Source organism: Streptomyces sp. NBC_00637, assembly GCF_045161545.1.
Taxonomy (GTDB): domain Bacteria; phylum Actinomycetota; class Actinomycetes; order Streptomycetales; family Streptomycetaceae; genus Streptomyces.
Genome location: NZ_CP109046.1, coordinates 572,118 through 629,788, shown reverse-complemented (window position 1 = coordinate 629,788; position 57,671 = coordinate 572,118). Strand labels below are relative to the sequence as shown.

45 protein-coding genes and 3 pseudogenes are annotated in these 57,671 nt (G+C 71.3%); 29 read left to right on the top strand and 19 right to left on the bottom strand.

Annotated elements, in window-relative coordinates:
- Positions 1–159: 159 nt before the first annotated feature.
- Complete coding sequence (locus OG440_RS02735; RefSeq protein ID WP_406005199.1) at positions 160–861, bottom strand: CBS domain-containing protein; 702 nt, start codon at positions 859–861, stop codon at positions 160–162.
- Positions 862–892: 31 nt separating this feature from the next.
- Complete coding sequence (locus OG440_RS02730) at positions 893–1,357, bottom strand: cyclic nucleotide-binding domain-containing protein (RefSeq protein WP_406005198.1); 465 nt, start codon at positions 1,355–1,357, stop codon at positions 893–895.
- 390 nt (positions 1,358–1,747) lie between these two features.
- On the opposite strand from OG440_RS02730, the gene OG440_RS02725 reads away from it, so the two are divergent.
- The 6 genes from OG440_RS02725 to pflA all read left to right on the top strand — a co-directional run bounded on the left by OG440_RS02725 (position 1,748) and on the right by pflA (position 9,612).
- Positions 1,748–3,238, top strand: coding sequence for an APC family permease (locus OG440_RS02725; protein ID WP_406005197.1), 1,491 nt, complete (start codon positions 1,748–1,750; stop codon positions 3,236–3,238).
- 74 nt (positions 3,239–3,312) lie between these two features.
- On the top strand, positions 3,313–4,527 hold the full coding sequence (locus OG440_RS02720; protein ID WP_406005196.1) for an arginine deiminase: 1,215 nt from the start codon (positions 3,313–3,315) through the stop codon (positions 4,525–4,527).
- 18 nt (positions 4,528–4,545) lie between these two features.
- A complete protein-coding gene (gene argF / locus OG440_RS02715) occupies positions 4,546–5,547 on the top strand; it encodes an ornithine carbamoyltransferase (RefSeq protein WP_406005195.1) in 1,002 nt (333 codons plus the stop codon).
- A gap of 4 nt (positions 5,548–5,551) precedes the next feature.
- The gene (locus OG440_RS02710; RefSeq protein ID WP_406005194.1) at positions 5,552–6,475 is read left to right on the top strand and encodes a carbamate kinase; all 924 of its coding nucleotides are present in this window, start codon (positions 5,552–5,554) and stop codon (positions 6,473–6,475) included.
- 144 nt (positions 6,476–6,619) lie between these two features.
- Entirely contained in the window at positions 6,620–8,878 is a 2,259-nt protein-coding gene (gene pflB / locus OG440_RS02705) for a formate C-acetyltransferase (RefSeq protein WP_406005193.1), read from the top strand.
- A 5-nt stretch (positions 8,879–8,883) separates the two neighbouring features.
- Positions 8,884–9,612, top strand: a complete 729-nt coding sequence (gene pflA / locus OG440_RS02700) for a pyruvate formate-lyase-activating protein (protein ID WP_406011234.1) — start codon at positions 8,884–8,886, stop codon at positions 9,610–9,612.
- On the opposite strand, the gene OG440_RS02695 is transcribed toward pflA, so the two are convergent.
- Entirely contained in the window at positions 9,606–11,318 is a 1,713-nt protein-coding gene (locus tag OG440_RS02695; protein ID WP_406005192.1) for a SulP family inorganic anion transporter, read from the bottom strand. The two genes, pflA and OG440_RS02695, sit on opposite strands and share 7 nt — an antisense overlap.
- Before the next feature lie 229 nt (positions 11,319–11,547).
- Here OG440_RS02695 and OG440_RS02690 point away from each other — a divergent pair, with 229 nt between their 5' ends.
- The 9 genes and pseudogenes from OG440_RS02690 (at position 11,548) to OG440_RS02650 (ending at position 22,600) form a co-directional block, all read left to right on the top strand.
- A complete protein-coding gene (locus tag OG440_RS02690) occupies positions 11,548–12,183 on the top strand; it encodes a hypothetical protein (RefSeq protein WP_406005191.1) in 636 nt (211 codons plus the stop codon).
- 156 nt (positions 12,184–12,339) lie between these two features.
- Entirely contained in the window at positions 12,340–13,245 is a 906-nt protein-coding gene (locus tag OG440_RS02685; protein WP_406005190.1) for a universal stress protein, read from the top strand.
- A 25-nt stretch (positions 13,246–13,270) separates the two neighbouring features.
- On the top strand, positions 13,271–14,293 hold the full coding sequence (locus OG440_RS02680; protein ID WP_406005189.1) for a zinc-dependent alcohol dehydrogenase: 1,023 nt from the start codon (positions 13,271–13,273) through the stop codon (positions 14,291–14,293).
- Between the two features lie 5 nt (positions 14,294–14,298).
- Complete coding sequence (locus tag OG440_RS02675) at positions 14,299–15,171, top strand: universal stress protein (RefSeq protein ID WP_406005188.1); 873 nt, start codon at positions 14,299–14,301, stop codon at positions 15,169–15,171.
- A gap of 155 nt (positions 15,172–15,326) precedes the next feature.
- On the top strand, positions 15,327–17,708 hold the full coding sequence (locus tag OG440_RS02670) for a phosphoketolase (RefSeq protein WP_406005187.1): 2,382 nt from the start codon (positions 15,327–15,329) through the stop codon (positions 17,706–17,708).
- Between the two features lie 32 nt (positions 17,709–17,740).
- The gene (gene gap, locus OG440_RS02665; protein WP_406005186.1) at positions 17,741–18,754 is read left to right on the top strand and encodes a type I glyceraldehyde-3-phosphate dehydrogenase; all 1,014 of its coding nucleotides are present in this window, start codon (positions 17,741–17,743) and stop codon (positions 18,752–18,754) included.
- A 156-nt stretch (positions 18,755–18,910) separates the two neighbouring features.
- Positions 18,911–21,658, top strand: a complete 2,748-nt coding sequence (locus OG440_RS02660) for a GNAT family N-acetyltransferase (RefSeq protein WP_406005185.1) — start codon at positions 18,911–18,913, stop codon at positions 21,656–21,658.
- A gap of 13 nt (positions 21,659–21,671) precedes the next feature.
- Positions 21,672–22,075, top strand: a pseudogene (locus OG440_RS02655) (CBS domain-containing protein).
- Positions 22,076–22,102: 27 nt separating this feature from the next.
- Complete coding sequence (locus OG440_RS02650; RefSeq protein WP_406005184.1) at positions 22,103–22,600, top strand: flavodoxin domain-containing protein; 498 nt, start codon at positions 22,103–22,105, stop codon at positions 22,598–22,600.
- A 447-nt stretch (positions 22,601–23,047) separates the two neighbouring features.
- Here the strand turns inward: OG440_RS02650 and OG440_RS02645 are convergent, their stop codons facing one another.
- Complete coding sequence (locus OG440_RS02645; RefSeq protein WP_406005183.1) at positions 23,048–23,629, bottom strand: hypothetical protein; 582 nt, start codon at positions 23,627–23,629, stop codon at positions 23,048–23,050.
- A gap of 279 nt (positions 23,630–23,908) precedes the next feature.
- Positions 23,909–24,313: an STAS domain-containing protein gene (locus OG440_RS02640; RefSeq protein WP_406005182.1), complete on the bottom strand. Its 405-nt coding sequence runs from the start codon at positions 24,311–24,313 to the stop codon at positions 23,909–23,911.
- Positions 24,314–24,532: 219 nt separating this feature from the next.
- Between OG440_RS02640 and OG440_RS02635 the strand changes: the two genes are divergently transcribed.
- The 4 genes from OG440_RS02635 (at position 24,533) to OG440_RS02620 (ending at position 27,860) form a co-directional block, all read left to right on the top strand.
- On the top strand, positions 24,533–25,603 hold the full coding sequence (locus OG440_RS02635; protein ID WP_406011233.1) for a zinc-dependent alcohol dehydrogenase family protein: 1,071 nt from the start codon (positions 24,533–24,535) through the stop codon (positions 25,601–25,603).
- An 18-nt stretch (positions 25,604–25,621) separates the two neighbouring features.
- Positions 25,622–26,296 carry a helix-turn-helix domain-containing protein gene (locus tag OG440_RS02630; RefSeq protein WP_406005181.1) on the top strand — a complete coding sequence of 225 codons (675 nt, stop codon included), beginning with the start codon at positions 25,622–25,624 and terminating at the stop codon, positions 26,294–26,296.
- A 113-nt stretch (positions 26,297–26,409) separates the two neighbouring features.
- Complete coding sequence (locus tag OG440_RS02625) at positions 26,410–26,850, top strand: pyridoxamine 5'-phosphate oxidase family protein (protein ID WP_406005180.1); 441 nt, start codon at positions 26,410–26,412, stop codon at positions 26,848–26,850.
- A 161-nt stretch (positions 26,851–27,011) separates the two neighbouring features.
- Positions 27,012–27,860 carry a universal stress protein gene (locus tag OG440_RS02620; protein WP_406005179.1) on the top strand — a complete coding sequence of 283 codons (849 nt, stop codon included), beginning with the start codon at positions 27,012–27,014 and terminating at the stop codon, positions 27,858–27,860.
- On the opposite strand, the gene OG440_RS02615 is transcribed toward OG440_RS02620, so the two are convergent.
- From OG440_RS02615 to ppdK, 7 genes and pseudogenes are all read right to left on the bottom strand, one after another.
- Entirely contained in the window at positions 27,850–28,314 is a 465-nt protein-coding gene (locus OG440_RS02615; RefSeq protein ID WP_406005178.1) for a pyridoxamine 5'-phosphate oxidase family protein, read from the bottom strand. The two genes, OG440_RS02620 and OG440_RS02615, sit on opposite strands and share 11 nt — an antisense overlap.
- A 296-nt stretch (positions 28,315–28,610) precedes the next feature.
- Positions 28,611–30,200, bottom strand: a pseudogene (locus OG440_RS02610) (oleate hydratase); the annotation flags it as partial.
- A gap of 71 nt (positions 30,201–30,271) precedes the next feature.
- Positions 30,272–30,694, bottom strand: a complete 423-nt coding sequence (locus tag OG440_RS02605; RefSeq protein ID WP_406005177.1) for a hypothetical protein — start codon at positions 30,692–30,694, stop codon at positions 30,272–30,274.
- A 40-nt stretch (positions 30,695–30,734) separates the two neighbouring features.
- Positions 30,735–31,952, bottom strand: a complete 1,218-nt coding sequence (locus OG440_RS02600) for a globin domain-containing protein (RefSeq protein WP_406005176.1) — start codon at positions 31,950–31,952, stop codon at positions 30,735–30,737.
- 244 nt (positions 31,953–32,196) lie between these two features.
- The gene (adhE, locus tag OG440_RS02595; protein WP_406005175.1) at positions 32,197–34,899 is read right to left on the bottom strand and encodes a bifunctional acetaldehyde-CoA/alcohol dehydrogenase; all 2,703 of its coding nucleotides are present in this window, start codon (positions 34,897–34,899) and stop codon (positions 32,197–32,199) included.
- A gap of 106 nt (positions 34,900–35,005) precedes the next feature.
- Complete coding sequence (locus OG440_RS02590) at positions 35,006–35,716, bottom strand: CBS domain-containing protein (protein WP_406005174.1); 711 nt, start codon at positions 35,714–35,716, stop codon at positions 35,006–35,008.
- A gap of 15 nt (positions 35,717–35,731) precedes the next feature.
- Positions 35,732–38,416, bottom strand: coding sequence for a pyruvate, phosphate dikinase (gene ppdK, locus OG440_RS02585; RefSeq protein WP_406005173.1), 2,685 nt, complete (start codon positions 38,414–38,416; stop codon positions 35,732–35,734).
- A gap of 341 nt (positions 38,417–38,757) precedes the next feature.
- Between ppdK and OG440_RS02580 the strand changes: the two genes are divergently transcribed.
- Positions 38,758–40,476 carry a GAF domain-containing protein gene (locus tag OG440_RS02580; RefSeq protein ID WP_406005172.1) on the top strand — a complete coding sequence of 573 codons (1,719 nt, stop codon included), beginning with the start codon at positions 38,758–38,760 and terminating at the stop codon, positions 40,474–40,476.
- A gap of 3 nt (positions 40,477–40,479) precedes the next feature.
- Here the strand turns inward: OG440_RS02580 and OG440_RS02575 are convergent, their stop codons facing one another.
- Positions 40,480–40,689, bottom strand: a complete 210-nt coding sequence (locus OG440_RS02575) for a hypothetical protein (RefSeq protein ID WP_406005171.1) — start codon at positions 40,687–40,689, stop codon at positions 40,480–40,482.
- A gap of 511 nt (positions 40,690–41,200) precedes the next feature.
- On the opposite strand from OG440_RS02575, the gene OG440_RS02570 reads away from it, so the two are divergent.
- A complete protein-coding gene (locus tag OG440_RS02570; protein ID WP_406005170.1) occupies positions 41,201–42,115 on the top strand; it encodes a universal stress protein in 915 nt (304 codons plus the stop codon).
- 334 nt (positions 42,116–42,449) lie between these two features.
- Here the strand turns inward: OG440_RS02570 and OG440_RS02565 are convergent, their stop codons facing one another.
- The 3 genes from OG440_RS02565 to OG440_RS02555 all read right to left on the bottom strand — a co-directional run bounded on the left by OG440_RS02565 (position 42,450) and on the right by OG440_RS02555 (position 44,303).
- Entirely contained in the window at positions 42,450–43,106 is a 657-nt protein-coding gene (locus tag OG440_RS02565; RefSeq protein WP_406005169.1) for a CBS domain-containing protein, read from the bottom strand.
- Between the two features lie 185 nt (positions 43,107–43,291).
- On the bottom strand, positions 43,292–43,513 hold the full coding sequence (locus tag OG440_RS02560) for a hypothetical protein (protein WP_406005168.1): 222 nt from the start codon (positions 43,511–43,513) through the stop codon (positions 43,292–43,294).
- A 61-nt stretch (positions 43,514–43,574) separates the two neighbouring features.
- Positions 43,575–44,303, bottom strand: a complete 729-nt coding sequence (locus OG440_RS02555; protein ID WP_406005167.1) for a CBS domain-containing protein — start codon at positions 44,301–44,303, stop codon at positions 43,575–43,577.
- Positions 44,304–44,497: 194 nt separating this feature from the next.
- Between OG440_RS02555 and OG440_RS02550 the strand changes: the two genes are divergently transcribed.
- The 7 genes from OG440_RS02550 (at position 44,498) to OG440_RS02520 (ending at position 52,986) form a co-directional block, all read left to right on the top strand.
- The gene (locus tag OG440_RS02550) at positions 44,498–45,370 is read left to right on the top strand and encodes a universal stress protein (RefSeq protein ID WP_406005166.1); all 873 of its coding nucleotides are present in this window, start codon (positions 44,498–44,500) and stop codon (positions 45,368–45,370) included.
- A gap of 31 nt (positions 45,371–45,401) precedes the next feature.
- A complete protein-coding gene (locus OG440_RS02545; protein WP_406005165.1) occupies positions 45,402–46,157 on the top strand; it encodes an HAD-IA family hydrolase in 756 nt (251 codons plus the stop codon).
- Positions 46,154–48,523, top strand: coding sequence for a glycoside hydrolase family 65 protein (locus OG440_RS02540; protein ID WP_406005164.1), 2,370 nt, complete (start codon positions 46,154–46,156; stop codon positions 48,521–48,523). Before OG440_RS02545 ends, OG440_RS02540 begins: the two co-directional genes overlap by 4 nt.
- 121 nt (positions 48,524–48,644) lie before the next feature.
- Positions 48,645–49,547, top strand: coding sequence for a universal stress protein (locus OG440_RS02535; protein ID WP_406005163.1), 903 nt, complete (start codon positions 48,645–48,647; stop codon positions 49,545–49,547).
- Between the two features lie 30 nt (positions 49,548–49,577).
- Positions 49,578–50,474, top strand: a complete 897-nt coding sequence (locus OG440_RS02530) for a universal stress protein (RefSeq protein WP_406005162.1) — start codon at positions 49,578–49,580, stop codon at positions 50,472–50,474.
- A 348-nt stretch (positions 50,475–50,822) separates the two neighbouring features.
- The gene (locus OG440_RS02525) at positions 50,823–51,647 is read left to right on the top strand and encodes a universal stress protein (RefSeq protein ID WP_406005161.1); all 825 of its coding nucleotides are present in this window, start codon (positions 50,823–50,825) and stop codon (positions 51,645–51,647) included.
- 190 nt (positions 51,648–51,837) lie between these two features.
- A complete protein-coding gene (locus OG440_RS02520; RefSeq protein WP_406005160.1) occupies positions 51,838–52,986 on the top strand; it encodes a heavy metal translocating P-type ATPase in 1,149 nt (382 codons plus the stop codon).
- 17 nt (positions 52,987–53,003) lie between these two features.
- On the opposite strand, the pseudogene OG440_RS02515 reads toward OG440_RS02520, so the two are convergent.
- From OG440_RS02515 to OG440_RS02505, 3 genes and pseudogenes are all read right to left on the bottom strand, one after another.
- Positions 53,004–54,029: pseudogene (locus OG440_RS02515) on the bottom strand (Acg family FMN-binding oxidoreductase).
- A gap of 1,053 nt (positions 54,030–55,082) precedes the next feature.
- Positions 55,083–55,745 carry a 3-oxoacid CoA-transferase subunit B gene (locus OG440_RS02510; protein WP_406005159.1) on the bottom strand — a complete coding sequence of 221 codons (663 nt, stop codon included), beginning with the start codon at positions 55,743–55,745 and terminating at the stop codon, positions 55,083–55,085.
- A complete protein-coding gene (locus tag OG440_RS02505) occupies positions 55,742–56,518 on the bottom strand; it encodes a CoA transferase subunit A (RefSeq protein WP_406005158.1) in 777 nt (258 codons plus the stop codon). The genes OG440_RS02510 and OG440_RS02505 overlap by 4 nt, the downstream gene beginning before the upstream one ends.
- A gap of 161 nt (positions 56,519–56,679) precedes the next feature.
- On the opposite strand from OG440_RS02505, the gene OG440_RS02500 reads away from it, so the two are divergent.
- The gene (locus OG440_RS02500; protein WP_406005157.1) at positions 56,680–57,459 is read left to right on the top strand and encodes an IclR family transcriptional regulator; all 780 of its coding nucleotides are present in this window, start codon (positions 56,680–56,682) and stop codon (positions 57,457–57,459) included.
- Positions 57,460–57,671: the final 212 nt, after the last annotated feature.

The following is a 57,671-nucleotide window of genomic DNA, read 5'->3' as shown; positions in this document are numbered from 1 at the left end:
ACGCCGATCATCACTTGCCTGGACCGAATGTACTAGGGCCGACCGGCCCCACTCACCCGAGAGGCGCCGCTGATGTGGTGATCGTGAAGCGGTTCCGGGGGCCTCGCCGGGGAGAGGCGGCGCGACCCGGTAGCCCCACCGCCGCACTTCCGGGGAGGTTCACGCACGACCGCTGCGGGTGCCGTCTGCCGGAGCCTCCTGCGCATGGGCCGCTTCGTCGCGGTGCGAGACGTCGAAGTCCACGTCCACGACGCCCTCGACGGCGCGCACCAGTCGTGCCGCCACCGGCACCAGCGACATGTCCCTGATCTGTCCGACGAGCTTCACAGCACCGTCGCGCACCTCCACACGCACCTTGGAGCCCGGCTGGGGGAAGAGGTAGGAGACGACCTCGCGCCGTATCTCCTCGGCCAGCTCCTCGTCGGTGCGCAGGAATACCTTGAGGAGATCGGCACGGCTGACGACGCCTTCGAGCATGCCCAGGGCATCGACGACAGGAAGCCGCTTGACTTTGGCCCTGGCCATGACCCGGGCGGCCTCGGCGAGTGTGGCGTCCGGGTGGACGGTGAGAGCGGGGGACGTCATCAGTTCGCCCGCGGTCACCGCGCCGGCCTTGGCCAGATCGGACAGGCGGCGCAACTGGGTGTACCTGTCGGGGTCACTGTCGCGGAACTCCTCCTTGGGCAGCAGGTCCGCCTCCGAGACGATGCCCACGACACGGCTCTCGCCCTCGATGACGGGCAGGGCGCTGACCTTCCAGTCCTGCATCAGCCGGACCATCTCCTTGAAGGTTGCCCCGCGGCCGACCGCGGCGACGGTGTGGGTCATCACATCGCTGACGATGTGCGGTGTGCCGTGCATGGCCACTCCTTCGTCCTTGTCCGGTGCGAGGTCAGATGAGGCTGCCGGCGCCGTACGGTGCATACAGGTCCAGGAGCCGGGTCCTGGACGCGCGGAGACGGTGGGCGAGGACCTCGCCGACCCAGCGGGCAACGGCATGGCCCAGGGCCGGATCGTCCTGGCACATCGACCGGACAGCCGTGGCGTCGAACTCGTAGGCCCGCACCGGAGTGGTCGCCTCGGCGCCCAGGTGCCAGACGTGAGGGGTGAAGAGCCAGGACCAGCCGACCAGTTCGTTGTGCCCGAGGCTCTCGATGACGGCTGCCTGGCGGCCGGGCACGTGCATGTCCAGCTCGATCGTGCCGGTACGGATGATCCAGAAGCGGTCGGCGCGCGCGCCTTCCTCGAAGAGGCGTGTTCCCTGCGGGATGGACACCTCCCGGGCGACGCGCATGAGCCGCTGGTGTTGGTCGGCGGACAACGACCGCAGCATGCCGGGTGTGCGGGAAGAGTTCATGGCAGGCCTCCACGACGGGATGTAAGGGCTTCCGGCACCAGCGTGTGCCGGGGTCCGCCGGCCAGGCCATGGGCCACCCGGCCCACGGATCGGTCCATTCGGTACCTAATGCGAACTTTCAGGCATGGTGTCGAGAGAGGTCATCCGATGCCGGGAAGGCCGGGCCGGTGGCGAGGACTGGACGGGTCCCCGGGTGACAACCGGGCTGAAGGGCTCAAAACCGGGCGCCAACCGGTCTGCACTCATGATGAGTTGGACTGTACGGTCCTCCGGCGCGGGGACCTTCGGCACCCTCGCGGGCCCGTGTGGCCGCTGCCCTGATCCGGTGTGGCGCAGAAACATCGTTCCTTGATCAGCCCGTACCAGGCGACTTGCACAAGGAGCACAGCCATGCCCGGAAACCTGGCGAAGGGGGAGCGAGCGGCGCCCGATGCGGCCCTCGGTCTCCCGGCAGCCTCCGCGCTCGTGATCGGCACCATCATCGGGACCGGGATCTTCGCACTTCCGTCCGCTCTCGCCCCCTACGGACCTGTCTCTCTCGTCGCCTTCGTCGTCGTGACACTCGGCGCGCTGGCCCTCGCGCTGACCTTCGGGGCACTGTCGAAGCGGGTTCCGGCGAGCGGCGGGCCGTACGTCTACGCCCGGGAGGCGTTCGGCGAGTTCGCCGGGTTCCTGAACGCGTGGTCGTACTGGATCACCGCTTGGGCCGGCAACGCGGCGATCGCAGTGGCCTGGGTCGGCTACGTCGAGGTGTTCATCAACACCGGTCACCGGACGTGGGTCTCCATGACCATCGCCCTCGGCGGGCTCTGGGCAGCGGCCGCGATCAACCTCACCGGCGTCCGCAACATGGGCGGGTTCCAGGTGATCACCACCGTGCTGAAGTTCGTGCCGCTCGTCTTCATGGCGACCGTCGGACTGTTCTTCATCGACCCCGACAATTTCGGCCCCTTCAACGCCAGCGGCCGGTCTGCGGTCGGTGCGATCTCCGCCGCGGCCGCCATCGCGCTGTTCAGCTACCTCGGTCTGGAGGCAGCTTCGGTGGTCGCCGGCCGGGTGCGTGAGCCGGAGCGGAACGTGCCCCGCGCCACTGTCTACGGCACCCTCCTGTGCGCCGTCATCTACATCCTGGGCACGCTCGCGGTCTTCGGAACCGTCTCGCACGGGGTACTCGGCAACACCACCGCTCCGTTCACCGACGCCGCGAACAACATCGTCGGTGGCACCTGGGCGGGAGACGTGGTGGCGCTCGCCGCGATCATCTCGGGTATCGGAGCTCTCAACGGCTGGACCATGCTGTGCGCGGAGATGCCCTACGCCGCCGCGCGCGACGGACTCTTTCCCGACGCCTTCGCCAAGTTGCGTGGGGAGAGCGGAGTTCCCGCCTTCGGCATCATCGCCTCCACCGTGCTGGCCTCGCTGATCACCGTGTTCAGCTACACGCGCTTCGAGGACGTCTTCACAAAGATCGTGCTGCTCAGTGTGCTCACCGCGGTGATCCCGTATCTGTTCTCCGCCGCAGCCCAGCTGTACTGGCTGCTGGTGCGCGGACGGGTATCCCTGAGCTCGCGCCGCCTGACCCGCGACCTCACCGTGTCCGCCCTGGCGCTGGCTTTCTCCTACTGGTCCATCCAGGGCAGCGGCTACCAGACCGTCTACTACGGGCTGTTCGTGGTGCTGCTCGGACTGCCCGTCTACATCTGGCTCAAGCAGCGCCAGGGCCGGTACGGCGACGCCGACTCGGTGCTCCCTGCCACCCGCGCTCCGCGCGAGGAGCGTGCCCCGGAGAGTCCGGCCACCCCCAAGCGACTCTCCCGGGCGCTGGGCACCAGCCGGGTCGGCGGCCCGCGCAAGCGCAACGACCACCACCACGAGGACTGACCACGACGTCATCGGGGCCGGCCGACGCCGTCACGAGTGATCGGTCCCCACCTCACGACAGAGGAAACAATGCCATGAACACGTTCCATGTCGACTCCGAAGTCGGCCGGCTGCGCCAGGTGATCCTGCACCGCCCGGGCATCGAACTCTCCCGCCTCACCCCACGCAACGTCGACGCCCTCCTCTTCGACGACATCCTCTGGGCCAAGCGCGCCCGCGAGGAGCACGACTCCTTCGCCCAGGTCCTGCGCGACCACGGCGCCCGGGTGCACTACTTCGCCGACCTGCTGGCCCAGACCCTGGACGGCGCCGAAGCCCGCAACTGGCTGCTCGACCGGGTGATCACTCCGGCGGCCGTCGGACCCGCGCTGATCGACCCGGTGCGGGCACTGTGCGCCGAGCTCGACGGGGAAACCCTCGCCGCACACCTGATCGGCGGCCTCCTCAAGAGCGACCTGCCGCTGGCCACTCCGCACAGCCTGGTCTGGAACACGCTGGACGCCGACGACTTCGCCCTCGCCCCGCTGCCCAACCACCTCTTTCCGCGCGACAACTCCTGCTGGGTGTACGACCGTCTGTCGGTCAACCCGATGGCCAAGGCGGCACGACGGCGCGAGAGCCTGCATGCCGAGGCCATCTACCGCTTCCATCCGATGTTCGCCGGCGTCGCTCCCGAACCGATCCTCGACGGCTCAGTGGGCACCCTGGAAGGCGGCGACGTCCATGTCCTGGTCAACGGCGCCGTCATGGTCGGCATGGGGGAGCGGACCACTGCCCAGGCGGTCGAGAACCTGGCCGCCCGGCTGTTCGCCGAGGGCACGGCACAGCGGCTCGTCACTGTCCAACTCCCCGCCGCCCGGGCCTACATGCATCTCGACACCGTGCTGACGACGGTCGACCACGACACCTTCGTCATCTACCCCGGGCTGTCCGACTCCCTGCGCTCCTGGACCCTCACCCCCAGCGGCTCACGCGAGTGCGGCTTCGACGTCGCCCCCAACTCCGATCTGGCCACCGCCCTCGCCGAGGCCCTCGATCTCGACAAGGTCCGGATGCTCTGCGCCCCGGAGGACATCCGCAACGCCGAACGCGAGCAGTGGGACGACGGCAGCAACTTCCTCGCTCTCGCCCCCGGCGTGATCGTCGGCTACGAGCGCAACGTCACCACCAACACCTACCTGCGCAAGCAAGGCATCGAGATCGTGACCATCGCCGGCGCCGAACTCGGTCGTGGCCGCGGCGGTCCACGCTGCATGAGCTGCCCCGTCGAACGCGACCCGGTCGCCTGAAACCCAGGGGGAACCATCATGACAATCGACCTGCGAGGCCGCTCCTACCTGAGCGAACTCGATTTCACCGCCGCCGAGATCCACCACATCCTCGACCTTGCCGCCACCCTCAAGGCGGCCAAGCGCGACGGCACCGAACAGCCCCGGCTGACCGGGAAGAACCTCGCGCTGATCTTTGAGAAGACCTCCACCCGCACCCGCTGCGCCTTCGAGGTCGCCGCTGCCGACCAAGGCGCAGCGACCACCTACCTGGGCCCCGGCGACACCCACATCGGCGGCAAGGAGTCCATCGCCGACACCGCTCGCGTCCTGGGCCGCATGTTCGACGCCATCGAGTACCGCGGCTCCGCCCAGAGCCTCGTCACCGAACTTGCCGCCCACTCCGGAGTCCCCGTCTACAACGGGCTCACCGACACAGCGCATCCCACCCAGAGCCTGTGCGACGTCCTGACCATGCGCGAACACAGTCGCAAGCCCCTGCCTGAGATCGCATACTGCTACCTCGGCGATGCCCGCAACAACATGGGCAACTCCCTGCTGTCGATGGGCGCCCTGCTCGGCATGGACATCCGCATCGCAGCGCCCGCCCCGCTGTGGCCCGATCCTGCCCTGGTGACCACCTGCCGGGGAGTGGCCGAGCACAGCGGCGCCCGGATCACCCTCACCGAGAACGTCGAGAGCGCCGTACGCGGAGCGGACTTCCTGCACACCGACGTCTGGGTCTCCATGGGAGAGCCCGCCGACACCTGGCGCCGGCGCATCGAACTGCTGCTGCCGTACCAGGTCGACGCCAAGACGCTCACCGCCACCGGCAACCCCGACGTGAAGTTCATGCACTGCCTGCCGGCCCTGCACGACAGCCGCACCCGCCTCGGCCGCGAACTCCTCGACACCTATGGCCTGGACGGACTCGAGGTCACCGACGACGTCTTCTCCTCGCCCGCGTCGATCGTCTTCGACCAGGCCGAGAACCGGCTGCACACCATCAAGGCCGCACTCGTCGCCACCCTGGAGGGCTGAAGCCATGCGTATCGTCGTCGCGCTCGGCGGCAACGCTCTTCTCCACCGAGGCGAACGCCCCGACGCCGCGGTCCAGCAGGCCAACATCGACCGGGTCACCACCGCCCTCGCCGCCCTGGCCCACGAGCACGAGCTCGTCCTCACCCACGGCAATGGCCCCCAGATCGGCCTCCTCGCCATGGAGAGCGCCTCGGACCCCGCCCTCAGCGCTCCCTATCCGCTGCACCTGCTCGGCGCCCAGACCCAGGGCATGATCGGATCCCTGCTGGCCTGCACGTTGCACGACGCCCTGCCCGGCCGCCACATCGCCTGCCTCGTCACCCACACCCTCGTACACGCCGACGACCCGGCGTTCGCACGGCCCACCAAGTTCGTCGGCCAGGTCTACTCCTGGGAACTCGCCCGCACCCTCGCCCGCAAGCGTGGCTGGCACGTCGCGCAGGACACCACAGGCTGGCGCCGCGTCGTGCCCTCACCGGCACCCGAGCGGATCCTCGAGACCACCACCGTCCACGAGCTGTTGAACAGCGGGACCCTGGTGATCTGCGCGGGCGGTGGAGGTGTTCCCGTCACCGCCGACGACGACACCGGGGCGCTGACCGGTGTGGAAGTAGTCATCGACAAGGATCTCACCGCAGCCCTGCTCGCCGAGGACCTGAAGGCTGACTTCCTGCTCATCCTCACCGATGTCCCGTGCGTCTACGAGGGCTACGGCACCCCCGGCCAGAAGCCAGTCCTCGACGCCACGCCCGCCGAGTTGCGCCGCAGAGGTCTTCCGGAGGGCTCCATGGGGCCCAAGGCCGAGGCCGCGGCCCGGTTCGTCGAGCGGACCGGAGGGCTGGCCGCCATCGGCGCGCTGGACGCGGCGTACGAGATCGTTCACGGCAGGTCGGGCACCCTGATCCGCCCCGATCTCACCGACGACTGAGAAGCCGGCGAGGAGTCGTGGGGCCGTCCGGCCTCGGCGACAGGGCCGGACGGGCCCGCCCACGGGCTCCGCACGGCACTCCCGCCGGCGATCACGAACGGCGAGCATCGAACCGTAGGGAAAGAACCGAGGAGAGGAACGGCGATGACCGCAACCGTGACAGTCGGTGATCGAGTCACCGAGGCCTGGCGAGGGTTCGCCGGGACGAACTGGCGCGAGCAGATCGACGTACGTGCCTTCATCCAGGCCAACCTCACCCCTTACGAGGGCGACGCCGCATTCCTGGCCGGACCCACCGACCGCACGCGCGCCGTCTGGGAGAAGGTCAGCGCGCTGTTCCCCGAGGAGCGGCGCCGGGGCGTCCTCGACGTGGACACGGCCACTCCCGCCACGATCACCTCGCACGCGCCGGGCTGGATCGACCGCGACCGCGAACTGATCGTCGGCCTCCAGACCGACGCTCCGCTGAAGCGCGCGATCATGCCCAACGGTGGTCTGCGCATGGTGGAGAACGGCCTGAAGGCGTACGGATACGAGCCCGACCCGTTCGTCACCAAGGTCTTCGGGACCTACCGCAAGACCCACAACGACGGCGTCTTCGACGCGTACACGCCCGAGATGCGAGCCGCCCGCAAGGCCGGCATCATCACCGGGCTGCCCGACGCCTACGGCCGCGGCCGGATCATCGGCGACTACCGGCGCGTCGCCCTGTACGGCACCGACCGGCTGATCGAAGCCAAGAGGGCCGAGAAGGCCTCGCTCGACGGCCGGCCGTCGAGCGAGCACGTCATCCGGGACCGTGAGGAACTCGCCGAGCAGATCAAGGCGTTGGGCGAGCTGACCCGGATGGCGGCCACCTACGGCTGTGATGTCTCCCGCCCCGCCTGCACCGCGCACGAGGCCGTGCAGTGGCTCTACCTCGGCTACCTCGCCGCCGTGAAGGAGCAGAACGGCGCCGCAATGTCGCTGGGCCGCACCTCGACCTTCCTCGACATCTACCTCCAGCGCGACCTCGACGAAGGCGTGCTCGACGAGACCCGCACCCAGGAACTCATCGATGACTTCGTCATCAAGCTGCGGATCGTGCGGTTCCTGCGCACCCCCGAATACGACGCCCTGTTCTCCGGCGACCCCACCTGGGTGACCGAGTCCATCGGCGGCATCGGCGACGACGGCCGCCCTCTGGTCACCCGCACCTCCTTCCGCTTCCTCCAGACCCTCTACAACCTCGGCCCCGCCCCCGAGCCCAACCTCACCGTGCTGTGGTCGCCGCGGCTGCCAAGGGGGTTCAAGGAGTTCTGCGCCCAGGTGTCCATCGACACCAGCGCCGTCCAGTACGAGTCCGACGAGCTGATGCGGCCGCGCACCGGTGACGACACCGCGATCGCCTGCTGCGTCTCCGCCATGGCGGTGGGCAGGCAGATGCAGTTCTTCGGAGCACGGGTCAACCTCGCCAAGGCACTGCTGTACGCGATCAACGGCGGCGTGGACGAGATGACCGGCGAACAGATAGCCCCGGCAGCGGCCCCGTTGACCGGCGACCACCTGGACTACGAGGAACTGTCGACCGCCTACGACCGCGTCCTCGACTGGCTGGCGCGCACGTACGTCGACGCGCTGAACGTCATCCACTACATGCATGACAAGTACGCCTACGAGCGGCTCGAGATGGCCCTGCACGACTACCCGGTGCACCGCTTCATGGCCTGCGGCATCGCGGGTCTCTCGGTCGCCGCCGACAGCCTCTCCGCCGTCAAGTACGCCCAGGTGAAGGTGTTCCGCGACGCCACCGGCCTGGCCGTCGACTTCCGCACCGAAGGAGACTTCCCGGCCTACGGCAACAACGACGACCGCGCCGACAGCATCGCCGTGGGACTCGTGGAGTCCTTCATGGCCAAGGTCCGCGAGCACCCCGCCTACCGGAACGCCGAGCACACCCAGTCGGTGCTGACCATCACCTCGAACGTCGTCTACGGCAAGCACACCGGCAACACTCCCGACGGACGCCGCTCCGGCCAGCCCTTCGCTCCGGGCGCCAACCCGATGAACGGCCGTGACCGGCACGGTGTGGCCGCTTCCGCGCTGTCGGTGGCCAAGCTTCCGTACGAGCAGGCCCGCGACGGTATCTCACTCACCACGACCATCACCCCCGAGGGGCTGGGGCACTGGCCGGGGGAGCGGGCGGGCCATCTGGTCGGGATCCTCGACGCCTACATGTCGGCCGGCGGTTTCCACATGAATGTCAACGTGCTCGACCGTGCCACCCTCGAGGACGCGATGAAGCACCCCGACAAGTACCCCGACCTCACCATCCGGGTGTCCGGATACGCCGTCAACTTCGTCCGCCTGACCCGCGAGCAGCAGCTCGACGTGATCAGCCGTACCTTCCACGGAACGCTGTGAAGACCATGACGACCGGCCGGATCCACTCCTGGGACCTGTCCACCGGCGTGGACGGTCCCGGGACCCGGTTCGTCCTCTTCACCAGCGGCTGCCCCCTGCGTTGCCTGTACTGCGCGAACCCCGACACCTGGCACATGCGCGACGGCCGTGGGACGACGGTGGACGAGGTGATGGCGGAGATCGACAAGTACCGCGCCTTCATCACCGCGGCAGGCGGCGGGGTGACGCTCACCGGTGGTGAGCCGCTGCTCCAGTCCGCCTTCACCGAAGAGGTGCTGCGCCGCTGCAAGGAGGCGGGGCTGCACACCGCCCTGGACACCTCCGGGTTCCTGGGCGTACGGGCCACCGACGAGCTCCTCGCCCACACCGACCTGGTGCTGCTGGACATCAAGTCCTTCGACCTCGCCACCTACCGGAAACTGACCGGGGGCGAGCTCACGCCCACCCTGAACTTCGCCACGCGTCTCGACCGTCTGGGTGTCCCCATGTGGATCCGGTACGTGCTCGTCCCAGGCTGGACCGACGACCTGGAGCGCGTGGACGCCCTGGCCCGCTTCGTCGCGGGCCTCGGGACGGCCGAGCGCGTCGATGTACTGCCCTTCCACAGACTCGGCGCCCCGAAGTACGAAGCCCTCGGGATCCCCTTTCCGCTCCGCGACAATCCGGTGCCCGGCCCCGGCCTGATCGAAGACGTCCGCGCACGTTTCAGGGCACACGGCGTCGCTGCCTACTGAGCGCCGAGCCAGTTCCGGTACGCGGCCACCGCGGTCGGGAGCGTCGGGAAGATCCGATCCGCACCGATCGTGTCGACCAGGCCATAGGCCTCCAGGTCGTCCAACAGGTCCTGCTTCACCCGGGCCAGGGCGAACACGATGCCGCGGTGAGCCAGTTCGTGCCGCAGCTCGTCGACCGCGTCGAGGGCGGTGATGTCGACCTCGACGTTGGCCTCGGTGTTGAGGACGAACCAGCGGACGGGCATGCTCTCCCCGCCGACGGCGGCCAGGGCTCGGCGCCTGAAGTTCTCCGCGTTGGCGAAGAACAGAGGCGAGTCGTAGCGGTAGACCAGCAGCCCCGGGATCGTGCGGGCCTGGGGGTAGTCATCGACGTCATGCATTCCTGCCACTCCCGGAACCACCCCCTCGACGGCGTCGTGCGGGCGCGCCACCCGGGCCAGCAACTCGGCCACCGACAGACCGACGGCCACGATCACCCCGTACAGGATGTCCAGGGCCAGCACCCCGGCGAGGCAGCCAAGGGCCAGGAACAGTTCCCGGCGCCGGAAGGACGCCAGCCGGCTGAAGCCCGCGAGGTCGATCATGCGTACCGCAGCGTAGACGACGAGCCCGCCGAGCACGGCGGACGGCGTGCGCGCCAACAGCGGGCTGAGGAAGAGCAGCACGGCGAGTACCACCGCACCGGCCACCAGGGAGTACGCCTGGCTGCGGGCGCCCGCGGAGGAGGCGAGGGCGGTGCGGCTGGCGCTGCTGCTCACCGGGAAGCCCTGGAGCAGCCCGGCGCCGATGTTCGCCGCTCCGAGAGCGAGGAACTCCTGGTCGGAATCGAGGCCGGGTCCTTCGTCGTTGCGGTGGGTGAACGCCCGCGCGGTGAGGATGAAGTCGGTGTAGGCGACGAGCAGGACGCCGAGCGCGGGCAGCACGAGCTGCGGCAGCCGGCCCAGATCCGGGACGGCGAGACCAGGCAGGCCGGCCGGGATCTCGCCGATCACGTCGAGCCCGTAGCGGCCGTCCAGATCGAAGGCGACGACGGCGCAGGTGCCGAGGACGACCACCGTCAGCGGGCCGGGTAGGGGAGGCGCGTAGCGGGCCATGAGGAAGAGGATCGTGAGGGTGACGAGAGAGAACACGACGGTGCCCAGATGCGCGTCCGGTAGATGACGGGCGAAGGACCACAGTTGGGGGAAGAAGTCCGAGCCGGCGGTCTCCACCCCCGTGAGCCTGGTCAGCTGGTCCGCCGTCATGATGAGTGCCACACCGGCGAGATAGCCGATGAGGACCGGCCGGGAGAGCAGGTCCGCAAGGAAACCCAGACGTAAGACCCGGGCCACGAGGCAGAGCAATCCCACCGTGATGGCGAGGCTCGCCGCGAGAGACGCGTACTGCCCGGGGTCGCCCGCGGTGAGCGGCGCGACCACAGTGGCCGTCATGAGGGCGGTCGTGGACTCCGGTCCGACCGACAGCAGGCGCGAGGAGCCGAACAGCGCGTACAGCGCGAGTGCCGGGAGGATGGCCCACAGACCGGCCGCGGGCGGAAGCCCCGCCACCCCGGCATACGCCATGACCTGAGGGACGAGATAGGCGGCCACGGTCATGCCGGCGAGCAGATCGCCGGTGAGCCACGAACGCCGGTACCCCAGGAGCCGGACGAGCCCGGGCGACAGCCGTCGCCACCTGGAGACCTTGCTGTCCGAACCGTGGGACATCTGCCGCCTTCCGTTGTCTCACTCCATGATCCGCCGCAGGCCGACCGGACGCGAGACCTGTGGGGACGGCCATCGTGTCCGGAATGCCGCACTCAAGTCCAACGGCCGCTGAACGTTGGGCCGTTCAGCCCATGAGGGTGGTCCCTTCGGCATCCGTCGCCGTCCGGCTCGCAGGGCCAGAGTGAGGTGCATCAGGAACGACCGGACCGCCTTGAAGGGAAACACGATCATGGCCCTGCACGAGCACCCGCACCGGAACTCCGGCTTCCACCTGCCGTCGCTGCGCAGGAACCGGACCGCCTCCGGGTCCGAGGCGGCCGTGTCGGCGGAGACCGGCACGCACACGCACACTGCGCGGGCCTACGCCTTCGCATCCCTGCGCCTGCTCACGGGGTTCGTCTTCCTGTGGGCCTTCCTCGACAAGACCTTCGGCCTCGGCTACGCCACCCCTTCCGGCAAGGGCTGGATCGACGGCGGATCGCCGACGAAGGGCTTCCTCGGCTCGGTCGCCGTCGGGCCGATGGAGCCCACCTTCCACTCCTGGGCGGGCGACACCTGGGCGAACTGGCTGTTCATGCTCGGTCTGCTCGGGATCGGCCTCGCCCTGGTCGCCGGCGTCGCACTGCGGCTCGCCGCGGTTGCCGGCACCGCGATGATGGCGCTGATGTGGCTGGCCGAGTGGCCGCCGGCCAAGCACCTCTCGGACGGCTCGCCGAGTATGTCGACCAACCCGTTCGCCGACTACCACGTCGTCTACGCGATCGCCCTGATCGTCCTGGCCGCGGCCGCCGCCGGGGACACCCTGGGCGCGGGCCGGTTCTGGGCCAAGCTGCCCTTCGTGCGAGACCACAGCTGGATGCGCTGATCACCTCGACGCGGTGGGCTCACCCGGGGCCCACCGCTTCGGCGCGGTGCGGAGAGTCGGTCGGCCCCGATCCGGGACCAGTGGCCCCTGCACAACGATCCCCCCCCGCACCCGATCCTGACATCGGGTGCCCCGCCCCACCAGGAGGTGGAGATCATGCCTCGCACCATCACCGTAGGTCTCGACGGCTCGCCCGAGAGCAGGGCCGCCGCGGAATGGGCGGCTCGCGAAGCGAAGCTGCGCGAGCTGCCCGTGAAGATCGTCCACGTCTGGGAGCCCGTTCCGGAGCCCATGGCCCAAGCCCCTCTTCTGGGGGCCGAGACCCATCAGCACTGGACCGAACGGATCCCCCGTGAGGCGGCCGAGGGCATCAGCCTGCGTCACCCGAGCGTCGAGGTGATCAGCGAGCAGGTCTCCGGCCGCCCGGCCGAGATTCTCGCCGAGGCGGCGAAGAGCGCCGAGCTGCTGGTTCTGGGCTCGCGTGGGATGGGCGGGATCGGCGGCTTCATGGTCGGCTCCGTCGGCCTCTCCGTCATCGCCCACGCGCAGCGCCCCGTGGTGCTCATCCGCGCACTGGAGGCGGCCGCTGACGAGCATGAACCCGACCCCGCCGGTGTTCCGTCCGCAGCCGCTCCGTTCCGGCCCGTGGTGCTCGGTCTCGACGTGGAGCGTCCCGATCCGACCCTCGTCGCATTCGCTTTCGACGCGGCCGTCCGCCGGAACACCTCGCTGCGGGTCGTCCACGGATGGAATCCGCCGCCGTACTACGCGTACGGCACGCCCGCCAACCCCGCACTGCACGAGGGGCTGGCCCTGGCCGAGGCCGAGCGCCTGGCCCTGGCCCTGCACCCCTGGCGGCAGAAGTACCCGTCCGTGGAGGTTGTCGAGGAGTGCCTTTGCGGCAGCGCCGGCGTCCACGTGGTCGACGCCTCCCGCGAGGCCTCGCTCGTCGTCGTGGGCCGGCGAGTCCGCCGAATGCCGTTCGGCGCCCACATCGGCCACGTCACGCATGCGGTGCTCCATCACTGCACCGTCCCCGTCGCCGTCGTCGCACACGACTGATTCCACCCTTGAGGAGAAGAGACCCATGAAGGCAGCGGTCGTACGAGCGTTCGGCGAACCCCTGGTCGTCGAGGAGCGCCCCGACCCGGAGCCGGGCCCCGGCCAGGTCCGCGTCCGGGTGGAGGCGTCAGGGCTCTGCCACACCGACATTCACGCCGCCCACGGCGACTGGCCGGTCAAGCCGAACCCGCCGTTCGTCCCGGGACACGAAGGCGTCGGCCTCGTCGAGAAGCTCGGCGAGGGCGTCACCCACCTCTCCGTCGGGCAGCGCGTCGCCGTGCCCTGGCTCGGCAAAGCCTGCGGACGCTGCGAGCACTGTCTCTCCGGCTGGGAAACGCTGTGTGAGCAGCAGATCAACACCGGCTACGGCTGCGACGGCGGCCACGCCGAAAAGATGCTCGCCTGGGCCGACTTCGCGCAGCCGGTGCCCCAGGGCATCACGGCTCTGGACGCCGCCCCGCTGACGTGTGCGGGAGTGACCACGTACAAGGCGCTGAAGGTCGCCGACGTCAAGCCCACCCAGCTCGTCGCGATATCCGGGATCGGCGGCCTCGGGCATCTGGCCGTGCAGTACGCGAAGATCGCCGGCGCCACGGTCGCCGCGATCGACGTCACCGACGAAAAGCTCGAACTCGCCACGGAGCTGGGCGCCGACCTCGTGATCGACGCCCGCAAGCAGGACGTCGGCCAGGTCCTGAAACAGCACGGCGGCGCCCATGCCGCCATCGCGCTCGCCGTGAACGACGCCGCCTTCGAAGCAGTGAACGCGGGGCTCCGGCGGGGCGGCAAGCTGGTGATGGTGGCCCTGCCCGCGCACGGCACCGTCCGCGTGCCCATCTTCGACACCGTGCTGAACGGAACCTCGGTGATCGGTTCGATCGTCGGCACCCGGCAGGACCTCGCCGAGGTCTTCCAGCTGCACGCTGCCAGCCGCACCGAGGTCATCTCCGAGGCCCGCCCCCTGGACTCCGTCAACGACTCCATCGACGAGGTGCTGCGCGGCGAGGTCAAGGCCCGGATCGTCTTCGACCTCTGCGCAGGACGGTGACCACCATGGACCTTCCGATCGTCGTCGGTGTGGACGGCTCCGAGCCGAGCCTGCGGGCCGTCGACTGGGCGGCCGACGAGGCCGCCCTGCGTGACGCACCGCTGAGGTTGGTCTACGCCTCCCTCTGGGAGCGCTACGAGGGCACGGCGCTCGCGCAGGACCTCGGCAAGCCGACCGGACGGGTCACAGCCGAGGACATCCTGCGGGGCGCCGAGCGACGGGCCCGTCTGCGTCAGCCGCACCTCGGCATCTCCACCGACGTGCTGCCGGAGGAACCCGAGTACGCGCTCGTTCGCGAGGGTCGCGGCGCCGCCGCCCTGGTCCTCGGCACCCGCGGTCGCAGCGGCATCGTGGAGATGCTGGTCGGATCGGTCAGTCTGACCGTCGCTGCCCACGCCGACTGCCCGGTGATCGTGCTGGGCGGCGACGCCGATAACCGGGTCCACGCCACAACGGGCGGCCGGGTCGTCGTGGGCGTCGGTGAGAAAGGGACCGAATCCGCCGCCCTGCACTTCGCCGTGCAGGAAGCGCGAACCCGTGGCGCGACCCTCGACGCCGTACGGGCCTGGCGATGCCCGGCCCACGAGAGCACCGATCATCCTCTCCTGGCCGGTGAACCATCGCGGCTGCACGAACAGCACGCGGCAGACATCCTGGAGGAAGCGCTGAAAAGCGCGCCGACCGACGTGGACGTCGAACGCCGCACCGTGGAGGGCCCGGCCCGACGGGTACTCCTGGCAGCCTCGAGCGAAGCCGACCTGCTGGTGGTCGGGGCCCGCCGCAACCCCGGCTACCTCGGACTCCAGCTGGGGCGTGTCGCCCACGGCGTACTGCACCATGCCGTGTGCGCTGTCGCGGTGGTTCCCGAGCAGATGTGAGAGCGACGGCAGCGGTCAAGGACGCGCGCCGGGTCGACCGCACTCACTCCCGCACCTGCACCAACTCCGTCCGCAGGCCGAGCGGTCACCTCTCGGTCGCGTGCTCGCCGCCTCCACCACCCGATGACTGTGCCGACAACTTCCGGAGTCTCACCATGCCCAAGGCCGAACACCAGGACGCCACCGTACTTTCCGACGACGAGCTGCGCACCCTGGACGCGCACTGGCGCGCGGCCAACTACCTCGCGGCGGGCCAGATCTATCTGATGGACAACGCTTTGCTCACGGAGCCGCTGAGGCCTGAGCACATCAAGCCCCGACTGCTGGGCCACTGGGGCACCTCGCCCGGCCTCAACCTCGTGTACACCCACCTCAACCGCGTCATCAAAGCACGCGGGCTCGACGCGCTGTGCGTGTGGGGGCCGGGGCACGGCGGGCCGTCCGTGCTGGCCAACTCCTGGCTGGAGGGCAGCTACAGCGAGACCTACCCGGACGTGCCGCGAGACGGGGCCGGCATGGCCAAACTGTTCCGGCAGTTCTCCTTCCCCGGCGGCGTGCCCAGTCATGTCGCCCCGGAGACGCCCGGCTCGATCCACGAGGGCGGCGAACTCGGCTACTCGCTCTCGCACGCCTACGGCGCCGCCTTCGACAACCCGGACCTCCTCGTCGCCTGTGTGATCGGCGACGGTGAGGCGGAGACCGGCCCGCTGGCCGCCTCCTGGCACTCCAACAAGTTCCTCGACCCCGTGCACGACGGCGCGGTCCTGCCGATCCTGCACCTCAACGGCTACAAGATCGCCAACCCGGCGGTGCTCGCCCGGCTCCCCGAAGCCGAGCTCGACGAGCTGCTGCGCGGATACGGCCACGACCCGGTCCACGTGACCGGTGACGACCCCGCCACGGTGCACCGGGCCATGGCGGCGGCGCTGGACGACGCGCTGGACCGCATCGCCGCGATGCAGCAGAGCGCCCGCGACGACGGTGTCACCGAGCGCGTGCACTGGCCGATGATCGTCCTGCGCACCCCCAAGGGCTGGACCGGTCCGGCGGAGGTCGACGGCGTTCCCGTCGAGGGCACGTGGCGCGCCCACCAGGTCCCGCTGTCCGGCGTACGCGAAAACCCCGAGCACCTGGCGCAGTTGGAGACCTGGCTGCGCTCGTACCGGCCCGAGGAACTCTTCGGCCCCGAAGGCCGCCCCGCCGCCGACGTCCTGGCCACGATCCCCGAGGGCTCGCGCAGGCTCGGCGCCACCGCGTACGCCAACGGCGGTCTGCTCGTCCGGGATCTGCCCCTCGCCTCCCTCGACGAGTTCGCCGTGCCCGTCGACAAGCCGGGCGCGACCTTGCACGAGCCCACCCGGGTCCTCGGCGACCTTCTCGCCCAGGTGATGAAGGACACCGGTGCCCGCCGTGACTTCCGGGTCGTCGGACCCGACGAGACCGCCTCCAACCGGCTCCAGGCGGTGTTCGACGTCAGCGGCAAGGCCTGGCAGGCCCAGCACCTTCCGGTGGACGAACACCTCGAACATCACGGCCGGGTGCTGGAGATCCTCTCCGAACACACCTGCCAGGGCTGGCTCGAGGGATATCTGCTCACCGGCCGGCACGGACTGTTCTCCTGCTACGAGGCGTTCGTGCACATCGTCGACTCGATGGTGAACCAGCACATCAAGTGGCTCAAGACGGCGCGGGAGCTGCCGTGGCGCGCGCCCATCGCCTCCCTCAACTACCTGCTGACGTCACACGTGTGGCGTCAGGACCACAACGGCTTCTCCCACCAGGACCCCGGTTTCGTCGACCACGTCCTCAACAAGAGCCCCGAGGTCGTGCGGGTCTATCTGCCGCCGGACGCCAACACGCTGCTGTCCGTGGCCGACCACGTCCTGCGCAGCCGCGACTACGTCAACGTGATCGTGGCGGGCAAACAGCCCTGCTTCGACTGGCTCTCGATGGACCAGGCCCGCGCCCACTGCGCGCGCGGCGCCGGGATCTGGGAGTGGGCCGGCACCGAGAACGGCGGCGAACCGGACGTCGTCCTGGCCTGCGCGGGCGACGTGCCCACCCAGGAGATCCTGGCCGCCGCCCAGTTGCTCCGCCGCCACCTCCCGGAGCTCGCCGTCCGGGTCGTCAACGTGGTCGACATGACCCGGCTGCTGCCGCGCGAGGAACACCCCCACGGCATGAGTGACTTCGAGTTCGACGGCCTGTTCACCACCGACAAGCCGGTGATCTTCGCCTACCACGGCTACCCCTGGCTGATCCACCGGCTCGCCTACCGCCGCACCGGCCACCGGAATCTGCATGTGCGCGGATACAAGGAGTCCGGCACCACGACCACGCCGTTCGACATGGTGGTGCGCAACGACCTCGACCGCTACCGCCTCGTCATGGACGTCATCGACCGCGTACCCGGCCTCGCCGTGCGCGCCGCCGCCGTACGCCAGCAGATGGCCGACGTCCGCACCCGCCACCAGGCCTGGATCCGTGAGCACGGCACCGACCTCCCCGAGGTCGCCGACTGGACCTGGAACTCCTGAACGCTCCGTAGCCCCGGAAGGAACTCACCGCCATGACCGTACGCGTCGGCATCAACGGCTTCGGCCGGATCGGCCGCACCTATCTGCGCGCAGCCCTGGACCGTGCCGAAGCGGGCACCCAGGACGTCGAGGTCGTCGCCGTCAACGACATCACCGCACCCGCCACCCTGGCCCACCTGCTGGAGTACGACTCGACGTTCGGGCGCATCGGGCGCGACGTCCGGCACGACGACAGCTCCCTCACGATCGACGGGCGGCGCATAGCCGTCACCGCCGAACGCGACCCGGCCGCCCTGCGCTGGTCCGACTACGGCGCCGACATCGTCGTCGAGTCCACCGGCCGCTTCCGGGACCGCGACGCCGCGGCGCTGCACCTCAAGGGCGGGGCCCACACCGTGCTGCTGTCGGCGCCCGGCAAGGGCGTGGATGCCACCATCGTGATGGGCGTCAACGACCAGACCTACGACCGGCACCGCGACCGGATCGTGTCCGCTGCCTCCTGCACCACCAACTGCGTCGCCCCCATGGTCAAGGTGCTCGACGAGGCCTTCGGTATCGAGCGCGGTGTCATGACCACCATCCACGGCTACACCAACGACCAGTCCCTGCTCGACAGCCCGCACAAGGACCTGCGCCGGGCCCGCTCCGCCGCCCTCAGCATCATCCCCACCAGCACCGGAGCGGCCCGTGCCGTGGGTCTGGTGCTACCGGAGCTGGCCGGCGCCCTGGACGGGATCGCCGTCCGGGTACCCGTGGAGGACGGCTCGCTCACCGATCTCGCCCTCGTTCTCACCCGCGAGGCGAGCGCGGACGATATCAACGCCGCGTTCGAGGCCGCCGCGGACGGTCCGCTGAACGGCATCCTGCGTGTCTCCAAGGCTCCGATCGTCTCGCGTGACGTGATCGGGGACCCCTCGTCCTGCGTCTTCGACCCCGCCCTGACCCAGGCCAACGGCACTCTGGCCAAGGTTTTCGGCTGGTACGACAACGAGTGGGGCTACACCAACCGTCTCCTGGACCTGACGGCCCTCGTCGCGGACGACTGACCCGGACGCACAAGGTCCCTGTGCCGGGGGGGGGCGGGCCGGTCGGCCGCAACGGGAGGGCCGACCGGCCCCGACCCGCCCCCGTACAGCCCATGGGATCGCCGCCCGCTCCGCAGGACGATCGAAGTGACGACATCCACGGAGGAGAGACCTGCGATGACGGACGACGTGCTCAGCCGCCCCTCGGCCCATGCCCTGCTCGCGGACGGCACCACCGTGTGCATACGTCCGGTGCGGCCGAGCGACCACGGCCGGCTGCGAGGGCTCTACGAGGAGATGTCGCCGGAGAATCTCCGCCTGCGGTTCTTCGCGGCGAGCCGGCGCTCGGCCGACACGGCCGCCGACCGGGCCTGCGCCCCGGCCCGCCCGGGCTACTGGGCCCTGCTGGCGGAGGTGGACGGCCGGGTGATCGGCCTGGCCGAGTACGACACCGGCGGCGGGACGGACGGCGCGCAGAAGCAGACGGCGCAGATCTCCATCGCCGTCGCCGACGGCCTGCACCACCGGGGCATCGGCACGTTGCTCGTCGAACACCTGGTCTCGGCGGCGCGAGCGGAGGACATCACCGCCTTCACGGCCGACGCTCCCCCAGCCTTCGGCCGGGGGGACCCCCATCTCGTTTCGCTCAGCGAGAACCACGAGGTGCTCCGCCTCTTCGCCGACCTGGGCCTGCGTACCTCCCGTCACTTCGAGGGACCGGAGGTGCGCTGCACGGTTCATCTGGACCAGGACGACACCTACCTGTCGGCCGTCGAGGCCCGGGGCCGCGCCGCCGACGTGGCCAGCCTCGTGCCCCTGCTGCGCCCGGACGCCGTCGCCGTGGTCGGAGCGGGACGCACGCCCGGCTCGGTCGGCCGGGCCATCCTCCACCACCTGCACACGGGCGGCTTCACGCGACGGCTGTACGCCGTCAACCCGAGTGTCACGTCGATCCTCGGCGTGCCGTCCCACCCCTCCGTCGCGGCCCTCCCCAGGACCCCCGACCTTGTGATCGTCGCGGTACCCGCCGCGGCGGTCCCGGCAGTCGCCGACGAGTGCGGCCGGGCCGGAGTACGCGCGCTCGTCGTCGTCACCGCCGGACTCGACCACACCCGGACCGAGGCGCTGCTGGCGGCCTGCCGCACCTACGGCATGCGGCTCGTCGGACCCAACTGCCTCGGCGTCTCCAACACCGACCCGGAGCTGAGGCTCGACGCGACCTTCGCCGCCGAGCACCCCCGCCCCGGAACCGCCGGTGTCGCCGTGCAGTCCGGCGGCGTCGGCATCGCGCTGCTCGACGGACTGTCCCGGCTGGGCATCGGCGTCTCCTCCTTCGTCTCCCTCGGGGACAAGTACGACGTCAGCGGCAACGACATGCTCCAGTGGTGGGAGAGCGACCACCGCACCGGTCTTGCCCTGCTGCACCTGGAATCCTTCGGCAATCCGCGTGCCTTCTCCCGTACCGCCCGGCGCGTCACGCGTCGCATCCCGGTGCTGACCGTCGACGCCGGCCGTACCGACGCGGGGCGCAAGGCCGCCGCCTCGCACACCGCGGCCGCAGCCACCCGCACCATGACCCGCGGCGCGCTGTTCACCCAGGCCGGCATCACCGCGACCCGCTCGGTCGGCGAACTCCTCGAAACGGCGGCCCTGTTCCACTCCCAGCCGCTGCCGGAAGGCAGCCGCGTCGCGATCGTCACCAACGCGGGAGGCGCCGGGGTGCTGGCCGCCGATGCCTGCGCGGAGGCGGGACTCGCCCTGCCCCCGTTCACGCCCGCCATGGCCGACGAACTGCTCGCCGTGCTCCCGGACGGTGCCGCCGTCGGCAGCCCGGTCGACGCCACCGCCGCCGTTTCGGAGGACCAGCTCACGGAGTGCGTCGACCGCCTGAGCCGGTGCTCCGGCATCGACGCCGTCATCGTGGCCCTCGTGCCCACCGCCGTCGCCGCTGCCACCGGCGACGACCTGGTGCGGGCCGTCACCACCGCTCCCGGCCGACGGGCACGACCCGTGCTCGCCGTACGCCTGGAGCAGGATGTGCCGGTCCGGCTGCTGCCCGCCGCCGGGGGCGGCGCGATCCCGTCCTACGCCGAACCGCAGGCGGCGGCCCGCGCGCTGGCGCACGCCGCCCACCGGACCGCCTGGCTCGCCCGCCCCGCCGGCGTCGTCCCCGACCTCGACGACATCGAGACCGGCCGGGCCCGTACGTTCGTGGCGGACCACCTCGCGGAACACCCCGACGGAGGCTGGCTCGACCCACACACCTGCGCCGAGCTGCTGTCCTGCTACGGAGTCCGGCAGATCCCGTGGACCTGGGCGGAGACCGAGGACGAGGCCGTCGCCGCCGCCGACCGGCTGCGTGGCTTCGGCGGCCGTGTGGTCATGAAGGCACACTGGCCCGGGCTCGTGCACAAGACCCGGCACGAGGCCGTCCGCCTCGACCTTCGTGGCGACGCCCAGGTGCGGACCGCCTTCCGGGATCTGAAGACCCGCTTCGCGGGCCTCATGACCGGTGTGGTTCTCCAGCCCCTCGCACCACGCGGCACCGAGCTGCTGGCCGGCGTCGTGCAGGACGAGGTCTTCGGCCCGCTCGTGCTGTTCGGGCTCGGCGGCACGGCGACCGAGGTACTGGCCGATCACGCGGCCCGCCTCGCCCCGCTCACCGACCGCGACGTGCACGACCTGATCACCACGACGCGGTGCGCCCCGCTGCTGCTGGGTGCGGACGGAAACACCCCCGTCGACCTCGAAGCCCTGGAACACCTGCTCCTGCGGCTGTCCCGGATGGCTGCGGACCTCCCGCAACTCGCCGAGGCCGACTTCAACCCCGTCCTGGCGGCACCGGGCGGCGTCACCGTGCTCGACGCGCGGGTGCGGCTGCTGCCGCGCCACCCCCAGGACCCGTATCCGCGCAGGCTGCGCTGAGGAGGAATCGGCCATGAGGCACAGCAAGGTCGGCTCCGTGATGACCGCGGACGTCGTCCGCGCCGAGTACGGCACGTCGTTCAAGGAGGTGGCCCGCCTGCTTGCCGCTCACCGGATCAGCGGGCTGCCGGTGGTCGACGAGGACGACAAGGTCATCGGAGTCGAGGTGATCGACGAAGTCCTGGTGCATGCCCTGTGGCTGCCGCCGCGCAGCGTCGAGGTCTCCGTCACGGAGGGCGTCGTCACGCCGGCCGGACATCTGGAACGCAAGAGCGAGACCCAGATCGCCCTGTCCATGACGCGCCGCATCGACGGTGTGGTGGACGTGGTCGACCAGCTCACCTACCGCCTCGACGCGTCCGTGTCGAGGAACAAGCCCTGCACGGCGTGGCCGACGACCGGCTGCGTCGGCTGTGAGCCCACAGAACAAGGAGGCGAACCGTCATGACCGACAGTGTGTTGGTCACCTACGGAACGACGAACGGAGCGACGGCGGGGATCGCCGAAGCCGTCGCGGACGTGCTGCGCAAGGACGGCCTGAACGTCGACCTGCTGCCGGCCCGGTCCGTGACGCGCGTGGCGTCGTACGACGCCGTGGTGGTCGGCGGCGGGCTCTACGCGGGACGCTGGCACAAGGACGTGCGGCGGCTTGTCCGCCGGCTCCGCGCCGAACTCGCGGAGCGCCCGGTGTGGTTCTTCAGCAGCGGACCGCTCGACGCCTCCGCCTCCGAGCGGAACATCCCGCCGGTGCGCGGCGTGAAGCGGGCCATGAACCGCCTGGACGTCCGGGACCATGTCACCTTCGGCGGGTGCCTGGAAGCGGGTGCCAAGGGACGAGTGGCCGGGATGATTCTCCGCTCCGGCAAGGGCGGCGACTTCCGGGACTTCGGAGCGATCGAGAGGTGGGCCGAAGGCGTTGCCGAAACCCTGACGCACACCTAGAGAGCGTGGTGTCCAGCTCTCGGTGACGGACCCTGGCACCCGGCCCGCGCCGGGCGTCGGGGCGCGTCACCGTGGCGCCGCGCCCGTCGGTACCACGGCGACGGCGCACGCGGCCTCGCGCAGGTCGCCTGGCCCGGCTCCTTCGGGATGCCGAGGACCACACGCAGCGGCAAGCCGTGCAGCCGCGCCTCCCGTGCGGCCCGGTCGATCGCCGAACGGCTGCGTGCCGACGGGTCGGTGCAGGCAAGAAACACTTGTTCCATCGGAGTCCGCCCCTTCGGCGCAGCGGCGCACGTATGCCCGCGGTCCAGAGTGTCGCGCGTCTCCTCGCTGTCGGGCAGGGGCCGAACGGCCCGGGCCCCTGAGAGTCCGGGGCCGTTCGCGCAGGGGAGATGCAAGGAGCTCCGGGCCGCGCGTGCGGCCCGGAGCTCGCAGTCAGCGGCGCGATCAGCCGGTCTTGTGACTCCACAGCGGTCCCACCAGGTCCCATTCCCGGTTCCATCCCTCGATGCGGCGCTGGTCGAGCCGCCAGCGGGCGATCGCTCCGACGCCGATCACCAAGCCGGCCAGCGCGGCTGCGGCACCGGTGCCCAGGAAGCCCGATTCGATTGACGCCTCCGTGGACCCCGTGGGCGCGGGGGTGAGCCGGCCCTGCCCGTCCTGCCAGACCGTCACCTGGGAGCCGGCTCTGCGGCCCGTCTCCACCAGGGTCCGGCCCGTGCGGGTGGAGCCGTCGGGAGTCGTCCAGCGCACCGACGCCGTCCGGCGATCGGTGGTGCCGCCGACCGCGGTGGCGCCGAGCGGGACGTCGTTCAGCAGGACGGCCCGGACGGACCGGCGCTCGGCTCGTTGCTGTGCGAACACGTCGCTCGCGGAGTGGGCTGTCACGAGGCCGGTAACGGTGCCGCCCACGGTGACGACCGTCCACATGACGAGCACGATCCAGGCCTCGAGGATGTCGCCGCGCCGCCGCAGCGGGTTGTTCCGCCACCGCCACAGCCGCTTCTTCGCGTATGTGCTTCTTCGCATCGGTCCGCACCTCCTCGTCGTGGTCCTGATGACAGATGGAAACGTGACAGCTGCGGCGCCGCCTCGACATGGGCCGGCCAGGTGTCGTCACGGGGCCGCTCGGCACCGACTTCGGCGCTCCGCGGGGGCCGTTCAGCCCGGAGCGCACATGGTCCGCCCGGACCTCTGTGCAGGTCGGTCGACCTCTGCCGACGCAGGGGCCGGGCGCTCATGCTCGTAGCCACCCCTCGACGTGCAGCGAGTCAGGTCCTGCGACAGATCACCCGGCCAGGACTCACGTCACCGCGCTGACTCAGCCGGCCTCCGCGAAGGCGGGGCTGCGACCGACGGGTCGGCCGGGCGGTCGGGCCACCGCGAACGGATGTCGAAGACACCGGCCGGCCCGGTGCAGCGCAGAAGGCGCAGAAAGCGAGTACTGACGGTGACCGGCCGAAGTCGGCCTTGACCGGCGCGTGCCCGGTTGCGTGCCCGGCACGGCACGCCGAGCCCGGCGCAGTCGATGAAGGACACCGGACGCGGGTCGAGCACCAGATCGGGGCGCCGGCCGGCGGTCACTGTGTCCAGGTGCGCTGCCAGCGCAGGTGCGGCCACCACGTCGATCTCGCCCTGCAGAGTCACGATGATCGTGCCGCCGACGCCGTGATGCGTGCGGTACGGCATGGACCTCGTGTGGTTCTCGGCCATAGGGACAGGAAAGCGGGGCCGACGGGGGGCGGGGAAGGGCGGTTCGGTCCCTTGCGGGCGGGGCCGACAGGACCTGCGTGTCCTCTCCGCCGGCTCAGGGCCGCAAGGACCCGTCCAGCCCGAGGGCTGGGCCGGAAGGCCCAAGCGGATCAGGTGAATACAGGACAAGCTGGTTGACAGGGAACCTCCGGACTCGAGCGAAGAGCGGTGATGATCATCATGAAAGGCTTCGTCTTCCACGGTCCCGGGCAGTCTGCCTGGGAGGACGTACCGGACCCTGCCGTCAAGGAGCCCACCGACGCCGTCGTGCGGGTCGGCGCTGTCACCATCTGTGGCACGGACCTGCACATCCTCAAGGGCGACGTACCCGAGGTGCGCCCGGGTACCATCCTGGGTCACGAGGCCGTCGGTGAGATCGTGGAGGTCGGCAGCGACGTGCGGACCGTCCGTCCCGGCGACCGCGTGCTCGTCTCCTGCATCAGCGCCTGCGGCCGCTGCCGCTACTGCCGCGAGGCCGCCTACGGCCAGTGCCGCGGCGGCGGGGGCTGGATCCTCGGCCATCTGATCGACGGGACCCAGGCCGAGTACGTCCGTGTTCCCCATGCCGACCTGTCCGTGCACGCGTTGCCCGCTGCGTTGGAGAGCAAGGACGCCGTCCTGCTGGCGGACATCTTCCCGACCTCCTACGAGGTGGGCGTCCTCAATGGACACGTGCGCCCCGGCGACACCGTGGTCGTCGTCGGAGCCGGCCCGATCGGCCTCGCCGCGATCGCCACGGCCCGTCTGTTCGCCCCCGAGCGGATCGTCGCGGTCGACTTGGCCGCTTCACGCCTGGAGGCCGCCCGGCAGCTCGGAGCCGATGCCGTGGCGGACGCCCGTGAGGATCCCGGGCAACTGGTCGCCGATCTCACGGACGGGCTCGGCGCAGATGTGGTCATCGAGGCCGTCGGCGTGCCGGAGAGCTTCGAGCTGTGCACCCGCATGGTGCGCCCCGGCGGCCACGTGGCCAACGTCGGCGTTCACGGCAGGCCCGCGACGCTGCACCTGGAAGACCTGTGGATCAAGAACATCACCATCACCACGGGCCTGGTGGACACGCATTCCACGCCCACCCTGCTGCGGATGGCGGCGGCCGGCCGACTGCCCACCGCACAGCTGGTCACCCACACCTTCCCGCTGGACGGCATGGAGGAGGCCTACGACGTCTTCGCCCGGGCCGCCGACACCGGCGCCCTCAAGGTGGTGCTCGGCGGACATCCGCACGACGAGGTCGCCGTCCCGGCGGCTTGAGGAGAGGAGGCGGGGTTCATGTCCGGACCATCACAGGGGGACGTCACACAACGCCTGCACGCGGGTGACCTGGGCCGCCGGATCACGGCACGCCGTGTCCGGCTCGGGCTGACGCGAGATGAGACGGCCGCGCGCGCGGAGATGGCGCCCACCTATCTGGCATACCTGGAGCAGTATGCCGACGCCGCGCCGAACCAGGGTGTTCTGCTCAAGCTGGCCGAAGCGCTCCGGACGACCGTTTCGGCGCTCAAGGGAGGAGACGCGGATCTGCCTCCCGGCCCCGGACAGGCCGGGTACGCGCCCCGGTTCACGCAGCTGAGCAGGACCGAGTGCGGCGACCTGCTCTCGACGCACGGCGTGGGAAGGCTGGCGGTGTCCACGACGCACGGGCCGTTGATCGTCCCGGTCAATTACACCGTCATCGACGGCACGATCGTCTTCCGGACCGCTCGGGGCGCGACGCCGTCGCTGGCACCGGGCACTCCGGTGGCCTTCGAAGTCGACCGCATCGACGACGCGTTCAGCCAGGGCTGGAGCGTGCTGGTGCGGGGTCACGCGCGCCTGGTGACGGACGTGGCCGAGGCTCAACGGCTTGCGCAGCAGGCCCGCAGCAGGCCCTGGGCCGGCGGTCGACGCGATCTGTGGGTGCGCATCGAGCCCTATGCGGTGACGGGACGCCGGATCGCGGTCTGAAGCGGGTCCTTCTCCGGACGGCTAGGGACCGATGGTCCCTGGCCGCAGGTTCGTCACCGCTTGAGGATGGATCAGCGAAACACCGGTTTGCCAGGTGAGAGACGAGAAGGCCGATGTATGCCAACGACGGATTCCGTGAGCTCGACCGGCAGGAGTGTCTGCGCTTGCTGGCCAAGGTGCCGGTGGGGCGCGTGGTGTTCACGCGGAAGGCGTTGCCCGCCGTCCTGCCGGTCAACTTCTGCCTGGACCGCGACGGCGCGGTGCTGCTGCGTACCTCGGCTTTCTCGCGCATGGCGAGCGCGATCGACGGGGCGGTGGTCGCGTTCGAGGCCGACCGGGTCGACGCCGCCGCCCACGCCGGCTGGAGCGTGGTGGTGACCGGCGCGGCCACCGTGGTGACCGACCCCGCAGAGCACGCGCGACTCCTGCTGGCCGGCCCGCTCTCCTGGGCCCCGGCGCCACAAGAGGTCTTCGTGCGCATCGATGCGGAGTTGGTCACCGGGCGCGAACTCGTAGGCGGGCGAAGTCTGTACAGCGTGCCGTTCACGACCTGAGACCCGAACGGCCCCTGGGGAAGGGGCCGTTCGGCGTGTCCGGGATCCCTCTCGGCTCCTGTCCGAGGCCTCGCCACGGGACGAGCATCGTCAGAGGAGGCCGGCGCCCCGACGGGCGGCGCCTCCATCGGACGATCGCTCACAGAAGGGGAGGCACGGCGATGACCCTCCATCGCGTAGTCGTCGGAGTGGACGGCTCCTTGGTTTCCGTCCGGGCGCTGGACTGGGCCGCGGCAGAGGCCGCACGCCGCGGTGCCGTGCTGCGCGTGGTGTACGCGGTTCGGGACCGGGACGAGGCCGCACCGGTCCTGGGATCCTCCGCGGCGCGTCTGCGCCGGCGGTATCCGGATCTGCCGGTGGCGACCGTCGCCGTGGAAGGCGGCGCGGTGCACGCCCTGGCCCGCGAGAGCGCGGAAGCGGACCTGACTGTCGTGGGGACACGCGGCTTCGGTGCGCTGACGGGCTCGGCGTTCGGCTCGGTCGGTCTCAAGCTGGCCGCGCTCGCCCAGGGCCCGCTCCTGGTCGTACGGGGAGACCACCCCTGTGACGACGGGCGTCATGTGCTGCTCGGCCTGGAGGACGACCGGGACGGACAGGCGGCGGCCTTCGCGTTCCAGGAGGCCGACCGGCGCGGGGTGAGACTGCGGGTCCTGCACTCGTGGAACCATCGGTACATCACCCCCGAACCTCCCTCCCTGGTGCCGGCACGCAGCGTGGGCCAGGAACGCTTGGCTCGCGACGCGCGGGCGGAGGACGCCGTACCGCGCTACGCGCTCACCCGCATCGAGGACCAGTACCCGGATGTCGTGGTGGAGACCGGAACGGTCCGCACCGCTCCCGCCCGCCTGCTGCTGGAGGCGACACGGGAAGCCGCCCTGGTCGTCATCGGCGCGCACCGCCGGACAAGCGTGCTGGGACCACGTCTGGGCCCGGTCACGCACACACTGCTGCACCGTGCGCACTGCCCCGTGGTCCTCGTGCCGCGCGAACGGCCGTCGGTCACGCCGTAGTGGACGGATCGTGGGCGGTCAGGCGGACCCCGGTGACCAGATCGGGGTGGATGCGGACGGCGTGATCCATCCTCTGCGCGGCCCAGGGACGCAACAACGCCCGGTAGCGGGCGAGTTCCTGCGGGTCGGTGACCAGCCGCGCATAGCCCGTGACGACCACGCTCCAGCCGAGGTGGGTGTCGGGGTCGATGTCGTCGGCCTCGTAGGCGACGACGGCCCCCTCACCCCCGGTCTGCCGGGTGTACCGGGTCAGCGCGGCGTCACCATGGGTGCGGATGACGAGATCGCCGTCGACCAGGACGTGATTGACCGGGCGGACGGTCGGCAGCGCGTGCCGGGTGAAGACGATTCGTCCCAGGGACACACTGCCCAGGAGTCGCAGCGCCTCCACGCCGTCCAGCTCGACGCTCGTGTGCGCTCCCGAGGGGTTCGATGGGGCGTCGTCACCGGACATGGCAGCATTCCGTCTCGTTGGGTCACTCACAGGTCTTCGGTCTTCGTCTCCAGCCGCGACGCGCGGGCCTGACCAGGCCATTCGAACCGTGCCGGAGTCTCTCGCGCCAGGGCCGTTCGGCCCCGGTCGGCGGCCGGTGGTCCCTACCGGGCCGGGACGCTCGCCTGGCGACGTGGGCGGAGCGACACCGCGGGGGATCGGTGCCGCTCCTGCCTCCACTGTCCCTCGAACCACACCGTTGCCGTGAGTGCCGATCGTCCCCGGCCATGGGGCCGGACGTCCCGACCCCATGAGGACTATCGGCGGTGCATGGTCTCCAGAGCGGCCGCCAGGACGTGGGGATCGTGGCGGCCCTTGTAGACCTCCGGCGGCTGCTTCTCCAGCCTCAGGAGCCGCGCCACCGCCGTCCAGGCGGTCCGTACGGAGTACTCGACGGTGAAGACGACATCGTCGGGCACCTCGGTGAACTGTCCGATGAAGGCGAGGTTGACCGATCCCTTCGGGACGACCTCGGGCCGGTCGCCGCGGCGGCGAGCCAGGAACTGGCTGGTGATGTACGGCATCAGGCAGGGCACCACGGTGGAGGTCTCCCGGATCCGGGCCGCTGTCCGCTCGTCGAACGGCAGATGGTGCAGGACCTCTTCGAGGATCTCGCGGCCGGTGCACATCCTCATCGGCTTGGGCGTGTGGTTGCCGGCCCGGTCCGGGAAGAGACCGTACCCCCACCAGACCCCGACACCCTCGGGCTGGTCGCGATAGACGGGCTGCCGGTTGGCGACGATCGTGAGCAGCCAGTTGGACTCCGTGAAGGTCATCAGGCCACCTCTGCCGACCGGCCGGCCGCTGAACTCGGCCAGCGCGTCGAGGAATGCGGGGTCCTTCGTGGTGACCGTGAAGGACTCCCACTGTGACTCCTTCACACGTTTGTCGAAGGCTCCCGGGTTGCCGAACTCCTCGCGTCCACGGGCCAGCCGGTGCCACAGCAGCCAGGCGTCCGAGCGCTGCGGGACAGGCGGCGGTGCGGAGGTGTGCGAGCCGAGACGAGAGGCGTCGGTCATGGAGCCGTTGGTGACGAGGACCAGGTCCTCGGGAGTGATGGCGATCTTCTCGGTGAGGCCGTTCCGGCTCACGTGGATGGTCTCCACCGTGCCGCTCCGGACGCCCGGGGCGAACCCGAGGTCGCTCACGCGGCAGTCGGTGTGGACGGTGACGCCTCGCTCCCGCAGCCATGTCGTCAGCGGCCGCACGATGGAGTCGTACTGGTTGTAGCGGGTGCGGTGGATGCCCGACATGGAGGCGAACTCGGGGAACAGGTGGATGAAGCGCCTCAGATAGCGGCGGAACTCGATCGCGCTGTGCCAGGGCTGGAATGCGAACGTCGTGCACCACATGAACCAGAAGGTGGTGGTGAAGAAGTGTTCGCCGAAACAGTCCGTGATCCGCTTGCCGTCCAGGTGCCCCTCGGAGGAGGCCAGGCAGCGGACCAGGTCCAGCCGGTCGCGCTCGGAGAACCCCATCGAGGTCGTGTCGACGATCTTGCCGTCCCCTTCGACGAGCCGGGCGATGTCGTCCCAGGCGAATTCCTCGTGTCCGGCCCGGATCTCCTCGGTCACCGAGACGGTGGGGTCGTCGAGGGTGGGGATGCCGGAGAGCAGGTCGTAGGTGCAGCGGAACTCGGCCTCGAACATCCGGCCGCCGCGCATGGTGTAGCCGGCGTCCGGCGTGCCGCCCGCGTGCAGGCTGCCGCCGACGGTCCGCTGTTCTTCGAAGAGGTGGATGTCGCAACCCTCGAAGCCGCCGTCGCGGATCAGGAACGTGGCCGCGGACAGTGCCGCGACTCCGCTGCCCACCAGATATGCCTTCGCCATCGCACAACTCCTCGTACTCGCAGCTCGATCCGGAACGTGGGGCGTCGGTCACTCGGGGAGCCGGGACGGGCCCGGCTCCCTCCGGGGATTCACGCCGTGCGGAAATCCGCTCCTGCGCTGCCGGGTCCCTCGTCGGTCTGTGACGGACCCTCTCCGCCGCGCCACGGCGGGGCCGTCGTCCGGCGGCCTCTGATCCCGGCCTGGGCGGCCTTGTCGATCTGGCGGCGCAGCCGGTCCTGGAGCCGGTCCACGGCTTCCGTGCCCGTCGCCTCCTCGGCGAGGACGACCACCTGCCGGCCGCCGACGTAGAGGTCGGCCGTGGCCGACCAGGGGCTCTTGTCGTGGTGGGAGGCGGCTCGGGCGAGGCGTACCCGGCCGGTGACGGCGGGCAGGCCCGGACCGCTCACGACGGCGTCGATCTTCGCGCGGGCGTACGCCAGGGTCTCCTGGTCCACGGCGCCCTCGGAGCGCAGCCAGACCGTGGGTGTCGCCTGGGCGTTGTCGCTGGTCATATCTGGTTCTCCCGGTGGATGGCGCATGGTTCGGCGCGGCTCAGGCTGCTGTGCCGCCGGGCAGCCACAGGTCGGGTCCGAAGACCTCGTAGCGGATGCGCCGGGCGGGGACACCGGCACGCAGCAGTTGTCCGCGTGCGTCTCGCATGAAGGGGAGCGAGCCGCAGAGGAACACCGTCGCCCCGTCCGGGAGTTCGGTGCCGCTGAGGTCCATCAGGCCGATGCGGGCGTCGGGTTCCTCCGGTCCGGGGCGCTCGTACCAGAAGTCGGCCCTCGCTCGCGGCAGTTGCCCGACGAGGTCGCGGGTCTCCGCGCGCAGGGCGTGGTCGGCGGGAGAGCGGTCGGCGTGCAGGACCAGCACCGGACGGATCGATCCGAGGGCGGCGAGGTGGGCCAGGATGCCGGTCATGGGAGTGCAGCCGATGCCCGCCGAGACCAGCACGAGCGGGGAGGTCGCGTCGATCGGATCGTCGAGAAAAACGTCGCCGAACGGCGCGGACAGCAGCAGTTCGTCCCCCTCACCGACGTGGTCGTGCAGCAGGGTGGAGACCTCGCCGGCGGGCTCCCCGGCGTCCCCGGTGACCCGCTTCACCGTGATCCGCCGCAGTCGGCCGCCGGGGTCCGAGGACAAGCTGTACTGACGCAGCTGGTGCACCCCGTCGGGCATACGCACGCGGACGCTCACGTACTGACCGGCCCGCGCACGTGGAGCCGGTTCGCCGTCCGCCGGACGGAGGAGGAACGACACGACGTCGGGTGTCTCGGCGCGGCGTTCGACGACCGTCCACGGCCGCCAGATCCCGCCGGGCTGGACACCGGCGTCCTGGTAGAGCAGGGCCTCCCGGCTGATCAGGGCACCGGCCATCAGCCAGTAGACCTCGTCCCACGCGGCAGCCACCTCCGGCGTGACCGCGTCGCCGAGTACCTCGACTATCGCGCCGAACAGGTACTTGTGGACGATCGTGTACTGGTCGTCGGTGACGCCGACGGCCGCGTGCTTGTGCGCGATCCGGGACAGCAGCGCGTCGGGCCGTGCGCCGGGGTTCTCCAGCAGCGCGCCGGCGAATCCGGCGATCGAGGCCGCCAATGCCCGGCGCTGGGCGCCGCTGGCCTGGTTGCCGCGGTTGAACATCCCGTCGAGCAGCTCGGGCCGGTCGTGGAACATCGTGGCGTAGAAGCGGGTGGTGATCTCGTCGAGCGCTCCGGCCACGGCGGGCAGGGTGGCCCGTACGAGGGCGGCGGATTCCGCGGACAGCATGGAACCTCCCGGAAAGGGCGAATGAAGAAGGAAAGGGGAAGAGGAAGGGAGCCGCATCGGAGTCGCTCCGGAGCGGCTGACCTCTGTCTAGCAGTCACCGGACCGTGTATCGGCCCGGTCGAGCGGCCGAGGGCCGAAGAGGGGCCGAAGGGCCCCGTCACCCGGGGCGGGTCGGCCCCTCCGGGGCCCGTCGACGGGGGCCGGACGGCGCCGGGGCTGTGCCCCCTCGGCCCCCTGCCACGGGCTACGGCCGCTCGGCGGGCTCAGCGTCCGGACGGCTCGCCTCGCGCCCGTAGTAGGCGGCCCGCATGAGCTCCCGCATGTCGTCGAGCATGGGCATGCGCGGGTTGGCCGGCGCGCACTGGTCCTCGTAGGCGTTGAGGGCCTGCTGGGGCAGTGAGCGGAGGAAGACGTGCTCGTCCACGCCGAGTGACCTGAACGTCGGCTCGATGCCCACGGCCTCGCGCAGCCGCTCCACCGCCGAGGCGAGCGACTCGACACCCTCGGCCGGGGTGGCGGCGGGCAGACCGAGAGAGCGGGCGATGTCCTGGAAGCGTTCCGGGGCGCGGTAGCTCTCGTACTTGGGCCAGCCGGTGAGCTTCGTGGGGACGGTGCCGTTGTAGCGGATCACGTGCGGCAGCAGTACGGCGTTCGTGCGGCCGTGCGCGATGTGGAAGGTCGCGCCGAGGGTGTGGGACATGGCGTGGACGATGCCGAGGAAGGCGTTTCCGAAGGCCATACCCGCGAGGGTGCCCGCGTTGTGCATCTTCTCCCGGGCCTGCGGCCGTTCGGCGCGGTCGTTCACCGCCGCCTCGATGTTGTCGAAGATCAGCCGGATCGCGTGCAGGGCGAGGCCGTCGGTGAAGTCGTTGGCGTAGACGGACACGTACGCCTCGATGGCGTGGGTCAGGGCGTCGAAGCCGCTGTCGGCGGCCAGCGCCGGGGGCAGTGCGGTGGTGAGCAGCGGGTCGACGATGGCCACGCTGGGAGTGAGCGCGTAGTCGGCCAGCGGATACTTCTTGCCGGTGGCGGGGTCGGAGATGACGGCGAAGGGCGTCACTTCGGCACCGGTGCCGGAGGTGGTCGGGACGCACACCAGACGGGCCAGCTTGCCCAGCGTCGGGAAGCGGAAGGCGCGCTTTCGGATGTCGGAGAACTTGTGCCGCATGTCGGCGAAGTCGATGTCCTTGCCCTCCGCCTGCTGCTCGTAGAGCAGCCACATCACCTTGGCCGCGTCCATGGGGGACCCGCCGCCGAGGGCGATGATCGTGTCCGGGCGGAAGTCGCCCATGAGGCGGGCGCCGCGCCGGACGGAGTCGATGCTGGGCTCGGGTTCCACGTTGTCGATGACCTGGATGGTGACGGGCTCGTGGCGCCGCCGCAGCACGCGTTCGACCCGGTCGACGAGGCCGAGGCGGGTCATGGTCGCGTCGGTGACGACGGTGACGCGGTGGACGTCCGGCATCGAGGTCAGGTAGCGGATGGACTGGGGCTCGAAGTAGATCTTCGGCGGGACCTTGAACCATTGGAGGTTGTTACGGCGCGTCGAGACCCGCTTGACGTTCAGCAGCTGGGCGGCGGAGACGTTGTTGGACACCGAGGTGCTGCCCCACGAGCCGCAACCCAGCGTCAGCGACGGCAGCAGGCTGTTGTAGATGCCGCCGATCGCGCCTTGCGAGGAAGGGGCGTTGACGATGATCCGTACCGCCTTGATGCGCCGTCCGTACGCCTCAGCCAGCGAGAGGTCTCCGGTGTGGATGACGGCGCTGTGCCCCTGCCCGTGGAAGGCGACCATGTCGGCGGCCAGGTCGAATCCCTGCCGCGCGGAGTCGGCGCGGAGCACGGCGAGGACCGGGCAGAGCTTCTCGCGGGTGAGCGGCTCGTCCGGGCCGACCCGGGCGGTCTCGACCAGGATGAGCGACGTGTCCTGCGGTACGGAGAACCCGGCCTGCTCGGCGATCCAGGCCGCGCTCTGCCCCACAGCAGCCGAGTTGACCTTGGGCTCACAGCCCGTGCCCGTGGCGTTTGCCCGGCTCGCGGGGAACAGGAAGGTCTCCAGCTTCGCCTTCTCCTCGGCCGTGGCCAGGTGAGCGTGCAGGGTGCGGAATTCGGCGAGAACCGCGTCGTAGATCTCCCTGTCCAGAATGACGGCCTGCTCGGAGGCGCAGATCATGCCGTTGTCGAACGACTTGGACAGCACCAGGTCGTTGACGGCCCGGCGCACATCGGTGCTGCGGTGGACGTAGGCGGGAACGTTGCCGGCGCCCACGCCGAGAGCGGGTTTGCCGGCCGAGTAGGCGGCTTTGACCATGGCGTTGCCGCCGGTGGCGAGGATCAGCGAGATACCCGGGTGCCGCATCAGTGTGCCGGTCGCCTCGACGGACGGGCTCTCGATCCATTGCACGCAGTGCTCCGGAGCACCGGCGGCGACCGCTGCGTCGCGCACGACGCGGGCGGCCTGGGCGCTGCAACGCTGGGCGGAGGGGTGGAAGGCGAACACGACCGGGTTGCGGGTCTTCAGCGCCATGAGCGCCTTGAAGACGGTGGTGGACGTCGGGTTGGTGACCGGTGTGACCGCGCACAGGACGCCGACCGGCTCGGCGACCTCGGTCATGTCGTCGATGTCGTCGCGGGCGATGACGCCGACGGTCTTCATCCGTCCCATGCTGTGCGTGACGTACTCGCACGCGAACATGTTCTTCGCGGCCTTGTCCTCGAAGACACCGCGTCCGGTTTCCTCGACCGCGAGCCGGGCGAGGGCGGTGTGCTGGTCGAGGGCGGCGACCGACGCCTTCTTCACGATGTGGTCGACCTGTTCCTGATCGAGCGCCTCGTAGTCGGCGAGTGCCTTGAGCCCGTTCGCGACCAGCTGGTCCACCGCGATGGCGATGTCGGACGGTGCGGCGGCGAGGCCGGCGGCCGCACCTGGTTCGTCGTGGCGGGTCATGGAAGCGAGCCTCCGTCGTCGGAAGGGGCCACCGCGGGGCGGGGGCGAGGGAGGGAAGCGGCAACGCGAGGGATCGCGGTACCGCTCCCACCAGCAGCGTCTCTCCTCAGCTGGGCTCTTCCCCAGGCCCCGATGGTCCCTTCGAGGGACTGACCGGCCCCGATTCACCGCGGACGTTCAGCCCGTTGACGACGCCGACCACCCCGTCCACCCGGTAGGTCAACCGGAGCGCGAGTGGAATGTCGCCGTGGTGCCGCAGGGTCCCCTCCAGGGTGACCATGCCGTCCCGGACGGAGACGACCACGCCGTCTGCCGACAGCCCGAGGGCGCGGGTCACCTCCTCGCCGACCTCACGGCGGATCTCGTCGTCCGTCAGCAGGAAGACGCGGAGCAGGTCGCGTCGGGTGGCGATGCCGATCAGCCGGTCCTCCTCGTCCACGACGGGGAGGCGTTCGACGCCGTGACGCTCCATCACCCGCGCTGCTTCCGCGATCCGCTGCTCCGGATGCACGGTGACGGCAGGCGTCGACATCAACTGCTGCGCGGTGGTGGCGCGGGCCAAGGCCGCGGTGCGACGTGCGCTGCGGCTCAGTGGGGGCAATCGGACCAGCCGCGTCCTGCCGTCCGCCGTCCGGGCGGCCTGCCGGCGGATCAGGTCGGTCCCGGAGATCACTCCCACCACCTTGTCGTCGTCGTCCACCACGGGCAGCCCGCTGATGCGGTGCTGGTCCAGCAGTCGTACGACGTCCTTGAACGGGGTCTCTCGGTAGGCCTCGACGACGTCGTGCGTCATCACCTCACCGACGATGCGGGCCATGCCGGCCACCTTCCTTCACCTGCTGTCGCTCGTCCCCGCGCCGGGGAGCGCGGCTCGTCCGGCTTCCAGACGCGCGACCGGGACGCGGAACGGTGAGCAGGAGACGTAGTCCAGTTCGGCGGCGTGGAAGAAGTGGACGGACTCCGGATCCCCGCCGTGCTCCCCGCAGACGCCGATCTTCAGACCGGGTCGCGCGGCGCGGCCCTCGTCGACCGCGATGCGGACCAGCCGGCCCACCCCGTCGCGGTCGAGGGTCTCGAAGGGGGAGGTGGCGAAGATGCCCTTGTCGAGATAGGCGGAGAAGAACGCCGCCTCGACGTCGTCCCGGGAGAAGCCCCACGTGGTCTGGGTGAGGTCATTGGTGCCGAAGGAGAAGAACTCCGCCTCCTCGGCGATCCGGCCGGCCGTGAGCGCGGCCCGGGGCAGCTCGATCATGGTGCCGACCGGGCAGTGCACGGGGACGCCGGACTCCTCGGAGACCTCGGCGAGGACGCGTTCCACCTCCTCGCGTTCGATGCGCAGTTCCTCGACGGCGCCGACCAGCGGCACCATGATCTCCGCCCGGGGGGAGCCCCCGGCCTCCGTCCGTGCCGCGACCGCCTCGGCGATCGCCCGCACCTGCATGGCGACCAGTCCGGGGACCACCAGGCCCAGCCGCACCCCGCGCAGCCCGAGCATCGGGTTCTCCTCGTGCATACGGCTGACGGCGTCGAGCAGGTCGGTGTCGTGCGGGTCGGGCGCCGCGCCCCGGGCCTGGGCGGTGGCGAGGCGGACGGCCAGGTCGGTGCGGTCCGGGAGGAACTCGTGCAGGGGCGGGTCGATGAGCCGGATCGTGACCGGCAGCCCGTCCATCGCCTCCAGGATGCCGACGAAGTCCTGCCGCTGGAGCGGCAGCAGCGCGTCCAGAGCCTTTTCGCGCTCGGCCTCGTCACGGGCCAGGATCATCGCCTCGACCAGCTTGCGGCGCTCACCGAGGAACATGTGCTCGGTGCGGCACAGTCCGACGCCCTGCGCGCCGAACCGCCGGGCGCGAGCCGCGTCCTCTGGGGTGTCGGCGTTCGCCCGCACCTCCAGCCGCCGGGCCCCGTCGGCCCGTTCCATCGCGCGGGCGACGGCCTCGACCAGTCCGGCCGACTGTTCGCCCTGCTCGAAGTAGCGCATCACCGCGGAGTCGACGAGCGGCGCGGCGCCCAGATACACGGCTCCCTCCGAGCCGTCGACGGACACGACCGTCCCCTCCTCGACGACGGTGTCGCCCACGGTGAAGCGACGTCCGGCGGCGTCGACGGTGATCTCCTCGGCACCGCACACGCACACCCTGCCCATGCCCCGGGCGACCACGGCCGCGTGGCTGGTCTTCCCGCCGCGGCTGGTGAGCACGGCCTGCGCGGCGATCATGCCCGGCAGGTCGTCCGGGGTGGTCTCCTGACGCACCAGGACGACCTTTTCGCCCGCGCCCGCCCGGCGGACTGCTTCGGCGGAGTCGAACACCGCCGCGCCGACGGCCGCGCCCGGTGAGGCGGGCAGTCCGTGCGCGAGCGCCTCGCCGACGGCGGAGGTGTCGAACCGGGGGAACATCAGCCGGGCGAGGCCGTCCCCGTCCACCCGGGCCAGACCCTCGTCAGCGGTGATCAGCTTCTCGTCGACGAGTTCGGCCGCGATGGCGAACGCGGCCTCCGCGGTGCGCTTGCCCACGCGGGTCTGGAGCATCCACAGCCGGCCCCGCTCGATGGTGAACTCGATGTCGCACAGATCCCGGTAGTGCCTCTCCAGAGCCTCCATGTGCGTGCGCAGCCGGCCGTACGAGACCGGGTCCAGGTCCTTCAGCGCGGTCAGCGGAACGGTGTTGCGGATACCGGCGACGACGTCCTCGCCCTGCGCGTTCGCCAGGTAGTCGCCGTACAGGCCGGGCCGCCCGGTGGCCGGGTCGCGGGTGAAGGCGACACCGCTTCCCGAGTCGGACCCGAGATTGCCGAAGACCATGGTCTGCACGTTGACCGCGGTACCCAGGTCGTCGGCGATGTGCTCGCGGCGGCGGTACAGCCGCGCACGCTCGCCGTTCCAGGACTCGAAGACGGCGAGAACCGCCCGGCGCAGCTGCTCCGCCGGGGACCGGGGGAAGTCCTCGCCGGTCTCCCGCCGGATCAGCTCCTGGTACGTGCGCACCAGCCCGGCCAGATCCGCCGCGCTCAGCCCCAGGTCGTTCTTCGCCCCCCGGGAGCGCTTGAGCGCGGTCATCGCGTCCTCGAACAGGGAGCCGTCGACACCCATGACCGTGCTGCCGAACATCTGCACCAGGCGGCGATAGGAGTCCCAGGCGAAGCGTTCGTTCCCGGAGACCTTGGCCAGGCCGAGCACGGAATCGTCGTTCAGACCGATGTCGAGGATCGTCTCCATCATGCCGGGCATGGAGAAGCGGGCTCCGGAGCGGACGGACAGCAGCAGCGGGTCGTCGGGCTCACCGAGCCGCCGTCCCGCGGACCGCTCCAGCGCGCCGAGGTGCTCGGAGATCTCGCGGGCCAGGGTGTCCGGCTCGGCACCGGTGGCCAGGAAGGCCCGGCAGGCTTCGGTGGTCACGGTGAAGCCGGGTGGGACGGGCAGGCCCAGGCGGGTCATCTCGGCCAGGTTCGCGCCCTTGCCGCCGAGCAGTTCGGCCAGTTCACGGCCGCCTTCCGTGAAGTCGTACACGTAACGCGCCATGACACCGGTCTCCTCGGTCGGACGGCTGGCTGGATACCTCACCAGCGTCCGGCCGCCGGGACCGAGGGCGGCAGGTGCCGTCGGTCCCCTCCACCGGGCCGGTCGGCCCAGGCAATGTCGTCCCCCCGGCATGGCCGCGCCCCCGATGGACCGGCGCGGCACGAGAGCCGGGCGACGGCGGCCCGGGTCCGGACCGGGCCCGCCGACCGGCGGGAGTGGCCCCGAAGCGGAGCGCCGGGCGGGCGTCTGGATCTACTACCGCGCGCCCGTGCCGACCACTACCGTGAGCCATGACCGGGCCGGTGGGTGTCCGTGTGTCGAGGGGACCTGGAGGAGTACCGGTGGGAAGCCCCGAGGAGGCTCGCGTACGGCTGCCTCAGTTGCGGCTGGACGAGCTGTTGGAGGAGCTGCAAGCGCGTCTGGACGCGGCTCGCGGCACGCGTGACCGGGTCCACAGCCTTCTGGAGGCGGTGCTGTCGGTCGGCCGAGAGCTGGACTTGGAACAGGCCCTGCACCGCATCGTGGAGGCGGCCGCGGTACTGGTCGACGCGGAGTACGCGGCGCTGGGCGTGATCGGCCCGGACGGCAAGCGCCTTTCGGCCTTCCACACGGTCGGGGTGAGCGAGGAGCAGATCGCCGCTATCGGCCCGTACCCGGAGGGCCACGGAATCCTGGGGGAACTGATCCGGCACCCCGAGCCGCTGCGGCTGGCGAAGATCTCCGACCACCCGGCCTCGTACGGCTTCCCTGCGCACCACCCGCCGATGAGCACCTTCCTCGGCGTCCCGATCCGGGTGCGCGAGCAGGTCTTCGGCAACCTGTACCTGACCGAGAAGCGGGGCGGGGCCCAGTTCGACGAGGAGGACGTCTCGGTCACCCTCACGCTGGCGGTGGCGGCCGGCGTCGCCATCGACAACGCGCGTCTGTACGAGGAGTCCCGGCTGCGGGAACGCTGGCTGCGGGCGAACGCCGAGATCACCCACAGCCTGATGTCCGGGAACGAGCCGGCCGAGGTCCTCGCCATGATCGCCGAGCGGGCCGGCGAGATTACCGGATCCGCCCTGGCGGCGGTCGCGCTGCCCATGCAGGACACCGCGTCACTCGCCGTGGAGATCGCCGTCGGGGTGGACTCCGAGGCGCACCGGGGGCTCGTGCTGCCGATGGACAGGAGCCTGATGGGGCTGGCCTTCGCCGGCGAGGCCCCGGTCACCAGCGAGGACGTCGCCCACGACGAGCGCATCTCGCTGGAACCGCCGCGATTCGGCGGACTCGGCCCCGCTGTCGCCGTGCCCATCGGCACGGGCGAGGCGGGCGCGCGAGGCGTCGTGCTGCTGGCACGCGAAGCCGGTCGGCCGGGGTTCACGGTGACGGAGACCGAGACCCTGCAGAGCTTCGCCGCGCAGGCCGCCATCGCGATGGAGCTGGCTGAACGCCGCCAGGACGCGGCTGCGGTCGCGGTGCTCATGGATCGCGACCGGATCGCTCGTGACCTGCACGACCTGGCCATCCAGCGGCTCTTCGCCACCGGCATGACGCTCCAGAGCGCCGGCCGTTTCATCGAGCACGAGGAAGCCGCGGAGCGCGTGGTGCGCGCGGTCGACGACCTGGACGAGACGATCAAGATCATCCGGTCGACGATCTTCGGCCTGCGTACCCGCGAGGGCGCGAGGGAGGCCGGTCTGCGCGCTCGTGCCGTGCGGATCGTCGGCGAGGCGGCGCCGGTGCTGGGCTTCGCCCCCAGCGTCCGGATGGAAGGCCTGCTGGACACCGACGTGCCCAGGGAGATCGCCGATCACCTGGTGGCGGTGCTCTCCGAGGCCCTGACCAACATCGCCCGGCACGCCCACGCGGACCGCGCCGACGTGCTCCTGGCGACGGACGGACGGGAGATCCGTCTGTCGGTCACGGACAACGGCGTGGGCATCCCGGCCGACGGCCGCCGCAGCGGGCTGCGCAACATGGCGGAGCGCGCCGAGCAACTGGGCGGCGGACTGGAACTGGCGGAGCCCAAGGGCGGCGGCACCGCGCTGGTATGGCGGGTGCCGGCGCAGAAGGAGTAGGCCTCAGGGCAGGGGCTGCGGGAGACGGGCGGGCATCAGCGGACGGCGGCGTCCAGTGCCGACTGGAGCGACTCGCGGCAGCGCGGGCGCCAGCGCGGCGACGTCCGGGGCCATGCGCGGGTTCAGCGACAGCAGCGGCACCGTCCCGGAGAAGGTCGTCGCGCTCGCCAGACCGATGCGGCACAGCGGACGGTTCTCCCTCAACGTGTGCACGCCGGCCTCACAGCTCGAAGGACTCGTGATGGATGCGGTGGTGTGGGACTCGGGCGGCGCGCAGCGCCTCGTACAGGTCCTGCGTGAACCCGCGAGGGCCGCACAGGTACACGTTGTGGGCGTCCAGGTCGGGTCCCGCCGCGCATAGGCGCGGCGGGGCCCGACGCGGGCGGGAAGGACGCCATCTGCTTCTCGCGGATCCTGATTGCGCGGTGCGCGGCTTTCGACGGCCGCTCCTCCGCGCCTCTGCCGGGTCCTTCCCGCCGCGTCCAGCACATCACCAGGACCGCATGGCGCGCCAGGGCCGACCGGGCCCCACCCGGGGGGAGAGAGCGGACGCCGCCGTACCACCAGGGGGTCTCGTTCCGCCCCCGACCTCTTCGCCCCGGCCGCGGCCGGGCGGCCCCGCGTACCGGGGGGCCGGTCGGCTCCCCGACCGGGACCTCTGGCCCCTCCTGCGGCACGGGCGCGACTCGGAGACTGACGTCGCATCCCCGAAGGAGGACCGCACATGCCCGCCATCACCGTTGGTCTCGACGGCTCGCCGGAAAGCCTTGCCGCTGCGGAATGGGCTGCTCGCGAAGCGATCCAACGAGAGGAACCCCTGTGTCTCCTGCACGTCGGAGACCCGCTGGGTTCCCTTTACATCCCCTACATGGGGGTTCCGGCACCGGGCGCGGTCGAAGCGCTGCGCGACTGGTCCGCCCACCTGCTGCGCGAGGCGCAGTCCCGGCTCACCGAGCGCCACCCCGGTCTGCGGATCACCACGCGGCAGTCCGAGGCGGAGGCCGTCCCGGCCCTGCTGGCCGCCGCTGAGGACACCGAACTGCTGGTCCTCGGCTCGCGGGCACTCGGCACGGTGACCGGTTTCCTGCTCGGCTCCGTCGCCCTCGCGGTCCTGGCGCGCACCGACCGGCCGGTCGTCCTCGTACGGGCCGGTGAGCACGCCGAGGACGAGCATCTCCCGGACGCCGCGGGCGCCGCGTCGGACACCACTCCGTATCGTGAGGTGGTGCTGGGGCTGGATGTGGAGGAACCGGGCGACGCCGTCGTCGAGTTCGCCTTCGAGACCGCCCGCCGGCGCGTGACCGGCCTGAGGGTCGTCCACGGCTGGAATCCGGCGACGGCCTACGGCTACGGCGCCTTTGTCGATTCCGGGCTCACCGCCGACATGGCCGAGGAGACACGGCGCGGCCTGAACGATGTCCTGCGCCCGTGGAAGGAGAAGTTCCCCGAGGTGGAGGTGCGCGCGCAGGCCGTCATCGGCAGCGCGGGCCGCCACCTGGTGCACGCTTCGCGGGACGCGTCGCTGGTAGTCGTCGGGCGCAAGAGTCGCCACGCGCTGGTCGGCAGCCATATCGGCCCGGTGGCGCACGCGGTGCTGCACCATGCGACCGCGCCGGTGGCGGTGGTGCCGCACGACTGATCCGGGCCGGGAGGCGGAGGCGTCCGCGGAGTTCCGGGACCCGGCTCGGAGTGCCACGGTCCCGGTCCCTGGGGGGAGAAGACGGGGACCAGGATCATCCAGGTGCGGCGCGGCTGACAGGGCTCGCCGAGCCGCATCAGGTGTGCGCGGCCGGTGTTCCGTCGGTCGCGCACACCGCTGCCCCGCACGGCGGTCTTCGCAGTCCCCGGAGTCGGCTCGGGCAGGGGGAGTCGAGGCCGGGGAGGCGGAGTGGCAGTCTTCGGACTTCGGACTCGGGGAGGACACCGTCCTACGGCCGGCGGGCGACAGGACCAGGCGTGGATCGCTCCCCGCGCTACCGGACGCCGCTGCCGCCGGCCAGGTGGCAGCGGACGTCCACGATTCCCTCGACGGCCCTCGCCAGGCGTTCGGCCACCGCTACGAGCTCCGCGCTGTCCACCCATCCCGTGAGGGTCACGACCCCTTCGGACACCTCGACCCGGATGTGGTCCGCGGACAGGGGGAACAGGCTGTCGACGACCTCGTGACGCACCTCCTCGGTGAGCTCCTCGTCGTCACGCAGAAACACCTTGAGCAGATCCGAGCGGCTGACAACGCCCTCCAGCTTCCCTTCGCCGTCGATGACGGGTAGCCGCTTGACATGACGCCTGGCCATGATGCGCGCCGCCTCGGCCAGCGTAGTGGTGCCGTGGACGGTGACCGCCGGACTGCTCATCGCCTCCTCGGCGGTCAGCGCACCGGCCCTTGCCAGGTCGGACAGACGCTGCCGCTGGGTGAACCGGTCGGGAACGTCTTCCCGGAATTCCTCCTTGGGCAACAGGTCGGCTTCCGAGACGACGCCGATCACCCGGCCTTCACCCTCCAGTACCGGCAGCGCGCTCACCTCCCACCGCTCCATGAGCCGGACGATGTCCTTGAACGGCGCATCGCGGCCTACGGCGACGACGGCGCCTGTCATCACGTCGCTCACCACGTGCGGGCTGATCTGCATGACTTCCTCCTCAGAGCAATCGGTTGAGGACAGTGAGCGGGCGGGGCGGGTTTTGGGACTTCACATGGCGCGGCGATGGCCCGCCCTGCCGTCGCGTCGCGCGTCCGATGGCAGGGCGGGTCGGAGGGCTCCGGTTCCGATCGCGGCGAGAGATGCCGCCCGTGACAGCCGGGGAGCGGCGGCGATCACTTCCGGAACTCCCGGTGGTCGTCGTTCTTGCCGAAGTAGTGCCGTTCCTCGATGAACTCCCGCTCGCCGGGGCGCAGGACCGTGCCCGGTGTCGACAGGAAGGCGATGAGCCCCAGCGCGCCGACGGCCATCAGCGCGAAGCCGACGACGGAGGAGCTGTAGCCGAACACCAGACAGGCGCCCAGTACGGCAGCCGCGATCAGAAGGATGGGGATCATGACCGATGTCCTTTCTCCCCGCTGTGAACGTGCGAGGTGACCGGCGCGGTGGAGCACTGGCTCAGAGCTTGCGCAGCCAGTCGTCGGCGACACCGTGCACGGCCAGACCGGCCGGTTGCGGGTGCTTGTCGTCGAGACGGTAGGAGAGGTGGTCGACGACATCCACGACGCCGTCGAGCCGCCGCGTCATACCGACGGCGACGGGGATCTCGCTGCGCCGTTCCAGCTGCCCGGTGAGGGTGACCACACCGTCCCGGACGATCGCCTCGACGGCGTGCGGGGCCAGCCAGAGCGTGTTGCCGAAGACTTCCCGCTGCACGTCCCTCCGGATCTCGTCGTCGGAGCGCAGGAAGACCCGGAGCAGGTTGCCGCGCGTGACGATGCCCACGAGCGAGCCCTTCTCGTCCACCACAGGCAGTCGCTCGACACGGTGTTCCGTCATGAGCCGGGCCGCCTCCGTGACCGTGGCGTCGGCGCGCGTGGTGACAGCGGGGGCCGACATCATCTCGCCGGCGGTCCTGGCACGGCTCCGTGCGGCGGCGTGCCCCGCACGGCTGCCGAGCAGACGCCACAAGCGCGTCCGGATTCCGGTGGACCCCGGCTGCCGAGCCTGGCACAGCACGAGGTCGGACTCGGAGATCACACCGATGACCTTCTGGTTGCCGTCGATGACCGGAAGCCCGCTGATGCGGTGCTCCTCGAGCAGACGCACCACTTCCTTGAACGGCGTGTCGCACCGTGCGGTGACGACATCGCCGACCATGAGAGCGCCTGTCCTCGTGGGCTTCATGGTTGAGCCTCGCTTTCGTGGGTGGCCGTGGTCACGCACCCCGCTGAGGGGCCTCGCCCTCAGCTTCCAGCGATGGCCGCGCGGTCCGCATGGGCCGATCGACCCCACCCGGGGCCCATCCGCCTCTCGTGCAGGCGGCCGACCGGTGCGACGGTGGAATGGCCCCCTGTGCGATATGGAAGGCGGTGGGAACCATGACACTTCCCCTGGTCACGGGCATCGACGGATCCGAGGCGAGTCTCACGGCGGCCGACTGGGCGGTGGACGAGGCAGCCCGGCACGGTCTCGCGCTGCGGCTGGTGCACGCCTCACGCTGGGAGAGGTACGAGCGGGCCGCGTCCCACGGCCACGACCGCCCGGCCGGGCGCGTCCTCGCGGAGAACCTCGTCGCCACCGCGGCCGAGCGCGCCGGACGCCGGCACCCGGAGGTGAAGATCACCACCGACGTCGTCCCGGACGACGCGGCGGACGCGCTGTTGCACGCGAGTGACGATGCTTTCGCCCTGGTCACGGGAGCGCGCGGCCGTGGTGAGCTGAAGGGCATGCTCCTCGGCTCCGTCGGCCTGGCCGTGGCGGCCCGCGCGCACTGCCCGGTGATTGTGGTGCGGGGTGACCAGGAATGCCTGGCCGGCGCGCGCAAGCGGATCCTGCTGGGCGCGGGCGAGCCCGCGACCGGCGCCGAGGCCGTGCGCTTCGCCTTCCGCGAGGCCGAGGCGCGCGGCTGCCCCCTGGACGTCGTACGGGCTTGGCGATGCCCGGCTCACGAGAGCGCCGACGACCCCGCACTCGCGAACGAACCGGTCCGCAGGCACGAGGAGCGCGCCTCCGCCCTCCTCGACGCGCTGCTGCGGGAGGCTGCGGCGGACCATCCCGGTGTCCGGGTACGCGCGGTCACGGTCGAGGGACCGGCCCACAGCGTCCTCGTGCGACGCTCGGAAGCCGCCGACCTGGTGATCGTCGGGGCCCGGCGCAGACACGGCCGTCTCGGGCTCCAGCTCGGCCGGGTCAACCACACCCTGCTCCACCACGCGCACTGCCCGGTGGCGGTCGTACCGCAGGCGGTGTGACCGTGGTAGATGCCGGCCCCGAGGGAGAGTGATGACCGCTGCCCCGTGCCGAGAGGTGCTCGCGCCCGAACTGCGGGGCGTCGAGGCGGTCGTGTGCGACGCCGACGCGGTGATCACCGACTCGGCGAAGGTGCACGCGGCGGCGTGGAAGGCGGCCTTCGACGCCTTTCCGACCGAGTCCCCGCCCGAGGACCCCGCGCAGCGGCGGCCCTTCGACTCCGGCGACGACCACCTGCGGTACGTCGTCGGCAGGTTCCGCCTCGACGGCGCCGCCGCCTTCCTGGCCGCAGGCGGCCCCGCACCGGGGACGGAGACCGTGCGTGCGGTGGCGGAGGACAAGGAGCGACGGGTCACCGAGCGGATCCGCGACGGCGTCGAGGCCTTTCCGGGCACCGTGCGGCTGGTCCGCGCGCTGCGGGCGGCGGGGGTGCCCGTGGCCGCCGCCTCCGCGTCCAGGTACGCCCGCGAGCTGCTCACGGGGGCGGGCGTGCCGGACCTCTTGGTCCTGGTCGACGGCGGCGAGGCGGCCCGCCTGGCACTCACCGGGAAGCCGCGGCCCGACCTGTTCCTCGTAGCGGCACGTCGGCTCGGCGTCGCGCCCGCGCGCGCCGCCGTCGTCGAGGACGCCTTGGCCGGCGTCGGAGCGGGAGGCGCCGGTGGCTTCGCCCTCGTCGTCGGCGTGGACCGCACCGCCGGTCCGGCGACGCGCGACAGGCTCCTGCGGCACGGGGCCGAGACCGTCGTAGACGATCTCGGAGAGCTGCTCGGCGCGGGAGCACGGCGGTGACCGGCTGGACGTGGGAGTACCACGGCTACGACCCGTCGCAGGAGAGCCTGCGGGAGTCCTTGTGCACGCTCGGCAACGGCTGCTTCGCGACCCGCGGAGCGCTACCGGAGTGCACCGCGGACGGCGTGCACTACCCCGGCACCTACGTGGCGGGCTGCTACGACCGGCTCACCACGGAGGTGGCGGGGCGCCGCGTCGAGAACGAGGACATGGTCAACCTCCCGAACTGGCTGCCCCTGCGGTTCCGCCTCACCGGTCAGCATTGGCTCACTCCTGACACGGCCGAGGTGCTGGAGCACCGGCAGGTGCTGCACCTGGCCTCGGGCCTGCTGGAGCGCCGCACGCGGTTCGCGCTCGGCGAGGGAAGGTCGCTGGCGGTGCGGCAGCAGCGCCTCGTGCACATGGCCGACCCCCATCTGGCCGCCCTGCGAACCGAGTTCACAGCCGAGGGATTCACCGGCGACCTCGAAGTGGAGGCGGCGCTGGACGGCGGCGTCACCAACTCCGGGGTCGCCCGCTACCGGGACCTGGACGGCCGGCACCTCACCCGGCTGCACACCGGGTCCGTCGAGCCCGACACGGTGTGGCTGCGCTGCCGTACCCGCACGTCCGACGTCCGTGTCGGCATGGCGGCCCGGCTGACAGCCGACGTGCCGGTCACCGACCGGCACGAGGAATCACGCGTCGGCCAGCGGGTCCGTCTGCGTCTGAAACCCGGCCGGACCGTCACCGTCGACAAGACCGTCGCCCTGCACACCTCGCGCGACCCCGCGATCAGCGACCCGCTGGACGCCGCGATCGACCGCGTCGGCGCCGCGCCCCCCTTCGACGAACTCCTCGAAGGGCACCTGACGGCCTGGGACCAGCTGTGGCGGCGCGCCGAACTGGACGTCCCCGGTGAGGCCGGCGACATTCTGCGGCTGCACCTCTTCCATGTGCTGCAGACCCTCTCCCCGCACACGGCGGATCTGGACGCCGGCGTACCGGCCCGCGGGCTGCACGGCGAGGCGTACCGCGGCCATGTCTTCTGGGACGAGCTGTTCGTGCTGCCGTACCTGGACCTGCACTTCCCGGAGGTCTCCCGCGCGCTGCTCCGCTACCGGCACCGCCGCCTCGACCGCGCGTGCGCCGCGGCCCGTGCGATCGGCCGCCGCGGCGCGCTGTACCCGTGGCAGAGCGGCAGCGACGGACGCGAGGAGACCCAGCAACTGCACCTCAACCCGCGGTCGGGGCGCTGGCTGCCGGACCACTCACGGCTCCAGCGGCACGTCGGATCGGCGGTCGCGTACAACGTGTGGCGGTACTGCGAGGCCAGCGGCGACGCCGAGTTCCTGCACACCAAGGGCGCCGAGATGCTCCTGGAGATCGCCCGCTTCTGGGCGGACTCGGCCACCTGGGACGAGCAGCTCGGGCGACACCGCATCCGGGGCGTGATGGGTCCCGACGAGTACCACGACGCCTATCCCGACGCACGGCAGCCCGGTCTCGACGACAACGCGTACACCAACGTCACTGCCGCCTGGGTGCTCGCCCGTGCCCTGGAGGTCCTGCGGATCCTGCCCGAACCGCGGCGGCGCGAACTCGCCGAGCGCACCGGCCTGGACGACGGCGAGCTCGAACAGTGGGAGGACGTCTCCCGCACGCTCCACGTGCCCTTCCACGACGGCGTTGTGAGCCAGTTCGAGGGCTACGGCGACCTCGCCGAACTCGACTGGGAGAACTACCGCCGACGGTACGGCGACATCCGGCGCCTGGACCGGATCCTGGAGGCCGAGGGTGACACCGTCAACCGCTACAAGGCGTCCAAACAGGCCGACGTCCTGATGCTCGGCTTCCTCTTCTCGCCCGCCGAACTCCGCGGTCTCTTCGAGCGGTTGGGCCACCGGCTGGAGGACGACACCTGGCAGCGGACGGTCGATCACTATCTGCTGCGCACGAGCCACGGCTCGACGCTCAGCGGGCTGGTGCACGGCTGGGTGCTGGCCCGCGCGCGCCGTGCCGAGGCATGGGCGTACTGCCAGGAGGCCCTGCGCGGCGACATCGCCGACCTCCAGGGCGGCACCACGGGCGAGGGCGTCCACCTGGGAGCCATGGCCGGCACTCTGGATCTCGTCCAGCGAGGACTGACCGGGCTGGAGACCCGCGAGGGGGCGCTCCGGCTCGACCCGGTGCCGCTGCCGGAGCTGTCGTCCTACGGATTCTCCCTCCGCTACCAGGGGCACTGGGGTGTGCGGCTGCGGCTGGAGCGCGGCGGACTGGAGGTGGCGGTGCCGCCGTCCGACCGCTCTCCGATCGACATCCGGCTGCCGGACCGGTCGGTCAGCGTGCAACCGGGCGAGACATGCCACCTGCTCCTTCCGGACTGAAACCGGGGGCCACTGGCAGGGGCCGGACGGCCCCCGGAGGGGACCTGGCAGCCTCTGCCCCCGGACCGGCCACGGAGGGAGGCTGGTACCGGACGACAGACCGAGCGCTGGAGGTGCCGACATGCTTTCGCCCGTTGTCGCAGGGATCGACGGCTCCGCCGAGAGCCTTGCAGCCGCTGCGTGGGCGGCCCGCGAGGCCGAGCGGCGGAACCGGCCGCTGCACCTGGTCCACGCCTGGGACTGGCACCCTCGTCGGCAAGAAGGCGAGATCGCGGGTGCTGCCCAGCGCCATCTGGCCCGGCGTTCGCTGCACCAGGCGGAACTGCGCGCTCGAGCCGAGTGCCCCGGCGTCCCCCTGAGCGACGAGCAGACGGAAGGCCCGGCCACGGCCGCCCTGCTGAAGGCAGCGGACGAGGCCGAGCTGATGGTGCTGGGCTCCCGCGGGCTGAGCGGCTTCACGGGATTCCTCGTGGGTTCCGTGGCGCTCGGCGTGGTCGCGAAGGCAACCTGTCCCGTCGTCCTCGTCCGGGCGGACGAGGAGGCGGCCGACGAGCACCTGCCCGCGGCCGACGGGGGCGGCTCGACGGACTCGGGCTACCGGGACGTCGTGCTCGCCGTCGACCTCGACGAGGCCTGTGACGAGGTCATCGAGTTCGCGTTCGAGGCGGCCCGGCTCCGGCACGCACGCCTGCGGGCCGTGCACGCCTGGCACACGGCCCCGCCCGTGGGCCTGGGCACCGGCGACATCGGACTGGTCGGGGAAACCTGGCAGGGCGAGGAGTGGCTGGGGTTCCTCAAGGCCGTGCTCCAGGTGTGGCGCGACAAGTACCCCGACGTGGAGGTTCTGGAGACGGTGGTGGACGACCGGCCCACGACCGCACTCGTGCGGGCCTCCACCGGGGCGGGTCTCCTCGTCGTCGGCCACCGCCTCGCCGAAGGCCCGGTCGGCCCCCGCACCGGACCCGTCACCCATGCCGCCATCCACCACGTCGGCTGCCCCGTCGCCGTCGTTCCCCATCTCTAGCTCCCGTCCCCGGACAAGGAGGTGAAGGTCATGACAAGGCCAGTCGTGGCCGGTCTGGACGGTTCGAGGGAAAGCCTCGCCGCGGCCGACTGGGCGGCCCGGGAAGCCCTTCGCCGCGATCTGCCGCTCCGCCTGGTGCACGCCTGGGAGGGCCTGCCCGACGACGACGGCGACGCGGGCCTGCCCGAGATCCGGGCACCGCAGTACCACGCGCGAAGGGTGCTGCGCGGAGCCCTCGACCTGCTGAACGCACGGTACCCGCGGCTGTATACAGCGGCCGAGCAGGTACGTATGCAGCCAGCTCCCGCGCTCCTTGCCGAGGCGGAGAGCGCGGAGCTGCTGGTCATCGGGAACCAGGGGACGAGCGGCGTTGGCGGATTTCTGTCGGGGTCGGTCGCTCCGACCGTCGTCGCCCACGCAGACCGGCCCGTGGTACTCGTCCGTGCGGGCGAGACGGTGGAGGACGAACACCTTCCCGACGGCTCGCGCAGAGCGTCGGCCGCCACTCCCTTCCGTGACGTCGCGGTCGCCGTCGAGACCGGCCGGCCGTGCGACGACGTCCTCGACTTCGCGTTCCACGCGGCCGAACTCCGCAAGACGCCGCTGCGCGTCCTGCACGCCTGGCACGTACCGCTCGTCAAGGGCCTCCCGGGCGTCGAGGAGCGCACGCGGATCCGGACGGCGACGGAGCGCCAACTCACCGAGCTGCTCGAACCCTGGCAGGAGAAGTACCCCGGCGTCGTCGTCCGCGAGAACCTGCACGAGGGCCGCGCCGCCCACGTCCTGGTCCACGCGGCGGGCGGGGCCGGACTGCTGGTGGTGGGCCGTCGCCGGCGGCGTACCGCGGTCGGCATGCACACCGGTCCTGTGGCCCATGCGCTGTTCCACCACGTGCGCCCGCCGGTCGTGTCGGTCCCGCACGACTGAAACGGCCGCGCGGGGCCGAAGGGCCCACCGGAGCATCGGGGGAGACCGAGAGGGCGCCGGGCGGCGGTTCCCGAGGATTCCCGAGCGAGGCGTTCCGTGCCTCCAGCGCTTTTCGCGGGCGGGGTCGCCGGTCCGCGTTCGCCAACCCGCTGTCGCGCCGGACCCGGGTCCTCCGTCACCTCGGCCCTCGGGCCGGACGGGGTGCCTGAGGGACCGATCGGCCCCTGTCCGCGTGTGCCGTGCGCGGACACCGTGGAGCGAGGCGGCAGCACAGGGCTGACCGCCGTCGCGACCGGGGAGCAGCAGTCCCCCGGTCGCCGGATGCCCGAGGCGAAGGGGGGAGCCGTCATGAGCGGCCCCGTACTGGTGGGAGTGGACGGCTCGACGACGAGCATGGTCGCCGTTGAGGCCGCCGCACGGGAGGCCGACCGTAGGGGGGCGGAGCTCCGGCTGGCCTACGCCTGCGCGTGGCCTTCCGCCTCGGTGACGCCCGGTGTCGCTCCGTGGGATCCGGGCGGGACCCGGGGACACGACGCGGCGAACCGTGCGCTGGCGGAGGCCGGGCGACGGGCTCGCCGCGTCGCACCAGGCCTGCGCGTCACGCACACGGTCCTCATGGGTGAACCCGCGGCGGTGCTGGAGACCGAATCCCACGGCGCGTCGCTCACCGTTGTCGGTAGCCGACCCGCGGGCCGGTCCGGCGGCGGACGACGCGGCTCGGTCGCCGCGCGGTTGGCCCGCTGCGGAGGTTCTCCGGTGCTGATGGTCCGCGGCGGTCCGGACCCGACCGGGCCCGTGGTGCTCGCCTGCGACGACGGGCATCTCCGCCGGCACGCGGCCGAGTTCGCCTTCGGTGAGGCGGCGGCCCGCGAGACGGACGTGCTGGTGCTGGACGGCTCCGCGCTGCGCAGCGGGCGCGTCCAGGACCGGCCCCGTGATCCGCTGGCCGCGTTGCGGGAGCGGTACCCCGACATCACCGTGCGCCACCCCCGGGTCCGGGGCGGGACGCGCCGGGCGGTCATCGAGGCGAGCGGGTTCGCCCAGCTCGTCGTGATCGGCGCGCGGTGCCGGAGCGGCTGGACTGCCGCCCTGCCGCCCACGGTCGGCCGAGCGGCCCTCCGGCACGCGGGCTGCCCCGTCGCGGTGATCCCCGAGGAGCGGGACACCCGGTGACGGGCCGACGGCGTTTCTCACGGCCGGGGTTTCCCCGCAGTGTCGGCCGGGCCGGATGACGGGTGGACGACGGCCGGACGGCCCTGGTCAACCGGGCCGTCCGTCCCCTGCCGCGCATGCCGGACGCGCGGTCTGATGGTGGGAGGGGCGGAAAGCGAAGGTCGTCACGCCGGACGGACCGAGGAGTGCCATGGACCGCGTCACCACCCTTGCGGCACGGTTGCGGCGGCTGACGCTGAAGATCGTGCACGTGCACCACGAAGCCACGCTGCCGGCCGTCACGACGGTGGCTCTCGCGGCAGGCGGTGTGGCCTGGACCGTCGGGGCGGGTTCCCTCGCGGATCTGTTCTGGGCTCTGGGGACGGTGGCCGCCGTCGTCCCGGCCGCCTTGTGGGTGTTCGCGGCGCTGCGGCGGGGCGACGTCCGGGTCGACCTCGTCGCCGTGCTCGCCCTGGGCGGCACCCTGGCCGTCCAGGAGTACCTGGCCGGCGCCCTGATCGCGTTGATGCTCGCCACCGGCCGCGCCCTCGAATCCGCCGCGCAACGACGTGCCTCCCGCGACCTGCGCGCTCTGCTGGAGCGTGCCCCGCGCTCCGCGCGCCTGCGTACGGCCACCGGTGTTCAGGTGGTGCCGTCGGCCGAGGTCCGCGTCGGCGACCTGCTCGTCGTGGCCCCCGGGGAAGTGGTCCCCGTCGACGGCAGGGTGGAGAGCGCGAGCGTCGCCCTCGACGAATCCGCCCTCACCGGCGAGCCTCTCCAGACCGAGCGGTCGCGAGGGGAGACCGTGCGCAGCGGCGTGCTGAACGCCGGCACCGCCTTCGAGCTCCGCGCCACCGCCACCGAGCGGGACAGCACCTACGCCGGCATCGTGCGGCTGGCCCAGGAGGCGGGCGCGGAGTCCGCTCCCGTCGTGCGGCACGACCTCCAGAACGTCCTCGACGAGGTGCGCGACGCGGCGGACCGCGTCTCCGACAGCCCCGGCCCCGAGGCGCTCGCGGCGGTGGAGGAGGCGTACAAGCTGCTCACCGAGCGCCTGCTGCCGCACGAGGACGCGGAAGAGCACGAGCTGTATCCGGCTCTCGCCCCCACGCTCGGCGGGTCCGAGGCCACCGCCACCATGAGCCGCGCCCACACGGAGATCGCGCGTCTCGCCCGGCGGGTCGCAACCCACCTGGCTCTCGCCCGCACCGCCGGAGGCCTGGCTCCCGACCAACTCGACGACCTCCGCTCCTGCCTCTACGGGCTGAACACCGTCCTGCGGCTGCACTTCACCCAGGAGGAGGAGAACTATTTCTCGCTGGCGTCCACTCCGGCCGAGGGAGGCCGTCCGGGCTCGTGAGTGGGGGGTTCACGGGCTCACGCGATGTCGAGCACCTCGTCCACGGGGCGGCGCGGCGTGGCGGGGCCCGCGGGCCCGTATCCGAGCCGGAGCACCATCTGGACGAACCCCATCGCCGACTGCGGGTCGCGCACGGCCCATCGGAGCTCGGGCCATTAGAGGGCCTGGGAGGTGAGTGACGTGGCGAGCCCGTCGAGGGTGGCCTGGAGCAGGACGCGTTCCATCGCCTGGCCCGCCATCAGCCAGTCCCGGGGACCGTCCCTCACGGTGCCCAGTACCGCGAGCTGAGGCGCATTCTCGAACACGGCGGTCTCCCGGCCGGGATCCATACTCCTGCCGGCGAAGTCCCGCACGGGCCCGCTGCCGTAGAGCTTGCGGGGGCCGAACGCGTACTCGGGCACCCCGTCGTTCGCCTTCTCCGACTCCTCCGCGCCCACCCGGGTCCAGTGCCGCAGCTCCTCGGACGCCGCGGCGTCCAGGGCGTCCCGGCCCTCGGCGTCGTGCACCAGGTCCAGCAGGGTGTGGACATGCCACGCGTCGGGGAAGAGCAGCCGCACTCCCTCCAGCAGGGCGGCGGCGCTCAGGGCGTCCTTGATGGCCTGGGGTATCGCCTCGTCGGTGAAGGGCCGGCGGCTGGTGTGGCGGCGCCGGATCGCCGGATACAGCGGGACGAGATCCTCCTCGACGTCGTTCCCGGTCCCGTCCTCGTGCCCGTCCCTGGTGAACTCCGGGGAGGCCAGCCGCACCCGCGCGAGCAGACGCGGCTCCGTGTGGTCGGGCAGCAGCTCGGTGCGGGCGGCCCAGCCCGCGTGGGAGGCGGCGACCCGCAGATTGAAGAGGGCGGCGGCGCACCCCAGATGAAGACCGCGGGTGGTGGGATCGGCGCGGGGCATGGCCCGTTCGAGATCCGAGTACACCTGGAACGTGCTCTCGGCCCGCAGGAACCGGAATCTCCACGGCTGCGCGTTGTGCATGGACGGAGCCGCAGTGGCGTCTTCGACCAAGGCTGTCACGGTCGTCGTCTCGAGCGCGTGTACGGACACCGGACCTGTCTCCCTTCAGGGCCGACCGGCCTCTCACGGAAGGGCGATTCCCGCCACTTCCACTATTCCACGGCGGCCCCCGGCGCGTGCGGTGACGGCCGTGACGGCCCACCCGGCGTTCCGCGCGCGCCGCCCGGCCGCGCGGCTCCTGGGGGGACGGCCGCCGGACCTGCGGCCAGGGCCGCTGTCGTGGCGATCGCCCCCGTCTCGTACCAAGCTGGAGGAGAGGTGAGCGTCGTCATCGGTCACCACGCTCTGGCCGTCGGAGCTGAGCTTGCTGTAACTGCCGGTGGCGTAACGGCCGGTGAGGTCGCCGAGCAGGATGAGATCGGTTGCAGCCGACGGCAGTTGGGCGTAGCCCAGAACGCCGTGGAACTGGGATGCGTTCGGTCGAGAGAGGGCGTGATGGGTGCTGTCTGTCACGGTGGGGTCGTCTCGCAAAGACGTGGACGCCACCCAGGTCCGCTAAAACCATGGGTGGTGTCCGGAACCGACCTCCGTCGGAGCCGGCGAGGTCCCCGGGACGGCCGTCCTGGAGGCCCTCGTAAGCCCGGGCCCGAGCGGAGGCCGGCCTCCCCGTCGCAGCTCGACCGAGGTCGAAACAGAGCACCGCCAGAGTCACCCAAACCATGATCCACACCAGCCAACTCGGGTCCCTCAAGGGCCGGTTTCAGGGGCTGACGCCTCTGACTGCCTCCGTACGCCTCTGCCACCCGTCCTGGCAGGTCACAGCCTCATCGCCCCACATAAGTGCAGGTCAGAAAGGTGCGCTGGCTGTACCCCTGGTTCCTGGCGAAGGCGGTGGTGTGCGGCATCGTTGCGGCTCCCGTCGTTGGGCGGTGGCGACATCGCCCGGAACGGCGTCACGGGAACGCAACACGCCTTCCGCCCCACGGAAGGCTCGACGTGGAATGCCTGTTCAGAGGGTTGATCTGGACGCGCCATGGTGTGCGGCCTCAGGTGCATGCGCGGCCGCGCCTGGTGCTCTCCGACCACGTCTCGTGTCGCTTCGGCAGCGACATCCTCCGCCGGGCGACCCGCCCGGCGGGCCCGTCACCGGGCCGGGGAGGCGCCGGCCGGGGCGGGGGTGTACGTGAGCGGGGGTTCCGTCTTGGCCCGCACCTCCTCGACGCTCACGCCGGGCGCGAGTTCGACCAGCCTGAGACCGTCCGGCGTCACGTCGATCACGCACAGGTCGGTGATGACCCGCTGCACCACGCCCTTGCCGGTGTAGGGCAGGGAGCACTCCTCGACGATCTTGAACGAACCGTCCTTGGCCACGTGCTCCATGAGCACGATGACCTTCTTGGCGCCATGGACCAGGTCCATCGCCCCGCCCATGCCCTTGACCATCTTGCCGGGGATCATCCAGTTGGCGATGTCGCCCTTCCTGGAGACCTGCATGGCGCCGAGGATCGCGGCGTCGATCTTGCCGCCCCGGATCATCGCGAACGACGTCGCCGAGTCGAAGAACGAGGCACCCCGCCGGACGGTGACCGTCTCCTTGCCGGCGTTGATCAGGTCGGCGTCCTCCTCCCCGGAGACCGGGTAGGCGCCCACACCGAGAATGCCGTTCTCCGACTGCAGCACCAACTCGACGTCGTCGGGGACATAGTTGGGCACCAGCGTCGGAAGACCGATCCCGAGGTTCACATAGGAGCCGTCGGTCAGTTCCGCCGCGGCCCTGGCCGCCATCTCCTCGCGTGTCCAGCTCATGCCGGCACCTCCCGCACAGTGCGCTTCTCGATCCGCTTGTCCGCGGCCTGCTCCGGGGTCAGCGCCACCACGCGCTGGACGAACACCCCCGGTGTGTGGATCTGGTCGGGGTCCAGCTCGCCGGGCTCGACCAGTTCCTCGACCTCCGCGACCGTGACACGGCCGCACATCGCGACGAGGGGGTTGAAGTTGCGGGCGGAGTCCCGGAAGACGAGGTTGCCGTGCCGGTCGCCCTTCCAGGCGCGCACCAGACCGAAGTCCGCGACGATCGCGTGCTCCAGCACGAAGTCCCTGGGACCGGCGGGGGTGTCGAACACCTGGGTCTGCTTCGGCGGCGACGCGACCACGACCTCGCCGTCCGGGCCGTATTTCCAGGGGAGGCCCCCCTCGGCGACCTGGGTGCCGACGCCCGTCGCCGTGAAGAACGCGGGAATGCCCGAGCCGCCGGCCCGCATCCGCTCCGCCAGGGTGCCCTGCGGGGTCAGCTCCACCTCGAGCTCACCGGAGAGGTACTGGCGGGCGAACTCCTTGTTCTCGCCGACGTAGGACGCCACGATCCGGCGCAGCCGCCCCGCGGCCAGCAGTCGGCCGAGACCCCAGTCGTCGACCCCGGCGTTGTTGGACGCCGCCTCCAGGTCACCGATACCCGCTTCCAGCAACGCCTCGACGAGTACCGACGGGATCCCGCACAGACCGAAGCCGCCGACCGCGATCGTGCTTCCCGAGGGGATGCCGAGGACCGCGTCAGCGGCCGATCCGAACACCTTGTCCATGCCGCTCCTCCCTCCGCCGACCGGCGTCGACGGACTCGCCATTGAAGGCAGGAGCCTCGGAGCGGTCAATCAGCGAACGTCGAAAAGCCTGTAGCTCGCTCATGTACCGACCACGCGTGGGTACGGGCGTTCACTGAGTGAACGCCGTCTACGATGGCCTCATGGACGCCGCGAACAACGTCGTCGGACGCGTCGGAGCACTGCTGCGCGCCCTCTCGGGAGAGGAGCCCGGGGGAGCGTCGACGACGCTGCTCGCCGCACGCACCGGCCTCGCCCGGCCGACCGCGCACCGCATGCTGTCCTCGCTGATGGCCGAGGGCCTGACCGACCGGGACCCCGCCAACGGCAACTGGCACCTGGGGCCGGAGATCTACATCCTCGGCATGGCGGCGAGCAGCCGCCACGACGAGACCGACGCGGCCCGGCCCGCGGTGCGCCGGCTGGCCCAGCGCACCGGTGAGAGCTCCTTCTTCTCCGCGCGGCGCGGCAACGAGACCGTCTGCCTGGTGCGGGAGGACGGAAGCTTCCCCATCCGGTCCCACGTCCTGTACGAGGGCATCCGGTTTCCCCTGGGAGTCGCCTCCGCGGGACAGGTCATGCTGGCCTTCCTCGACGAACGGGAGCGGGACGCCTACGTCGACGCGACCGATCTGACCGAGGCCTACGGCCCCGAGCACAGCCGGGACCGCGTCCGCGAACACATCGCCCGGACACGGCGCGACGGCTACGCCGTGAACCCGGGACTCATCGTCGGCGGGAGCTGGGGCATCGGGGCGGCCGTCTTCGACCCGCAGGGCAACCCGCGGTTCGCCCTCAGCATCACCGGCATCGAGGCCCGCCTGGCACCTCCACGGCTGCACCAGCTCGGCCGGCTGCTGCTCCAGGAGGCGCATGACCTGACCATCCGCATCGCCGAACGCCGGGGCGGCCGCACCGGGTGACCCACGGTGCTCGTCGGGGCACCGCGGGTCGCGCGCGGCCGATGAGTCCGTCGCGAACCGTTCGGCCCCCGACGCCGCCGTGCCGGACGACCGGAGCGGTCGCGCCATGGGTGTCCGCACGCTCGGGAGGATGGCGAAGACCTTGTGCGCGGCTCCACGCCACGAGGACGACGCCGACCACGTCCGCGCGGTGTGGCGAGACCCGAGCAACG

What these genes read in the sequence shown, in the direction of transcription:
- OG440_RS02735 (WP_406005199.1), bottom strand. Translation starts at nt 861, where the DNA reads ATGCACGGCACACCGCACATCGTCAGCGATGTGATGACCCACACCGTC.
- OG440_RS02730 (WP_406005198.1), bottom strand. Translation starts at nt 1,357, where the DNA reads ATGAACTCTTCCCGCACACCCGGCATGCTGCGGTCGTTGTCCGCCGAC.
- OG440_RS02725 (WP_406005197.1), top strand. Translation starts at nt 1,748, where the DNA reads ATGCCCGGAAACCTGGCGAAGGGGGAGCGAGCGGCGCCCGATGCGGCC.
- OG440_RS02720 (WP_406005196.1), top strand. Translation starts at nt 3,313, where the DNA reads ATGAACACGTTCCATGTCGACTCCGAAGTCGGCCGGCTGCGCCAGGTG.
- argF (WP_406005195.1), top strand. Translation starts at nt 4,546, where the DNA reads ATGACAATCGACCTGCGAGGCCGCTCCTACCTGAGCGAACTCGATTTC.
- OG440_RS02710 (WP_406005194.1), top strand. Translation starts at nt 5,552, where the DNA reads ATGCGTATCGTCGTCGCGCTCGGCGGCAACGCTCTTCTCCACCGAGGC.
- pflB (WP_406005193.1), top strand. Translation starts at nt 6,620, where the DNA reads ATGACCGCAACCGTGACAGTCGGTGATCGAGTCACCGAGGCCTGGCGA.
- pflA (WP_406011234.1), top strand. Translation starts at nt 8,884, where the DNA reads ATGACGACCGGCCGGATCCACTCCTGGGACCTGTCCACCGGCGTGGAC.
- OG440_RS02695 (WP_406005192.1), bottom strand. Translation starts at nt 11,318, where the DNA reads ATGTCCCACGGTTCGGACAGCAAGGTCTCCAGGTGGCGACGGCTGTCG.
- OG440_RS02690 (WP_406005191.1), top strand. Translation starts at nt 11,548, where the DNA reads ATGGCCCTGCACGAGCACCCGCACCGGAACTCCGGCTTCCACCTGCCG.
- OG440_RS02685 (WP_406005190.1), top strand. Translation starts at nt 12,340, where the DNA reads ATGCCTCGCACCATCACCGTAGGTCTCGACGGCTCGCCCGAGAGCAGG.
- OG440_RS02680 (WP_406005189.1), top strand. Translation starts at nt 13,271, where the DNA reads ATGAAGGCAGCGGTCGTACGAGCGTTCGGCGAACCCCTGGTCGTCGAG.
- OG440_RS02675 (WP_406005188.1), top strand. Translation starts at nt 14,299, where the DNA reads ATGGACCTTCCGATCGTCGTCGGTGTGGACGGCTCCGAGCCGAGCCTG.
- OG440_RS02670 (WP_406005187.1), top strand. Translation starts at nt 15,327, where the DNA reads ATGCCCAAGGCCGAACACCAGGACGCCACCGTACTTTCCGACGACGAG.
- gap (WP_406005186.1), top strand. Translation starts at nt 17,741, where the DNA reads ATGACCGTACGCGTCGGCATCAACGGCTTCGGCCGGATCGGCCGCACC.
- OG440_RS02660 (WP_406005185.1), top strand. Translation starts at nt 18,911, where the DNA reads ATGACGGACGACGTGCTCAGCCGCCCCTCGGCCCATGCCCTGCTCGCG.
- OG440_RS02650 (WP_406005184.1), top strand. Translation starts at nt 22,103, where the DNA reads ATGACCGACAGTGTGTTGGTCACCTACGGAACGACGAACGGAGCGACG.
- OG440_RS02645 (WP_406005183.1), bottom strand. Translation starts at nt 23,629, where the DNA reads ATGCGAAGAAGCACATACGCGAAGAAGCGGCTGTGGCGGTGGCGGAAC.
- OG440_RS02640 (WP_406005182.1), bottom strand. Translation starts at nt 24,313, where the DNA reads ATGGCCGAGAACCACACGAGGTCCATGCCGTACCGCACGCATCACGGC.
- OG440_RS02635 (WP_406011233.1), top strand. Translation starts at nt 24,533, where the DNA reads ATGAAAGGCTTCGTCTTCCACGGTCCCGGGCAGTCTGCCTGGGAGGAC.
- OG440_RS02630 (WP_406005181.1), top strand. Translation starts at nt 25,622, where the DNA reads ATGTCCGGACCATCACAGGGGGACGTCACACAACGCCTGCACGCGGGT.
- OG440_RS02625 (WP_406005180.1), top strand. Translation starts at nt 26,410, where the DNA reads ATGTATGCCAACGACGGATTCCGTGAGCTCGACCGGCAGGAGTGTCTG.
- OG440_RS02620 (WP_406005179.1), top strand. Translation starts at nt 27,012, where the DNA reads ATGACCCTCCATCGCGTAGTCGTCGGAGTGGACGGCTCCTTGGTTTCC.
- OG440_RS02615 (WP_406005178.1), bottom strand. Translation starts at nt 28,314, where the DNA reads ATGTCCGGTGACGACGCCCCATCGAACCCCTCGGGAGCGCACACGAGC.
- OG440_RS02605 (WP_406005177.1), bottom strand. Translation starts at nt 30,694, where the DNA reads ATGACCAGCGACAACGCCCAGGCGACACCCACGGTCTGGCTGCGCTCC.
- OG440_RS02600 (WP_406005176.1), bottom strand. Translation starts at nt 31,952, where the DNA reads ATGCTGTCCGCGGAATCCGCCGCCCTCGTACGGGCCACCCTGCCCGCC.
- adhE (WP_406005175.1), bottom strand. Translation starts at nt 34,899, where the DNA reads ATGACCCGCCACGACGAACCAGGTGCGGCCGCCGGCCTCGCCGCCGCA.
- OG440_RS02590 (WP_406005174.1), bottom strand. Translation starts at nt 35,716, where the DNA reads ATGGCCCGCATCGTCGGTGAGGTGATGACGCACGACGTCGTCGAGGCC.
- ppdK (WP_406005173.1), bottom strand. Translation starts at nt 38,416, where the DNA reads ATGGCGCGTTACGTGTACGACTTCACGGAAGGCGGCCGTGAACTGGCC.
- OG440_RS02570 (WP_406005170.1), top strand. Translation starts at nt 41,201, where the DNA reads ATGCCCGCCATCACCGTTGGTCTCGACGGCTCGCCGGAAAGCCTTGCC.
- OG440_RS02565 (WP_406005169.1), bottom strand. Translation starts at nt 43,106, where the DNA reads ATGCAGATCAGCCCGCACGTGGTGAGCGACGTGATGACAGGCGCCGTC.
- OG440_RS02560 (WP_406005168.1), bottom strand. Translation starts at nt 43,513, where the DNA reads ATGATCCCCATCCTTCTGATCGCGGCTGCCGTACTGGGCGCCTGTCTG.
- OG440_RS02555 (WP_406005167.1), bottom strand. Translation starts at nt 44,303, where the DNA reads ATGAAGCCCACGAGGACAGGCGCTCTCATGGTCGGCGATGTCGTCACC.
- OG440_RS02550 (WP_406005166.1), top strand. Translation starts at nt 44,498, where the DNA reads ATGACACTTCCCCTGGTCACGGGCATCGACGGATCCGAGGCGAGTCTC.
- OG440_RS02545 (WP_406005165.1), top strand. Translation starts at nt 45,402, where the DNA reads ATGACCGCTGCCCCGTGCCGAGAGGTGCTCGCGCCCGAACTGCGGGGC.
- OG440_RS02535 (WP_406005163.1), top strand. Translation starts at nt 48,645, where the DNA reads ATGCTTTCGCCCGTTGTCGCAGGGATCGACGGCTCCGCCGAGAGCCTT.
- OG440_RS02530 (WP_406005162.1), top strand. Translation starts at nt 49,578, where the DNA reads ATGACAAGGCCAGTCGTGGCCGGTCTGGACGGTTCGAGGGAAAGCCTC.
- OG440_RS02525 (WP_406005161.1), top strand. Translation starts at nt 50,823, where the DNA reads ATGAGCGGCCCCGTACTGGTGGGAGTGGACGGCTCGACGACGAGCATG.
- OG440_RS02520 (WP_406005160.1), top strand. Translation starts at nt 51,838, where the DNA reads ATGGACCGCGTCACCACCCTTGCGGCACGGTTGCGGCGGCTGACGCTG.
- OG440_RS02510 (WP_406005159.1), bottom strand. Translation starts at nt 55,745, where the DNA reads ATGAGCTGGACACGCGAGGAGATGGCGGCCAGGGCCGCGGCGGAACTG.
- OG440_RS02505 (WP_406005158.1), bottom strand. Translation starts at nt 56,518, where the DNA reads ATGGACAAGGTGTTCGGATCGGCCGCTGACGCGGTCCTCGGCATCCCC.
- OG440_RS02500 (WP_406005157.1), top strand. Translation starts at nt 56,680, where the DNA reads ATGGACGCCGCGAACAACGTCGTCGGACGCGTCGGAGCACTGCTGCGC.